Annotated in this window: 50 protein-coding genes (1 of these 50 running past the window's edge); 20 read left to right on the plus strand and 30 right to left on the minus strand. The window is 66.4% G+C overall.

The window, feature by feature from the left end:
- Window positions 1-57 precede the first annotated feature (57 nt).
- The gene (locus FBY20_RS02070; protein ID WP_062842037.1) at window positions 58-639 is read left to right on the plus strand and encodes a hypothetical protein; all 582 of its coding nucleotides are present in this window, start codon (window positions 58-60) and stop codon (window positions 637-639) included.
- Between the two features lie 70 nt (window positions 640-709).
- Here the strand turns inward: FBY20_RS02070 and FBY20_RS02075 are convergent, their stop codons facing one another.
- The 14 genes from FBY20_RS02075 to panD all read right to left on the minus strand — a co-directional run bounded on the left by FBY20_RS02075 (window position 710) and on the right by panD (window position 17,047).
- Window positions 710-979 carry a sulfurtransferase TusA family protein gene (locus FBY20_RS02075; protein WP_056315665.1) on the minus strand — a complete coding sequence of 90 codons (270 nt, stop codon included), beginning with the start codon at window positions 977-979 and terminating at the stop codon, window positions 710-712.
- Window positions 979-3,603 (minus strand): alanine--tRNA ligase, encoded by a 2,625-nt coding sequence (alaS, locus tag FBY20_RS02080; protein WP_056315663.1) that lies wholly within the window; start codon window positions 3,601-3,603, stop codon window positions 979-981. The genes FBY20_RS02075 and alaS overlap by 1 nt, the downstream gene beginning before the upstream one ends.
- A gap of 80 nt (window positions 3,604-3,683) precedes the next feature.
- Window positions 3,684-4,763: a prepilin gene (locus tag FBY20_RS02085; RefSeq protein ID WP_142049699.1), complete on the minus strand. Its 1,080-nt coding sequence runs from the start codon at window positions 4,761-4,763 to the stop codon at window positions 3,684-3,686.
- Window positions 4,760-5,377 (minus strand): type 4 pilus major pilin, encoded by a 618-nt coding sequence (locus tag FBY20_RS02090; protein ID WP_142049702.1) that lies wholly within the window; start codon window positions 5,375-5,377, stop codon window positions 4,760-4,762. Before FBY20_RS02090 ends, FBY20_RS02085 begins: the two co-directional genes overlap by 4 nt.
- 61 nt (window positions 5,378-5,438) lie before the next feature.
- Entirely contained in the window at window positions 5,439-6,575 is a 1,137-nt protein-coding gene (locus FBY20_RS02095) for a hypothetical protein (RefSeq protein ID WP_056315658.1), read from the minus strand.
- A complete protein-coding gene (locus tag FBY20_RS02100) occupies window positions 6,568-8,334 on the minus strand; it encodes an ATPase, T2SS/T4P/T4SS family (protein WP_174245461.1) in 1,767 nt (588 codons plus the stop codon). The genes FBY20_RS02095 and FBY20_RS02100 overlap by 8 nt, the downstream gene beginning before the upstream one ends.
- Window positions 8,335-8,339: 5 nt before the next feature.
- Window positions 8,340-8,783 (minus strand): hypothetical protein, encoded by a 444-nt coding sequence (locus tag FBY20_RS02105; RefSeq protein ID WP_255452208.1) that lies wholly within the window; start codon window positions 8,781-8,783, stop codon window positions 8,340-8,342.
- A 34-nt stretch (window positions 8,784-8,817) separates the two neighbouring features.
- Window positions 8,818-10,155 carry a hypothetical protein gene (locus FBY20_RS02110; protein WP_255452209.1) on the minus strand — a complete coding sequence of 446 codons (1,338 nt, stop codon included), beginning with the start codon at window positions 10,153-10,155 and terminating at the stop codon, window positions 8,818-8,820.
- 2 nt (window positions 10,156-10,157) lie between these two features.
- On the minus strand, window positions 10,158-11,783 hold the full coding sequence (locus tag FBY20_RS02115) for a hypothetical protein (RefSeq protein WP_142049708.1): 1,626 nt from the start codon (window positions 11,781-11,783) through the stop codon (window positions 10,158-10,160).
- Window positions 11,780-12,622, minus strand: a complete 843-nt coding sequence (locus FBY20_RS02120) for a TcpQ domain-containing protein (RefSeq protein ID WP_142049712.1) — start codon at window positions 12,620-12,622, stop codon at window positions 11,780-11,782. The genes FBY20_RS02115 and FBY20_RS02120 overlap by 4 nt, the downstream gene beginning before the upstream one ends.
- 211 nt (window positions 12,623-12,833) lie before the next feature.
- On the minus strand, window positions 12,834-14,174 hold the full coding sequence (locus FBY20_RS02125) for an extracellular solute-binding protein (protein ID WP_056315647.1): 1,341 nt from the start codon (window positions 14,172-14,174) through the stop codon (window positions 12,834-12,836).
- Between the two features lie 4 nt (window positions 14,175-14,178).
- On the minus strand, window positions 14,179-15,435 hold the full coding sequence (locus FBY20_RS02130; protein ID WP_056315646.1) for a D-amino acid dehydrogenase: 1,257 nt from the start codon (window positions 15,433-15,435) through the stop codon (window positions 14,179-14,181).
- Between the two features lie 127 nt (window positions 15,436-15,562).
- Window positions 15,563-16,609, minus strand: coding sequence for a CDP-6-deoxy-delta-3,4-glucoseen reductase (locus tag FBY20_RS02135; protein WP_056315645.1), 1,047 nt, complete (start codon window positions 16,607-16,609; stop codon window positions 15,563-15,565).
- Window positions 16,610-16,678: 69 nt separating this feature from the next.
- Complete coding sequence (gene panD, locus FBY20_RS02140; protein ID WP_050446262.1) at window positions 16,679-17,047, minus strand: aspartate 1-decarboxylase; 369 nt, start codon at window positions 17,045-17,047, stop codon at window positions 16,679-16,681.
- Window positions 17,048-17,254: 207 nt separating this feature from the next.
- On the opposite strand from panD, the gene sugE reads away from it, so the two are divergent.
- Window positions 17,255-17,572, plus strand: coding sequence for a quaternary ammonium compound efflux SMR transporter SugE (gene sugE / locus FBY20_RS02145; RefSeq protein WP_056315644.1), 318 nt, complete (start codon window positions 17,255-17,257; stop codon window positions 17,570-17,572).
- A 59-nt stretch (window positions 17,573-17,631) separates the two neighbouring features.
- Here the strand turns inward: sugE and FBY20_RS02150 are convergent, their stop codons facing one another.
- The 6 genes from FBY20_RS02150 to FBY20_RS02175 form a co-directional block, all read right to left on the minus strand.
- A complete protein-coding gene (locus FBY20_RS02150; RefSeq protein ID WP_142049715.1) occupies window positions 17,632-18,504 on the minus strand; it encodes an MOSC domain-containing protein in 873 nt (290 codons plus the stop codon).
- A gap of 122 nt (window positions 18,505-18,626) precedes the next feature.
- Complete coding sequence (thpD, locus tag FBY20_RS02155) at window positions 18,627-19,553, minus strand: ectoine hydroxylase (protein WP_056315639.1); 927 nt, start codon at window positions 19,551-19,553, stop codon at window positions 18,627-18,629.
- A 14-nt stretch (window positions 19,554-19,567) separates the two neighbouring features.
- Window positions 19,568-19,966, minus strand: a complete 399-nt coding sequence (locus tag FBY20_RS02160) for an ectoine synthase (RefSeq protein ID WP_008165124.1) — start codon at window positions 19,964-19,966, stop codon at window positions 19,568-19,570.
- Window positions 19,963-21,270, minus strand: a complete 1,308-nt coding sequence (ectB, locus tag FBY20_RS02165; RefSeq protein ID WP_062842048.1) for a diaminobutyrate--2-oxoglutarate transaminase — start codon at window positions 21,268-21,270, stop codon at window positions 19,963-19,965. The genes FBY20_RS02160 and ectB overlap by 4 nt, the downstream gene beginning before the upstream one ends.
- A gap of 123 nt (window positions 21,271-21,393) precedes the next feature.
- Complete coding sequence (gene ectA / locus FBY20_RS02170) at window positions 21,394-21,954, minus strand: diaminobutyrate acetyltransferase (protein WP_056315633.1); 561 nt, start codon at window positions 21,952-21,954, stop codon at window positions 21,394-21,396.
- Entirely contained in the window at window positions 21,951-22,499 is a 549-nt protein-coding gene (locus FBY20_RS02175) for a MarR family winged helix-turn-helix transcriptional regulator (RefSeq protein WP_142049719.1), read from the minus strand. Before FBY20_RS02175 ends, ectA begins: the two co-directional genes overlap by 4 nt.
- A 274-nt stretch (window positions 22,500-22,773) precedes the next feature.
- Here FBY20_RS02175 and FBY20_RS02180 point away from each other — a divergent pair, with 274 nt between their 5' ends.
- Window positions 22,774-23,736: a MurR/RpiR family transcriptional regulator gene (locus FBY20_RS02180; protein WP_142049722.1), complete on the plus strand. Its 963-nt coding sequence runs from the start codon at window positions 22,774-22,776 to the stop codon at window positions 23,734-23,736.
- A gap of 17 nt (window positions 23,737-23,753) precedes the next feature.
- On the plus strand, window positions 23,754-25,094 hold the full coding sequence (locus tag FBY20_RS02185; protein ID WP_142049725.1) for an aspartate aminotransferase family protein: 1,341 nt from the start codon (window positions 23,754-23,756) through the stop codon (window positions 25,092-25,094).
- A 49-nt stretch (window positions 25,095-25,143) separates the two neighbouring features.
- Here the strand turns inward: FBY20_RS02185 and FBY20_RS02190 are convergent, their stop codons facing one another.
- The 4 genes from FBY20_RS02190 to FBY20_RS02205 all read right to left on the minus strand — a co-directional run bounded on the left by FBY20_RS02190 (window position 25,144) and on the right by FBY20_RS02205 (window position 31,362).
- Entirely contained in the window at window positions 25,144-26,346 is a 1,203-nt protein-coding gene (locus FBY20_RS02190) for a DUF418 domain-containing protein (protein WP_142049728.1), read from the minus strand.
- A 79-nt stretch (window positions 26,347-26,425) separates the two neighbouring features.
- Entirely contained in the window at window positions 26,426-28,756 is a 2,331-nt protein-coding gene (parC, locus tag FBY20_RS02195; protein WP_128827925.1) for a DNA topoisomerase IV subunit A, read from the minus strand.
- A 45-nt stretch (window positions 28,757-28,801) separates the two neighbouring features.
- Window positions 28,802-29,401 (minus strand): YcxB family protein, encoded by a 600-nt coding sequence (locus tag FBY20_RS02200; protein ID WP_056315620.1) that lies wholly within the window; start codon window positions 29,399-29,401, stop codon window positions 28,802-28,804.
- Window positions 29,401-31,362: a DNA topoisomerase IV subunit B gene (locus FBY20_RS02205; RefSeq protein ID WP_056315617.1), complete on the minus strand. Its 1,962-nt coding sequence runs from the start codon at window positions 31,360-31,362 to the stop codon at window positions 29,401-29,403. Before FBY20_RS02205 ends, FBY20_RS02200 begins: the two co-directional genes overlap by 1 nt.
- 324 nt (window positions 31,363-31,686) lie before the next feature.
- Here FBY20_RS02205 and trxA point away from each other — a divergent pair, with 324 nt between their 5' ends.
- Both trxA and rho read left to right on the plus strand, forming a co-directional pair.
- Window positions 31,687-32,013: a thioredoxin TrxA gene (gene trxA, locus FBY20_RS02210; RefSeq protein WP_056315616.1), complete on the plus strand. Its 327-nt coding sequence runs from the start codon at window positions 31,687-31,689 to the stop codon at window positions 32,011-32,013.
- A gap of 117 nt (window positions 32,014-32,130) precedes the next feature.
- Entirely contained in the window at window positions 32,131-33,390 is a 1,260-nt protein-coding gene (rho, locus tag FBY20_RS02215) for a transcription termination factor Rho (RefSeq protein ID WP_043541410.1), read from the plus strand.
- 82 nt (window positions 33,391-33,472) lie between these two features.
- Here rho and FBY20_RS02220 read toward each other — a convergent pair whose 3' ends face one another.
- Window positions 33,473-37,108 carry a YhdP family protein gene (locus tag FBY20_RS02220; protein WP_142049731.1) on the minus strand — a complete coding sequence of 1,212 codons (3,636 nt, stop codon included), beginning with the start codon at window positions 37,106-37,108 and terminating at the stop codon, window positions 33,473-33,475.
- Between the two features lie 103 nt (window positions 37,109-37,211).
- Between FBY20_RS02220 and glnE the strand changes: the two genes are divergently transcribed.
- Window positions 37,212-39,989 (plus strand): bifunctional [glutamate--ammonia ligase]-adenylyl-L-tyrosine phosphorylase/[glutamate--ammonia-ligase] adenylyltransferase, encoded by a 2,778-nt coding sequence (gene glnE / locus FBY20_RS02225; RefSeq protein ID WP_056315610.1) that lies wholly within the window; start codon window positions 37,212-37,214, stop codon window positions 39,987-39,989.
- Window positions 39,990-40,037: 48 nt separating this feature from the next.
- A complete protein-coding gene (locus FBY20_RS02230; RefSeq protein WP_142049734.1) occupies window positions 40,038-40,712 on the plus strand; it encodes an epoxyqueuosine reductase QueH in 675 nt (224 codons plus the stop codon).
- A 111-nt stretch (window positions 40,713-40,823) separates the two neighbouring features.
- On the opposite strand, the gene FBY20_RS02235 is transcribed toward FBY20_RS02230, so the two are convergent.
- Both FBY20_RS02235 and FBY20_RS02240 read right to left on the minus strand, forming a co-directional pair.
- Complete coding sequence (locus FBY20_RS02235) at window positions 40,824-41,813, minus strand: quinone oxidoreductase (protein ID WP_056315608.1); 990 nt, start codon at window positions 41,811-41,813, stop codon at window positions 40,824-40,826.
- Window positions 41,814-41,863: 50 nt separating this feature from the next.
- Window positions 41,864-42,841, minus strand: coding sequence for a DMT family transporter (locus tag FBY20_RS02240; protein ID WP_056315607.1), 978 nt, complete (start codon window positions 42,839-42,841; stop codon window positions 41,864-41,866).
- Between the two features lie 69 nt (window positions 42,842-42,910).
- Between FBY20_RS02240 and FBY20_RS02245 the strand changes: the two genes are divergently transcribed.
- The 5 genes from FBY20_RS02245 to FBY20_RS02265 all read left to right on the plus strand — a co-directional run bounded on the left by FBY20_RS02245 (window position 42,911) and on the right by FBY20_RS02265 (window position 48,689).
- Window positions 42,911-43,798, plus strand: coding sequence for a DMT family transporter (locus tag FBY20_RS02245; RefSeq protein ID WP_142049737.1), 888 nt, complete (start codon window positions 42,911-42,913; stop codon window positions 43,796-43,798).
- 31 nt (window positions 43,799-43,829) lie between these two features.
- Window positions 43,830-44,354, plus strand: a complete 525-nt coding sequence (locus tag FBY20_RS02250; RefSeq protein WP_142049740.1) for a MarR family winged helix-turn-helix transcriptional regulator — start codon at window positions 43,830-43,832, stop codon at window positions 44,352-44,354.
- Between the two features lie 94 nt (window positions 44,355-44,448).
- Window positions 44,449-45,864, plus strand: coding sequence for an efflux transporter outer membrane subunit (locus FBY20_RS02255; RefSeq protein WP_056315603.1), 1,416 nt, complete (start codon window positions 44,449-44,451; stop codon window positions 45,862-45,864).
- Window positions 45,865-45,885: 21 nt separating this feature from the next.
- On the plus strand, window positions 45,886-47,079 hold the full coding sequence (locus FBY20_RS02260) for an efflux RND transporter periplasmic adaptor subunit (RefSeq protein ID WP_056315600.1): 1,194 nt from the start codon (window positions 45,886-45,888) through the stop codon (window positions 47,077-47,079).
- A complete protein-coding gene (locus FBY20_RS02265) occupies window positions 47,076-48,689 on the plus strand; it encodes a DHA2 family efflux MFS transporter permease subunit (protein ID WP_255452210.1) in 1,614 nt (537 codons plus the stop codon). The genes FBY20_RS02260 and FBY20_RS02265 overlap by 4 nt, the downstream gene beginning before the upstream one ends.
- A gap of 63 nt (window positions 48,690-48,752) precedes the next feature.
- Here FBY20_RS02265 and FBY20_RS02270 read toward each other — a convergent pair whose 3' ends face one another.
- From FBY20_RS02270 to FBY20_RS02280, 3 genes are all read right to left on the minus strand, one after another.
- Window positions 48,753-49,712 (minus strand): hypothetical protein, encoded by a 960-nt coding sequence (locus FBY20_RS02270; protein WP_056315594.1) that lies wholly within the window; start codon window positions 49,710-49,712, stop codon window positions 48,753-48,755.
- A gap of 33 nt (window positions 49,713-49,745) precedes the next feature.
- Window positions 49,746-50,813, minus strand: a complete 1,068-nt coding sequence (locus tag FBY20_RS02275) for a tartrate dehydrogenase (RefSeq protein ID WP_142049742.1) — start codon at window positions 50,811-50,813, stop codon at window positions 49,746-49,748.
- A 131-nt stretch (window positions 50,814-50,944) separates the two neighbouring features.
- On the minus strand, window positions 50,945-52,483 hold the full coding sequence (locus FBY20_RS02280) for a helicase HerA-like C-terminal domain-containing protein (RefSeq protein ID WP_142049745.1): 1,539 nt from the start codon (window positions 52,481-52,483) through the stop codon (window positions 50,945-50,947).
- Between the two features lie 159 nt (window positions 52,484-52,642).
- On the opposite strand from FBY20_RS02280, the gene FBY20_RS02285 reads away from it, so the two are divergent.
- The 7 genes from FBY20_RS02285 to FBY20_RS02315 form a co-directional block, all read left to right on the plus strand.
- The gene (locus FBY20_RS02285; RefSeq protein WP_056315585.1) at window positions 52,643-53,374 is read left to right on the plus strand and encodes a YebC/PmpR family DNA-binding transcriptional regulator; all 732 of its coding nucleotides are present in this window, start codon (window positions 52,643-52,645) and stop codon (window positions 53,372-53,374) included.
- A gap of 63 nt (window positions 53,375-53,437) precedes the next feature.
- Window positions 53,438-54,745 carry a phosphoribosylamine--glycine ligase gene (purD, locus tag FBY20_RS02290; RefSeq protein WP_056315584.1) on the plus strand — a complete coding sequence of 436 codons (1,308 nt, stop codon included), beginning with the start codon at window positions 53,438-53,440 and terminating at the stop codon, window positions 54,743-54,745.
- A 12-nt stretch (window positions 54,746-54,757) separates the two neighbouring features.
- Window positions 54,758-55,669 carry an oxygen-dependent coproporphyrinogen oxidase gene (hemF, locus tag FBY20_RS02295; RefSeq protein ID WP_142049753.1) on the plus strand — a complete coding sequence of 304 codons (912 nt, stop codon included), beginning with the start codon at window positions 54,758-54,760 and terminating at the stop codon, window positions 55,667-55,669.
- Window positions 55,666-56,253 (plus strand): nicotinate (nicotinamide) nucleotide adenylyltransferase, encoded by a 588-nt coding sequence (gene nadD, locus FBY20_RS02300; RefSeq protein WP_142049756.1) that lies wholly within the window; start codon window positions 55,666-55,668, stop codon window positions 56,251-56,253. The genes hemF and nadD overlap by 4 nt, the downstream gene beginning before the upstream one ends.
- Before the next feature lie 63 nt (window positions 56,254-56,316).
- The gene (gene rsfS, locus FBY20_RS02305; RefSeq protein ID WP_056315579.1) at window positions 56,317-56,727 is read left to right on the plus strand and encodes a ribosome silencing factor; all 411 of its coding nucleotides are present in this window, start codon (window positions 56,317-56,319) and stop codon (window positions 56,725-56,727) included.
- 7 nt (window positions 56,728-56,734) lie between these two features.
- The gene (gene rlmH / locus FBY20_RS02310; RefSeq protein ID WP_056315576.1) at window positions 56,735-57,205 is read left to right on the plus strand and encodes a 23S rRNA (pseudouridine(1915)-N(3))-methyltransferase RlmH; all 471 of its coding nucleotides are present in this window, start codon (window positions 56,735-56,737) and stop codon (window positions 57,203-57,205) included.
- Between the two features lie 31 nt (window positions 57,206-57,236).
- Window positions 57,237-57,264, plus strand: partial view of a nucleoside triphosphate pyrophosphatase gene (locus FBY20_RS02315; RefSeq protein ID WP_142049759.1) — the start only. Its footprint extends 599 nt past the window's final position; only the first 28 of its 627 coding nucleotides appear in the window; the start codon lies at window positions 57,237-57,239; its stop codon lies off the right edge, out of view.

Here is a 57,264-nt window from a genome sequence, read left to right on the forward strand (position 1 = left end):
GCCTGCGCCTGACTGCGCTTTCCCCCACTGTCGTCCTTGAACTGGAGTGTGCACATCATGAAGAACCAAAAATCCGTCTTCGCCCCCGTCGCGCGCCTGGCTGTGGCTGGATTGCTGGCGGGATCCCTTGCGCTGCCAACGGGCGCGTCCGCACGGGTGATGGGTGCGGCGCTGACGACGGCATCGGGCCAGGTGACCGCCGTGGACCAGGCAAGCCGGACCCTCACCTTGCGCGGCGCCGATGGCAACACCGTGGAGATCGTTGCCGGACCGGATATCCGCAATTTCAAGCAGATCAAGCCGGGCGACACCCTGACGCTGGACTACTACGAGTCGATCGCGGTGGATGTGCGCCCCGCGGGCTCCGGCGCGCCGGAAGTCGTGACCGAGACCGCGGCGGCCCGTACCGCCAAGGGCGCGATGCCAGGCGGCGCCATCGGCCGTCAGACCACGATCACGGCCGAGATCTGGCACATCAATCGAAGCGCGAATCTGGTCATCTTGAAAGGCCCCCAGGGCGGCCGCCGCACCATCCAGGTCAGGGACCCGGCGCTGCGCGAGAAACTCCAGCAACTGAAGGAAGGTGACCTGGTGGACTTCACGATCACCCAGGCGGTCGCAGCGGCCATCCACCGCTAGCCGACGCCGCCAGGATGAACAAGGCCCGCTGCGGGAGCGGGCCTTTGTTGATAGCGCGATGTGGTGCGGGTCAGCGCCGGCGCAGGAAATGCACGCACCGCCCGTCGGCTTCCTGCTGCGCGACCAGCGCATTGCCCGTCTGACGAGAAAATGCCTGAAAATCGCGGATGGCGTTGCGGTCGGTGGTGATCACGCGCACCACCTGCCCGCTTTCCATCTGCGCAAGCGCCTTCTTGGCGCGCAGGATGGGCAACGGACAGGTCAGGCCGCTTGCATCGACTTCTTGGTCGAACACCGGCGCCTCGGCGCCGGCATCGAGACGGGAATCGACGTCGCTCATCAGAGGCGCTCGTCCACCCACTTCTGCACACCGGCGATCGCCGCGGGCAGCGCGGCGATATCCGTGCCGCCGCCCATGGCCATATCGGGACGGCCACCACCCTTGCCGCCCACCTGGCCGGCCACGAAGCCCACCAGGTCGCCCGCCTTGATGCGGTCGGTCAGGTCGGCCGTGACACCGCCCACCACGCTGATCTTGCCGTCGGCCGAGCCAGTGGCCAGCAGCACGACGGCCGGCTTCAGACGATCCTTCAGGTTGTCGACCATGCCGCGCAGCGCCTTGGGATCGACGTCGCCAATGCTGGCCGCCAACACCTTGATGCCCTTGACGTCGACGGCGGCGCTGGAGGCCAGGTCGTTGCCGGCGCTGGCCGCAAGCTTGTTGCGCGACTGCTCAAGTTCCTTTTCGAGCGCCTTGACCTGGTCCTGCACCTGCGCAATGCGCGCCGGCAGGTCGGCGGGCGTGCTGCGCAGCATGCCGGCGACCTGGGTCAGCAAGGCGTTCTGGTTCTGCACCCAGGCCAGCGCGTTGTCGCCGGTGATGGCTTCAATGCGGCGCACGCCGGCGGCCACGCCGCCTTCGGAAACGATCTTGAAGAGACCGATGTCGCCGGTGCGGCTGACGTGCGTGCCGCCGCAGAGTTCACGCGAAAAGCCGATGTCGAGCACACGCACGGTGTCGCCGTACTTTTCGCCGAACAGCGCCATGGCGCCGCCCTTGACCGCATCGTCATAGCCCATGACCTGCGCGACCGTGGGCTGGTTGGCCAGGACTTCGGCATTGACGATGGCTTCGACGCGGGCAATCTGCTCGGCCGTCAGCGGCGCATCCTGCGCGAAGTCGAAACGGGTCTTGTCGGGATCCACCAGCGAGCCGCGCTGCTGCACGTGCGCGCCCAGCACCTGGCGCAAGGCCTTGTGCATGAGGTGGGTGGCCGAGTGGTTACGCACCGTGCGGGCGCGGCGGATGGCGTCCACCCGAGCCAGCAGCGTGTCACCGACGGCCAGCGAGCCGGATTCCAGCGTGCCGTGATGGCCGAACACACCGGACTGGATCTTGAGGGTATCGGCAACGGCAAAGCGCACGCCGTCGGCTTCCAGGAGGCCGGTGTCGCCCACCTGGCCGCCCGACTCCGCATAGAACGGGGTGGCGTCCAGCACGACGACGGCGCTCTGGCCGGCCTTCACTTCCTGGACTTGGGTGCCATCCACGTACAAGGCCGTGACCTTGACGTTGTCCAGCTCAAGCTTTTCGTAGCCTTCGAAACGCGTTTCGGCGCCTTCGTAGCTGAGGCCTTCGGCCATCTTGAACTTGCCGGCGGCGCGGGCCTGGTCGCGCTGACGCTCCATGGCGACCTCGAAGCCGGCCATGTCGACTTCGACTTCACGTTCGCGGCAGATGTCGGCCGTGAGGTCGACGGGGAAGCCATAGGTGTCGTACAGCGTGAACAGCGTGGTGCCGTCCAGCACGCCGCCCTTGGGCACATTGGCCAGGGCGGTGTCGAGGATGCGCATGCCGTGTTCGAGGGTTTCGCCGAAGCGCTCTTCTTCCTGCTTGAGGACCTGGGCCACACGCTCGGCGGCGGCTGCCAGTTCCGGATAGGCCTCGCCCATTTCGGCAACGAGATCCGGCACCAGGCGATGGAAGAACGGCTTGGTCTGGCCCAGCTTGTAGCCGTGACGCAGCGCGCGGCGCACGATGCGGCGCAGCACGTAGCCGCGGCCTTCGTTGCTGGGAATCACGCCGTCGACGATGAGGAACGAGCAGGCGCGGATGTGGTCGGCGATGACCTTGAGCGAGTTGTCTTCCAGATCCTTGATGCCGGTTTCGCGCGCGGCGGCGGCGATCAGGTGCTGGAAGAGATCGATTTCGTAGTTGGAATGCACGCCCTGCAACACGGCGGCGATGCGTTCCAGGCCCATGCCGGTGTCGACACAGGGACGCGGCAGGCGCGGCATGTTGCCGGCGGCGTCGCGTTCGAACTGCATGAACACCAGGTTCCAGATTTCGATGTAGCGATCGCCGTCTTCTTCGGGGGATCCCGGAGGGCCGCCCCAGATCTCGGGACCGTGGTCAAAGAAGATTTCGGAGCAAGGACCGCAGGGGCCGGTGTCCGCCATCTGCCAGAAGTTGTCGGACGCATAGCGCGCGCCCTTGTTGTCGCCGATGCGGATGATGCGCTCGGTCGGCACGCCCACTTCCTTGGCCCAGATGTCGTAGGCCTCGTCGTCTTCCTGGTAGACGGTGACCCAGAGCTTTTCCGCCGGCAGCTTGTAGACCTGCGTCAAGAGCTCCCAGGCGTACTGGATGGCGTCGCGCTTGAAGTAGTCGCCAAAGCTGAAATTGCCCAGCATTTCGAAGAACGTATGGTGGCGGGCGGTGTAGCCCACGTTCTCCAGGTCGTTGTGCTTGCCCCCGGCGCGCACGCTGCGCTGCGACGAGGTGGCTCGCGTGTACGACCGCGATTCCTTGCCCGTGAAGACGTCCTTGAACTGGACCATGCCCGAATTGGTGAAGAGCAGGGTCGGATCGTTGCCCGGGACGAGCGACGACGAGGGAACAATGGTGTGTCCCTTGGACTTGAAGAATTGCAGGAACTGCTGGCGAATCTCGGAGGATTTCATCGTGGATGAAGCAGAATTTAGGGCGAATCGCCAATTATAGAGGGTTGGCAGGAATACGCGGGGAATGGGCTGGACGGCGGTTACCGGACACAGACGTAACCGATGGTCCAGCCTTCGGTTCCCTTCCAGACGCCGCCCGAGGACACGACGACGCTCTCATAGCCCGTCGGGCATGCGCATTGGCCCGTGCGGGGGTTGGCCGTGGAGATGCCCGTGTAGTGGAAGCAGCCTAGCGGGTAATTCACGCTGAAGGCGCCCCCAAACCCGCCGCTGGCCTGCATCCAGACCCCCGATTCGCAGGAAAGCAGCTGCCCGGCGGCGGATTTGGCAAGGGCGCCGGGCTGCGCCCCGCAGGCGTGGCCCGGGACTTCCCGGGCGCCCACGTTGACGTATCCGCCCGTCTCCACGCTGCCAGCGACTGTCAGCCCGCCCTGCAGGTCCGGATCGCGCGTGTCGCGCATTTTCACGTAGCCGCTCAGGTCGGGCAGCCCGGCGCCAGCGCCCGCCCACAGGGCAAGCGTGCCCGGCGCATGCGTGGGCGCGCCGGCGGCCAGGGGATTGGGAAACCCATACGCGGCGCCGCGCAGTTGGGCTGGCGCCTGCGGCCACACCGCCCCGCCGTAGCCGTCCGTGGATGCAACGACGGATGCCATGGCGACTTCGTCCGGCACTTGCGACCCTTTTTTCAGCAGGGGCCTGTCGGCGTAGACGATGCCGTCCAACCGGCAGGGATCGCCCGGGCAGGTCTGGCTGCGAGCGATGTGGATGTCCGCGCCGAAACCCAGCGCCGACTGATTGGGAAAGTCGGCGGGCAACAGCCCCTGGGCGCTCAATTCCGCCAGGCTGGGTCGCAGGGCCTGCGCGAACAGCGGCTGGCCTTCGCCATCCAGAGGCGGCTTGCCTTCGGACAGGGCCTCGGCATGCCGCGACAGCATCTGCGTCACTGCCAGGCGGATTTGCGTCATCCAGACGCCCGTGGACCGGGCCGCGGACGCTTCGATGCGGTGAACGACTTCGTTGGAGGCCCAGATGGCCACGGCGGTGGTGATGGCCAGCGCCAGCGCCATGCCGATGAGCGAAAAGCCCCCCTGCCGCCGCCGGACGGCGGGCGGCCGCCGGCGCCATGCCGGCACGCCTGGGGCGCAGCGAGGCGCGCTCATCTTGCAGTGAAAACGAAAGTGTTCACGTCGCCCTGGCTGCATTGCGCCTGCGCCTGTGCGGCGCGGTACGGCGTGGCGGGAGTGGCGATCGAGTCCTTGACGACCTTGGCGCCGCTGCTGCCGCTGATGGAAATGATTTCGGAGACCCGCTGCAAGACGGACGCCAGCGCCGGGCAGGCGGCATGGCTGACGTTGGTGAGCGTCAGGGTGAACGCGGACCCCATGCCCGCCCCGTCAACGGAGGCCGGTTCAACCTGGACCACGCCGCTGCCGCTGGTGCCGCTGCCTCCCAGGCCGTGGGCCACGCTGGCCGCCGCGCCCGTTCCCTGCACCGACAGCACGGTGGAGTCGCGCAGCGAGTTGGCCAACGCACCGGTATCCAGGCCGGTGTAAGGCGTCACGCCGCCGCCCTGGGCGTTGATTTTCATGCTGGCGACGAAGCGCTGCAGTTCTTCGCCTACCTTCGGCACCTTGTTTTCTATGACGTAGCCGCCAATGGCCGGGATGCCGACGATCGCGATGAGCAGGACGATCGCCGTGACGATGGACACCTCCATCAACGAAAACCCCTGCTGCTTCCACCGGGCGCATCGGAAAACTCTGACTCTTTTCATGAAGATCCTCTTTGATAAAAGCGCGCGGCGAGCCGCGCAGTTGCCGCCAACCGGCGATCCACTACTGGCTGGCATAAAAATTGGTCAACGCCAGGCGCAGCTCGTCGATCACCGCGTAGTGCCACAGCGTGATGCCCAGCACCGTGGACAACGAGGCAATCAGCAATGACCAGCGCAGCACCATCGCCTGCCGCCGCACTCGGGCCAGCAGGCGGACCTCCACGCGCTGGCGCACGCGGGCCAGACCCGGCTCGACGCCCAGCGCATCCATCAGGTCCGCCATGTACCACCAGGTCTGGGCATCCAGCAGACCAGTGCCGAAGATTTCCGCGCCGCTGGCGCCGCCGTCGATCCGGCTCAGCATGGCCTGCAGGTGCGCCAGCAGCCACGGCGAGGCGTCGCGCGCCTGCACGGACAGCGCGTGTCGCAAACGCGTGTCGGCTGCGCCGTGCTGTCTGATGAGCACGGCCAGCAGCGATAGAAAGCGGATCGCCTGAAAATCGCGATACAACCGCCAGAGCAGCCAGCGGTCGAGCACGGCGCGGATATCGCCCGTGAAGTTGGCGAGCGACCAGAGCGCCAGCATGACCGCGCCGAATATCAGGACAACCCACAGCGCAAGCCATTGCTTCAAGCCGCCGGCCAGCGCGAACAGGCCACGCGTGAGCGGCGCGTAGTCTTCGGCGGGCACGGCCTGGAAAACCTGCTGCAGCCTAGGCACGCTGAAAAACGGAATGGCGCACAGCAATGCGAAAGCGACGATGGCGGCGATCACGCCCGTGGCCGCCGCCGACAGCAATGCCGACCAGGCCTCGGACGCCAACCTGACGGCGCGCGCCAGATCGCGCAGTGCAGCGGCCAGATCGCCGCCTTCCTCCTGCACGCAACTGAGCAACAGGCATTCGCCGTGCGGCAGCGTGTCAGACCACGCAACGCCCAGGTCGCCGCCTGCGCCCAGATAAGCGGCGGCCCAATGCTGGCAGAGGCGCCCGCGCACGGTGTCGGGTCCGTAGCGGCTGGCGTCGTCCTCGAAGATGTCGCGCAGGCTCTTGCGCCCTTGCGTGCCTTCGACGACATCGGCCAGGTATTCGTAATAGTCCGCACGCTGCGCGCGAAATCGCAGCGCATCCAGCCGCAGCCGGTGCTGGCCGGCCGACGACGCAGACCAGCGCGATGCGCGCGCTATGACGTCAGCCATGACGGACTCCCTTGGACACGGCCGCGCGGGTCGGCGCAGGCGCTGCGGCCAGCACTGAAACGGCCGACACCGAACCCAGCGTCGGCAAGACGGGCAGTTCGAAGCGGCGCAACAGCGTGCGCGGATCGATTTCTCCGAGGCTCGTCCGGTACAAGGCGCAATCCAGCGCCCGCGCGCCGCGCAAGGCGGCATCGCGCCAGGCGCCGCCTATTGCGGGCTGGAACTGCTGCTTCAAGCCGTGGTTGTCGCGCCGCCGCACTTGCTCAAGAAAGCCCTGCACGCGATCCGGCTCGATCATTTCGGCCGCGACACTGCGTCCCGCCGTGCCGTTCAGTTCCGGCATGTGGTCGCGCCGGCACGCGGGGCAGCCCGCCTCGTTCCTGACCTTGAGCGACGCCGCGTCCAGGTCGTAGGTGTCTTGCATCGCGCGCACCCAGCCGCGCCAGTCCCAACCTTGCGCCTGCCGAGCCGGGACGCCCGACCACAGGCTGTCCACCGGTAGCGCGCAACCGGGGCACAGGCGTGGCAGCAGGGTCTGGTAGATGAGCAGTTTCAGGATGCCGGGCGAAGCCAGAAACTCTCGGGACACACCGATGGCGTCGGAGGCCAGGCGTTCGGGAATCATTGCGGCCGACCCGGCGTGTGTGGTGGCGTACAGGCTCACCCCCGAACTGGCGAGGTCCATGAAGGCGCGGCCCGTCTGGATATCGCGGACCTCGCCGATCAATAGGTCGTTCATGGCCGAGCGCTTGATGGTCTTGAGCTTGGCGTCCAGCGTGGGCCACGCCGCGTCCGCCAGCGCGCCGCTCAACGTGTTCTGCAGCGCGTTGCCGATGTGGTATTCCACGGGATCTTCAAGCGTGATGACCTTGCGTGTTGGCGAGATGCCTCGCATCAGCGCGGCGATGGTGGTGGACTTGCCCGAGCCGACCACACCCGCCAGCACGATGGCGCCGCCCTCGCGTTCGCGCGCCCGCAGCAACGTTTCGGCCTGCGCGGGCAGGTAACCCAAGGCCAGCAGGTCGCCGTTGACGGTCGCGTCCAGCCGCAGGATCCGCAGGCACACCGAAGGCCCCGCGTCCGCGGCCAGGGAGGCCCAGCGCAACACGATGGGCGCGGCGTCCACGGTCAGAGAAATGCGCCCCTGTTGCTCGAGCGCCGGATCGAACACCGCGCCGTTGCCGCCGCGCACGTCCATCCACGCCACGGCCAGGACCTCGAGCAGCGTGGCGCTGGAAAGACCCGCGAACCGCTCGGCGCCGACATACTCGCCGTGGATGGTATAGCGGATGTCGCCGCCGTCGCGCCGCTGGTCCACGTTGATGTGCACGTCGCTGGCGCCCTGCACCACACCCCAGCGGATGATGTCGAGGAACAACGCAGCCAGCGCCGAGGCGCGTTCGGCCGGGTTGGCCTTTGCCAGGCGCCCCGGTCCGGACGCCGTGTACTGGCCTCGCGCGATCATCAGCAGAAGAGGCGCGGGAACGACGTAGCGCGCGGGCCGCGCCATGCGGTAACCCGCTGCTTTCACCATCCGTTCGACCTCATCGATCTGGTCGCCAACGGTGTATTCCTTGACGGCGAAGATCGCAGCCTGGCCGCCTTCAAGCAACACCGGGCAGAGGCGGCCGGCCAGCGCCGCCAGATCGAACTGGCGGCTCAGCGCGCGCACGAAGGCCGGCTCCATGCCAGCGATGTCTTCAGGCGTATGCAGTTCGGGCGGGCAAGCAGGCATTGCCGAAGCGGGCAAGGTGTGCATCGGCATCAATGGCCCCTTCCTGCATCCAGACAAGCCGACTGCTCGCGACCGTCGCGCTGCAAGCGCACGCAGGCGCCGTCGACGGCCAGCAGGCGATACGGCGCCACCAGTGCGCCGCCTGCCACGGGATCGGCACGGCCGGCCCGGTAGCGCAGCAAGGTCCCGTTGACGACGATGTCCACGCTCAAGGCGCGCGCCGTGCCGAATATCGCCGTCACGCGGATGTCGTCTGCGCCGTGTGCAACGGATGGCGCCGAGGCGCTCTTCCCTTCGCCCACTCCGCAAAGGCCCGGCACCCGGCAGTCCGCCAATGCGGCCGCGGCATCCGCCCGCAACAAGGTGCGGACGGTCTCGACCTCTGGCCAGGGTTGGGGCGTCTGCGCGTGATCCACGGCCCGGGCTTGGCCTGCCGAGACCGCCGCGGCGCTCAGTGCAATGCGGGCCAGCATGTGCCCGACTGCGCGTCTGCGCGGGATGCAAAACTTATTCCTGTTCATAAAGATCCCCCTGCAATTCAGCGACAAGCGCACTCGCGACGAGGCTGGGCCGCGGTTGCGGCTGCACATTCACCACAAGGCGCGACCAGCGGGCAGCAGGCACTGGCCCCGGCAGCAACGCCATGGAGCGCAATGGCCCATGCAAGACCAGGCTGCGCCTGCGAACAAGCGGCGTTCCCCATCCGTCAGCGCTGCCGGGCGACGCAACGGCACGCGCCGCGGCAGGCAGCCGCGGAATCAGCGGCACGGCTGGCGACAGCGCAACGGAAGCGAATGCGGGACGCAGCCCTTGCAGCCCCCCTGCCACCCGCGTGTCCACGAGCATCGACGTGGGCAACGCCAGGTCGGCCACACGGATGGGCGCCGACGCCACGCGCCAGGCCAGCGTGGCTTCCTCGAGCGGCTTGAACGACACCTGCCAGCCGGCGGGCAGTAGCGCGTGCAGCCCGTGATTGGTGGCGAGCGGGTGAGCCCTGGCATATACGGCCGCGCAGTCCCATTGCTGCGCGGCGGCCTCGCATTGGGCGCGGCGCAGCGCCCAGCCCTGCACCTGCACAGGCAACGCCGCCACGCTGGCGAGCAGGCGCGTGAGGTCCGTGGCGGGATGGACCGTCGTGCCTTGCAGCATCGCCTCGTACGCATCGGCCATCGGGTCTCGAATCGCGGCGGGCTTTGGTGGGGCAGCCGGTTTGCGCGCGAAAGGGGCGACGCTCGCGTTCCACAACGGTGGCGCGATGGCGGCAAGACCGATGCAGGCAAGAAATAGACGCAGGGCGGCAGGCAGTTCGGCCCAACGCGAAGGCAGCACCGTCAGCGCGGCGCCAGACTCCACCGTCTGCGTCAATGCCGCCCACACCTGATCCGGCGAATGTTCCGTCAGCGACGGACGCTGCGCGAGCAGCGCGCGCTGTTCCGACTGTGCATCGTCCAGCGAATCGAACACCCTGTCCGTCTGCGACAGGACTGCGCCGCCATGTGCGGCAACCAACCAATGGCGTCCATCCGGCAGGCGAACCAGACTATGGCCGCCCTCGGGATACAGCAGGGCGAACAACTGCGCGGCCGATTGCGGCGGCGTGGCGCCCGGTGACCGCGCGCGGCGCCAGGGCCGCGCCGCCCGCCGGCCCGGCCGCCCCCGCCCATACCCCGCGACCATCGCCGGCGATCCGCCCACGACGTAGTGCGTGGCGCGCAGGCGGCGCCCCCGGGATCGCGCGAGCTTGGGGACGTTGGAGCCGATGAGCGCAAACCAGCGCAGGCCAAACGCCAGCACGCGATCCGCACCGGGGCATTCGATCAGCAGAAATTGAGGGGCCCGGTTCACGATCAATACCCTTCCTCGACCTGGGCTGTCACCAGGATGAGGGTGGTATGGCGTTCGGTGGCCGCGCTGTCCAGACCGCCGGCCAAGAGCGGCAAGCCGGGCGCCAGCCGTTGGCGGTCATGCTGATCCTGCTTGCGGTCAAAGCCGGCCACGATCATGGGTTGCCCTGGGCGCAGTTCGATCTGCTGCACCGTGCCACTGCCATCGATGGTGATCTGCTGCACCTGAACCTGATTGGCGCTTTCACCGAACGTGATCGTCTTCAGGGGCTGCGCGACCGCGTTGTCATACGCGATAGAAAGCAGGATCTGCCCGTCTTCCTGGATGTCCGGCACCAGCGTGAGGAATGAACCGACGGTTTCTTCCTTTTGGCTGATGGACACCGCAGGCAGCGACCCATTTGCGCCGGTGGACGTCATGCCGGGCATTGCCGTGCTCTGCACGCGATCGATGTACGAGAACGTGGTTCGCACGGCGTGCGAGACCGGCCGGCGGTTCAAGGTGAGAACCGGGATCTTGCTGTGCCGCACGACCGCCCCCATCGTGCTGAGCGCGGAGACGATGGCCTGCGAGCCTTGGAATCGCCCTTGGGCCGATGCGGCATGAAGCAGGCCCGCGCCGGTGACGGGCACGCCCGGCATGGCCAGTCGTGCCGTTGCGCCCGCGGCCGCATACAGCGCGTTCCAGTCCAGGCCGCCGGCGGCCTCGGAGCTGGCAATGAGGGTGATCTCCTCGAAAAGGAGGCGGACGCGGCGGGTCAGCGCCTTGTTCTCGCGCTCGAGGTAGCGCGCGACCCGGTCCAGCGCGTCGGGCGTATCGGTAACCACCAGCGCGGCCGCGCCTTCCACGGGCTCTGCGATCACGCCGGATCGCGTGAGGAATGGCAGGATGTTTGCGCGCAGGATGGCCAGCGCGTTGTGCTCGCCCGCGGATAGCGTGGTGTTGGATGTGCTTTCGAATCCCTCGCCTTCCGCGCTGCCGGACCGGCCGAGCCGCACGTCGACCTTGCTGGCCAACGTTAGCGCGCGCAGGTCGAAGACGCGCGTTTCGGTGCGGTAGAACTCGAGCGCGTTGTGTTCGTAACGCCAGTGCACCGAGAAGCGTGCGGCCAGCGCATCGAGCAGATCGGCGAGCGGTTGCGGATCCGCGCGCACTTCAATGCGCGCGGGCGCGGCCAAGGCTACTGAGCCGCTGACGGCCAGACGCGGCAGGAAATGGTCTTGGGCAAGCAGCGCGTCCGGACGCACGCGCACCGCGATGCCGGTAGCGGCGGTCAGGCGCTGTGCCAGCGTGGGCAGGTCCGCGTCGTCAGCCAGCATGAGCGTGGTTTTTACGTTCTCGCGCAATGCAGGCGGCAGCACGACCTCGCGCGCAAGCGGTTGCGGCTTGCCCGCAAGCCAGGGCGTGGCGACTTCCTGTGCGGCGGTGCGCGCCTGACGATCGGTCAAGCCGTCGGCATAGGCCGCGTGTCGCGTGGCGGCATCCGCATGCTGGGCGCTGGCCGCGCGCCGCATGTCCGTGACCCGTTCAGTTACCGAACATCCGGCGAGGACACACGAGAGCGACACGCACGCGAGAGCCCGGCATTTGCGCAAACGAGCGGTGCAGGCAAACAGACTGAGGTTCATGCCGCGGCTCCTTTAGGCGTGGCCGCGCGTGAGCACGATTGCGCAAGCGGCACCACACGCAGAACGCGGTTGCCGTAGAAACAAGGTTGCAGGGGCCGGTCCGCCAGTTCGGTTGCGGCAAGCAGGCCGCGCACGGCGGTCTTGAAGTCACCGGGAAATTCGGCCGTGGCAGCCAGCGGAATGTCGACGTCCACCGCCCAATGCTGCGGTTGGAACGTCCAGCCGGCCGAGTCGGCCCAGCGTGCCAGGACGGCGCGCAGCGTGGCGTCGGGCGGCGCCGCGCGGAACGGGGTGGCTTGCGGGGCCACCTGCGGGCCGGCCGGCGCGTGGCCGTCCGATCGCGCGGGCGTGTCAGCCGAAAGCGTGATGGCCGCGCTGGCATCTTGCGGCGGACGCTGCGATGGATCGGGTCCTGCCGCCGTGGACAGCGCCAGGCGGGAGGCGGATGCCGGTTCGCGCGCCGGGTTGGCCGCGGCATGCGCGCGCCGCGCCCGCGCGGTCAACCTGCCGCCGCGAAAGGAAAGCCCATTCCATGCGCCAGCGACCACGACGTAGGGGTCGCGCCGTACGTACGGCAAGGGGTGCTCGCCACCGTCGCCCATGGCGAAGATGGCCGGCAACGGTTGTCCCGGCAAGAACTGCAACCAGGTCTCGCGGCCGTCGTCGAAGACCTGCAGCGGTGCAACGGCGGGATCGCCGGACAGTTGCCAATCGAAGCGGAACCCCTGAGAAGACGGGATGCCGGACTGCCAGGAAGATCCGCCCGCCGCACCGGGGCCCGACCACGAGCATGCGCCAAGGCAAGACAGCCCGGCCGCCAGGAAAAAGATTCGTACCATGCCTCACCGCGAACAAAGGGCGCATCGGAAGCGACACGCATGAGCGGCATGGTGGCCGAGCGCGGAAGGCGCCGCCAGACTGGCATGTACGTAGGGATGGAATCATCCCCACCAACGGCGCTACGAATTCAGGCGCAAAAAAAGCCCGGTCCGAAGACCGGGCTTTGCTTGCTGCGCGTGGCGTGCGGCATTGCTTGCCGCACGGATGCGATCAGCGCTGCGTGGCGATGGTGCGGGCCTGCGCGGCAGCGTTGTTCAGTGCGGCAACGGGCGGCACCTTGCCGTCAAAGGCGTCGGTGAGCTCCTTGTTCAGCACGGGCTCGATGCGATCGTAGTTGGCCATGCGGAAGCCGCGGCTGTTCTGGACGGGCTTGGCGCTCATCGAGGCGACAACAGCCTGCGCGCCCGGGATCTTGCTGTAGAACGACACGTCGGAAGCGCGGAACGCGGCTTCCGTCAGCGGCAGGTAACCCGTGCGCTGGTGCCATTCGGCTGCGACGACCGGCTTGGACAGCCAGGCGAGGAACTGCGCGGTGGCTTTTTCCTGCGCCTGCGGGTGGCCTTCCAGCGCCCACAATGCCGAACCGCTGACGAACGGCTTGCCGCCTTCCTTGGTGACTTGCTCGTAGTAGGGCAGCGGCGCGACGCCGAAGTTCAGCGACTTGGTGGCCAGGAACTGGCCAAACGCGCCCGAATTGGCCGTCAGCACTGCGCATTCGCCCTTGGCGAACAGCTTGTCGTTGGTGTTGTCGCCGGAGTAGGCAGTGAACAGCAGCGAACGCTTCCAGCTCACCATCAGCGAGATGTGGCGCATGTACAGCGTGTCGAACTGCATGGCGGGGGCAGCGGACTTCTTGGTGACCGCATCCAGGCCATTGTTGTTGCTGGTGAACTGCTGGTTGTTGATGGGCGCCAGGTTTTCAAGGTGGACCGCGACCTGGTCGCTGGACGCGTAGGGGCAGTCGATGTCGGCCACGTCGCGCAGCTTCAGCAGTTCAGCCTGCAGCGCGGTCCACGTGCGCGCCGGCTTGTTGGGATCGAGACCGGCCTTCTTGTAGGCGGCGGTGTTGTAGAACATCACGGGCACTTCGGCCATCCAGGGGAAAGCCAGCAGACGGCCCTTGCTGTCGCGCGTGAAATTGCTGGTGGCCGGGATGAACCAGTTCAGGTCCTTGATCGGATACTTGGCCAGCAGTTCGTACAGCGGCAGCACCGCCTTGTGCTGAGCCACGATTTCGGGCGAATGGTTATCGGACAGTTGCAGCAGGTTCGGGCCCTTCTTGGCCTTTACTGCGGACACGGCCTCTTGTTCCAGGGCGGACGGCGAGGCGAAGCCGCGCAGCGTCACTTTGACGTCGTCCTGTTCCTTGTTGTATTGCTTGGCGAGCTTTTCGAACTCGGCCTTGTTTGCGTCTGTCAGGGTGTGCCAGACCTGGATCTCGACGGGTGCGGCATTTGCCACGCCGGCCATCGCCATCGCGGCGCCAAACACCCATGCACGCCGGCTGGCGAACATCGCGCGGGCAACGCCCGCCAATTGCAGTTTCTTCATAGGTTCACAGACCAAGAAAAGGGAATTCCGGTTCTGGCCGCCGTCCACTGATCAGATCGGCCAATGCCCGGCCCGAGCCAACACCCATCGTCCAGCCAAGCGTACCGTGTCCTGTATTGATATACAAATTCGGAATGCGGCTGCGGCCAATGATGGGTACGTTCGAGGGGGTGGACGGGCGCAAGCCCGACCAATAGCTGACGCGCCCGAAATCGAGCGCGTCGGGAAAGAGTTCTTTGGCGAGGCGGGTCAAGGCCTCGCAACGGCCGGTATTCAGACTGCGGGAATAGCCGGACAGTTCCGCCGTGCCCGCCATGCGCAGCCGATCGCCCAAGCGCGAGAAGACGATCTTGTGGCTGCTGTCGGTCAGGCTGACGGTGGGGGTCGCACCCGGATTCAGCACCGGGAAGGTGGCCGAATAGCCCTTTGCCGGATACACGTTGCACGGGATTCCGAGGGGACGCAGCATCGCGGGGCTGAAGCTACCCATGGCGACGACATAGGCGTCGGCCGAGAGCGTGGCATACCGGCCATCGGGCTGGATGATTTCGATGCCCGTGACCGCGCCGCCCTGAGTCAGGAGCCGGGTCGCGCGCGTGTTGTATTGGAATTCGACGCCCGCGCGCGCGCAGTGTTCAGCCAGCGCGACGGTAAAGAGGTGTACGTCCCCGCTTTCGTCCTCGGGGGTGTAATCGCCGCCCACGATGGTGGCGCGATGCGGCGCCAGCGCGGGCTCGATGGCGATGACTTCGTCGGCGGTCACGACACGGCGTTCCACGCCGAAGTCGCGCATCAGGCCGGCGGCGCGCTGCGAGTTTTCGAATTCGTGGGGATCGCGGTAGAAATTCAGGATGCCGCGCTCGAGGTGGTCGTACTGGATGCCGAGTTCGGTGCGCATCCCGCGCAGCGTGGCGCGGCTGTATTCGGCCATGCGAACCATCGCCCGGATGTTGGGAGCGAGCCGGCTGGGAAGGCATTCGCGCAGGAAAGCCAGCCCCCACATCCATTGCCGCCAGTCGAGTTGCGGGCGGAACAGCAGCGGCGCGTCGTCGCGGAACATCCACCTGAGCAGCTTCATCGGCGCCTGGGGATTGGCCCAGGGTTCGGCGTAGGACACGGAAATCTGCGCGCCATTGGCAAGGCTGGTTTCCTGTGCGGGACCGGTGCAGCGGTCAATGACCACGACGTCATGACCCGCCTGGCTGAGCCACCAGGCGCTGGAGATGCCGATAATGCCGCTACCCAATACCGCTACTTTCATGCCTGCATCGCTCCTTGCATGCCGGTTGCGTGCGCGGACCCGATGTCCGCGTACCCCCGGCAGGCCGCTGCCAAAGCAGTTTACCTTGCCGTTTTGCAGCCGCCTAAGTAATAAAAAAACATATTACTTACGACCCGGCCTTCGCCAGATCGGCCTCGGACGTGAACGCGTCCGCGTAGAACTCTTCGGGTGGCAGGCCGTTCTGCGCGCTGAACTCACGGCGCGCGGCATCGACCATCAGCGGGGTGCCGCAGGCATAGACCTGATGCCCGGACAGGTCCGCGATGTCTTGCATCACGGCTTCGTGGACAAAGCCGGTGCGGCCGGTCCAGTTGTCTTCCTGCAGCGAGTTGGACACAACCGGGACGTAACGCAAGTTCGGCAGCTGGGCCGACCAGGACTGCGCCAGCGCGTCCATGTAAAGGTCTTGCGGACGGCGGCCGCCCCAATACAGCGCGACGGGCCGGGTGATGTTCTTGTGGATCATGTGTTCGACGATCGCCTTGACCGGCGCAAAGCCCGTGCCGCTGGCCAGCAGCACGATGGGCTTGTCGCTGTCTTCGCGCAGGAAGAACGATCCGAAGGGCCCTTCCAGGCGCAGGATCTCGCGCTCCTTCATCTGCGTGTCGCCGGCGCCGAACACGTGATCGGTGAAAAGCCCGCCCGGCATGTGCCGGATGTGCAGTTCCAGCGGGCTGCCGGTGTGCGGCGCGCCGGCCATCGAATAGCTGCGGCGGCGGCCGTCCTTCAGAATGATTTCGACGTACTGCCCGGCGTAGTAGCGGAACTGCTCGGAGGCCGGCAGTTGCAGCTTCAGGACCGTGACGTCCGGCGCCACGCGCTCCATGGTCTGGACACGCGACGGCAGCTTGCGGATCTGGATGTCGCTGGCCAGCCGGACTTCGGTGGACTCCACCACGAGGTCGGACTCGGGGCGGGCCTGGCAGAAGAGCGTGTAGCCGTCGGCCAGTTCCTCGGGCGACAGGATCTGCGCGGGGTACTGGCCGGCGTCGAACTCCCCGGAAACCACTTTGCCCTTGCAGGTGGAGCACGCGCCGTTGCGACAGCTGTAAGGCAGGACGATGCCCGCCGCCAATGCGGCGTCGAGCACGGTCTGGCCGGGCTCGACCGGGAATTGATGCTTGCTGGGTTGAATGATGACCTGGAAGCTCATGATGAAACGGTTCAGAGGCGACGAAGCGCTATCCGGGTATGCCGGAAAGGCGCCCCGCCCGGCCCGGCGTCATGCCGGGAACTTGCGGATTTCCTTGACGCGGTTGGCGTCGTCAACCAGCACCACCTGGGGCTTATGCGTGGCCGAATCTTCTTCGGACATGGGGCCGTACGTGCAGATGATCAGCAGGTCGCCCACCTGCGCCCGGCGCGCCGCCGCGCCGTTCAGCGAGATGGCGCCGCTGCCGCGCGCAGCCTTGATGATGTAGGTGTCGAAGCGTTCGCCATTCGTCACGTTGTAGAGTTCGATGCGTTCGAACTCGCGCATGCCGGCAGCGTCGAGGAGGTCTTCGTCGATGCCGCAAGACCCTTCGTAGTGAAGGTCGGCTTCGGTGACCGTGACGCGGTGCAGCTTTGCCCGCAGCATGATGCGTTGCATAAAAAATTCCTGGTTCCGCGGCCCGGACCGCGAAGTGTTGCATGGTTGATGCCCGGCATCCGGATTTGCCGTCGAAAGCCGGTATTCTATAATTTTTGCCGCAACGGGACGGCCCGTTGCTGCGCACAGTCAAACGGTTGGCGCGTTTTCCGGGGACGACCCCATTTATGCCGGCGGCTTGCCGGCAGCGTAACTTGGGAGTCGTGAATGACCTGGATCATCCTGGTATTGGCCGGCCTGTTCGAAATCGTCTGGGCCGTCGGCCTGAAATACACGCACGGATTCACCCGGCTGTGGCCATCCGTTGGCACCGTGGCCGGCATGCTGGCCAGTTTCTGGCTGCTGGCCTTGGCCATGAAAACCCTGCCGCTGGGCACCGCCTACGCCGTGTGGGTAGGGATCGGCACGATCGGCGCCTTCGTGGCAGGCATCGTGCTGTTCGGGGAATCGGCGAACTGGCTGCGCATTGCCAGCGTTGCGTTGATCGTGCTGGGTCTGGTTGGCCTGAAGCTGTCCACGCCATAAGGCTCAGGCCGCTCAAGGCATAAGGCTCAGGCCTAGCCCAGGCCCATCGGGGCGGCGCGTCAGAAATCCAGTTCGATCTCGACCGCGTCGCCCACCTTCAGCCTCGCGCCCGCCGGCGCATCCAGAATGGCGTTCTGGCCGAACACCACCCCGATGTCCAGATTGCGGTAACCCGCCAACGTGCGGCCCGGCTCCTCGTACTGCCTGGCCGTGCGCTGGTCGATGTCGGGAATCGAGCAACGCGTGCACGGCTTGACGAACGCCATGCGCACGCCCGCCGCCGTGATCATGGCGGTGTGGTCTTCTTCGAAGGCTTCCCATTCGCCTTCGACCACGATGTTGGGACGGAAGCGGTCCATCGGCACCGGATCCGCCCCCTTGGCCTTCAGGCGGCCATTCAGGTCGTCCAGCGACGCCTGGTTGGCGATCAGCAGCGGAAACCCGTCGGCAAATCCGAAGCAGTGCTCGCCGACGAAAGCGTCGGCCAGGTCGGGGTGTGCATCAACCCAGCGTGACACCCAATCGGGCTTGGCGTCGCGGCGCGCCGCGGCGTCCACCTTTAGCAGGCCGCACGGGGTCTGCAGAAACTGGGACAGCCACTGGGCGGCAGCCTCGCTTTCGCGCCGGGCCGTGGTGGTGTCGCTCCAGACGCCAACCGAGAGCGCCTCGCCGTGCAGACCCGACCCGTCCAACGCGATGTCCAGGTCCGCCATGCCGGGCGCCGACAGCCGCAGCGCGTGCGCGGTGAGCGCCGTGCGGATGAGCGCCATGGCTGGCCATTGCCGCTGCGTCATGAACTGGCCCGCCGCGTCCACCACCATCCAGCGCCGGTCATTGGCCAGCCCCGCCCGGTCGATGGGCGATTCGGTCAGGTCGATGCCCGCGCAGGATTTGACGGGATAGATATGCAGGCTGAGGATGCGGGCGGACATGGCGGCGATGGCTCAACGGGTGACGGATGCCGCAGAGAATACAAGAAATGCGGCACGCCGGGCCGCCCGAAAGAGACAAAAAAAGCCCGGGACAAGCCCGGGCCAGATCAGGTGGCGGTTGCTCAGCCGCCCACCAGCTTCAAGGTGTCAAGCGGGGTCACCGCCTTGAACCCCTTGCGCGTCGCGATGTGCTCGGGACGCGGGGTCAGCCCGTACTTGGGCGGATTCAGGGTGTTCTCCATGCTGTTGTAGACCATGAAGACGTTGGACCGCGGCCACGGCGAAATGTTGCTGTTCGAGCCGTGCATGGTGTTGCAGTCGAAGAACACCACCGAGCCGGCCTTGGCCGTCATCGTGCGGATGCCGCCCTGCTCCACCAGCAGTTGCAGGCTGACGGGATCCGGGACCCCGTACTCCTGCTTCTTCAAGGACTGCTTGTAGTGCTCGTTCGGCGTCTCGCCGACGCACGAAATGAACTGGCGATGCGAGCCGGGCACCAGCATCAGCGGGCCGTTGCACTCGTTGTTGTCGGTCAGCAGCACCGAGCAGCTGAGCGCGCGCATCGACGGCATGCCGTCCTCGACGTGCCAGGTCTCGAAATCGGAGTGCCAATAGAACTCCTTGCCCTTGAAGCCCGGCTTCATGTTGGCGCGCGACTGGTGAATGTAGACCTCGGAACCGAGAATCTGGCGCGCCACGTTGACCAGGCGCGGATCCCGCACCAGGCGGGCCAGCATGGGATTGAGCACGTGCACCATGAAGATGGAACGCACGGCGTTGCTGCCCGGCTCGGTGATGGCCTCTTCGCGGCGCACAATGGACGGGTCGCGCGTCATGCGCTCGACCTCGGCCGACAGCGCACGCACTTCGGCCTCCGAGAACAGGTCTTCCAGCAGCAGGAAACCGTCGCGGTCGTACTGGCCCACCTGCTCGGTGGTCAGCGCGCTAGCGTACTTGCCGTCTTCATAGACGACGGGGTCCTGGCGGGAAATGATGGCGGAACTGCGATCCGTACGGGAGGCGTACGGATCCTGCGCGGGTGAGATCATGCGTACCTCCTTGTTCAGGCCGCGACCGCATCGGGTAGCGCGTAGACACCTTCCTTGTCGTGCACTTCCTGGCCGGTCAGCGGCGGGTTGAAGACGCAGATGACGCGCAGCGGCTCCTTGCCGCCGCACAGCCAGTGCTCGTCGTGTTCGTTCAGGGCGTAGACCACGCCGGGGCCCAGGTCGTACTTCTTGCCGTCGGCAATAGTCTCGATCGAACCGTCGCCCTCGATGCACCACACGGCCTCGAGGTGGTTCTTGTAGTGAATGTGGGTGCGGCCGCCCGGAAAAATGGTGGTCTCATGGAACGAGAATCCCATGCCATCCTTCTTCAGCAGCACGCGGCGGCTGACCCAGGTGTCGGTACGGACTTCGTCGGCGGTGCCGATCACATCTTTGACATTACGTACGATCATTGACGTTTTCCTCCAAATTTCAGGATGCGGGCGGACTGCCCCTCATCGGCCAGCGCTTCTGCCACGCTGGCCTCGATCAGATCCAGGCCCTTGGCCAGCAGCTCTTCCTCGATCGTCAGCGCGGGCAGCAGCTTGAGCACTTCATCGTGCGCGCCCGACGTTTCGATCACGACGCCCTTCTTGAAGGCGCATTGGGCGATGCGGTTGGACAGCGCCGGATTGCCGTTGGAAACCAGGCCCTGGATCAGGCCGCGGCCGCGAGCCGACAGGCCGGCATTGGGGTAGCTGTGCACCAGGTTTTCCAGCCAGTCGCCCACCAGGCGTTCCTTGCGCTGGATATCAGCGGTGAACGCGGCGTTGGTCCAGTAGGTTTCCAGCGCCTGGGTCGCGGTGACGAACGCGAGGTTGTTGCCGCGGAAGGTGCCGCTGTGGGCGCCGGGCTTCCAGATGTCCAGCTCGGGCTTCATCAGCACCAGCGACATCGGCAGGCCGAAACCGGATAGCGACTTGGACAGCGTGATGATGTCCGGACGGATGCCGGCGGTCTCGAAGCTGAAGAACGTGCCGGTACGGCCGCAGCCAACCTGGATGTCGTCCACGATCAGCAGCATGTCGTGGCGCTTGCACAGCTTTTCCAGTTCCTTGAGCCAGCGCAGCGTGGCCACGTTGACGCCGCCCTCGCCCTGCACCGTTTCCACGATGACGGCGGCCGGCTTGTCCATGCCGCTGCTCGGGTCTTCCAGCATGCGTTCCATGTAGGCCATGGTGTCCACGTCCGGACCGAAGTATCCGTCGTAGGGCATGAACGTCGTGTTGCCCAGCGCGTAGCCGGCGGCGTCACGGAACTTCATGTTGGCGGTCGCGGCAAGCGAGCCGCCGGTCACGCCATGAAAACCGTGCGTGAACGAGATCACGTTGGGACGGCCCTTGACCTGGCGCGCGATCTTCAGCGCGGCTTCGACGGCGTTGGTGCCGGTCGGGCCGGTGAATTGCAGCGTGTATTGCCAGTTGCGCGGCTTGAGCAGCACGCGATCCACCGTCTCCAGGAAACGCTTCTTCGCGCTGGTGGCCATGTCCAGGCCGTGGACGACACCGTCCGCCTGCACATACTCCAGCAGCTTTTCCTTGAGAACAGGATTGTTGTGGCCGTAGTTCAGCGTGCCTGCGCCGCTGAAGAAGTCGATGTATTCGGCGCCATCCTCATCGATGAGCGTCGAGCCCCGGGCCTGATTGAATATCACGGGAAACGACCGGATGTAGCCCCGCACCTCAGACTCCATACGGTCAAAGATCTTCAAGTCCATGATTAATCCTCCCTTTTCATCTCATAAATTGACGGACGGCCTGATCCACCCGGGTGCGGCAAGCGCACCCGGACAGCAGAATCGTCCCGGTAAACCGATAAGACCGTCAGGCCTGTACCACCCCTACGGGGATGGCAAGGCGAACGGGCCTATCCTCAAGAGCATCTCGTCGTCGTGATCCGCGCCGCCGAACAATTGCCGGTCGAAGAACGGCTGTTCGGAAACGTGGGCGCCCACCTCGGCGGCCAAGCCGGCAAAGGTGCGGCGCGAAGCCTGGTTGTCAGGCCCCACCGTGGTTTCAAGATAGCGGACATGCGCCAGGTTCTTGCGCTGCAAGAGTTCCCGGAGCATGGCGCGGCCAAGGCGTTGGCCGCGTGCGCGGGCGTGCACCGCAACCTGCCAGACGAACAGAACGTCGGGGCGGGACGGGTCCACATAGGCGGAAATAAAACCGTTGATACGTCCTCCGGCGCTTTCAGCCAGGACGCAGGTGTCGCGAAAGTGCTCGCACAGGAGCAGGTACGCGTAGAGGGAATTCAGGTCGAGTGGCGGGCACTCGGAAATGAGGCGGTGGATCGCGGCGCCGTCTTTGCGGTCGGGCAGACGCATGGTATGGGTCTGCGCGCTGACCGCCGGCGCCACGGCACTTGAGAGTGTGGGGGTGTCCAGTTCGTTTTTCTTCATGCGACGATTCCTGATTCTGGTGGTGCCCCGCCCGTGGGCACTTCTAGGATGGGCGACGACACGTCTCCATGCGTGTCGACTGCGGCCTGACCTTCCTGTTCCATGAGCGTCACGATGCGCTCCAGGGACAGGGTGATGGTGGCCTGTTCCAATTCCGGCAAGGCATTGAGCGCGTCAGCCAGATGCTTTTGCAGCGGCGACGGCGCGCCTTGCGCCAATTCACGTCCCGCCTCCGTGGCGGTGACAAATACGATGCGGCGGTCTTCACGGCCCCGCTCGCGGCGGATCAGCGCCTTGTCTTCCAGCCGATCCAGGATGCCGACCACCGTGCTGGGGCTGACGTGCATCTCGCGGCTGATCGCCGTGGCCGTCATGGGGCCATTGGCGATCACGGTGCGCAGGCACATCAGCTGCGGGGCAGTGATGTGGCTGACCGCGGACAACTGTCGCGAATGCAGCGCGATCGAACGCGTGATGCGGCGCAGGGCTCGCAAAATGCGCAGGTCGTACTGCTGAGATATTTCGGATTTCGCGGCGTCAGTCATGGTTGCGAGTGGTTCGGACAAAATCATTTCTACACGAATGATATGCGCCCGATTTATTCGAGTCAAACAAAAACCCCGGCACGATGTAAATAAATGAACGCTGATTTGGCGAGGATGACGGCACTATGACTGGACTTGCCGCGTGGCGGATCCAGCGTGGATGCGGCTCAGCGCGCGGTCGCCCCTAGGTCTTACCCGGATAAAAAACATATGTTTTGTTCATGATGTTTTATTTATCATATGTTTTTACGCGAACGAACGACGCTGCCCTCTCATGCCCCTGCCCTCCTCCCTGCTCGCTGCCCTCCAGGAAAAGCTGGAACAACTGCCGCCTGAATTGCAGCGGGCGGCGCAGTGGGTGGTGACCAATCCCGCGCAGGTGGGGCTGTGGTCGATGCGCCGGCAAGCGCAGGCGTTGGGCGTGGCGCCCGCCACGATGTTGCGATTGGCCCGTGCGGTGGGCTACGCCAGTTACGAGGATTTCCGCCGGCCGTTCCAGGACGCGCTGGCGGGACGCGACGAGCCGGGAATGCGCGACCGCGCCGCCGCCCTGCAGGCCGCGTCAAGCGACAACCCGGAACCGGGCCCGGGCACGTTGACTGACGTCCAAGTCCAGGCCCTGTCCTCGGTCTGCGCGCTGAACTCGACGCAAGCGTTCGACGCGGCCGTGCAGACCCTGCTGGATGCGCGTCAGGTCGGCTTTTTGGGAACGCGCTCGGCCTTCGGCATCGCGTTCCAGATGCGATATGCCTATCAGCTCGTGCGCCGCAACAGCGTCCTCATTGACGGGCTGGGCGGCGCGCCCGCCGAGCAGGCGGACAACCTGGGCGCGGGCGACGCGCTGATCGTCATCTCGCAGGCGCCCTATCCCACGGCCACCGTCCAGCTCGCGCGCCAGGCGGCCCAGCGCGGCGTGGCGCTGGTGGCGCTGACCGACGATCCGCTCTCGCCGCTGGCGCTGGACGCCTGCCACACCCTGCGGTTTGACCCGCCCGACCGCGACGGGGTGCGCGCGCAGCCCGCGCGCCAGGGGCCGGGCTCGTTCTTTCACACCACGGCCGGACTCTTGGGGCTGGCCGAACACCTGATCGCGCGCCTGACGGCCCGCGGCGGCCAGGCCGTGCTGGACAGGCTGGCCGAGGTGGAACAGCGCCTGCAAGCCGACAACGTTTACTGGAATGGCGCGCCCGCGCGCCGCCCGGGCCGGGCCTTCGGGCCGGCAACCTCCTCAACCTGACCCAGGAACTTCGCAGCATGAGCCAAACCCGCGTCCTGCATCGCTCCCTACGCCATACGCCTGCCGTCGCCGTGCGCGGCCAGGGTGTCTGGATCCATGACAGCGCTGGCCGCGCGTATCTAGACGGCTCCGGCGGCGCGGCAGTGTCGTGCCTGGGGCACAACCACCCCGACGTCCAGGCCGCGCTGCACGCGCAGGTGGACGCGCTGGCCTATGCCCACACCAGCTTCTTTACGACCGAGGTCGCGGAAAAGCTGGCGGCCCGGCTCGTGGCCGACGCCCCGGCAGGCACATCGCATGCCTACTTCGTGTCCGGCGGATCAGAAGCGGTGGAAGCGGCGCTGAAGATGGCGCGCCAGTATTTCGTCGAAATCGGCCAGCCGCAGCGCCGCCACATCATCGCGCGGCGGCAGAGCTATCACGGCAATACGCTGGGCGCGCTGGCGGTTGGGGGCAATGCCTGGCGGCGCGCGCAGTTCGCGCCGCTGCTCATCGAGGTCGAACACGTGTCGCCCTGCTATGCCTATCGCGACCAGCACAGCGGCGAAACCGCCGAGCAGTACGGCGAACGGCTGGGCGAGGAACTGGAAGCGGCCATCCAGCGCCTTGGCCCCGACTCGGTGATGGCATTCGTGGCGGAACCCGTGGTGGGCGCCACGTCCGGCGCAGTGACGGCCGTGCCCGGCTATTTCCGCCGGATCCGCGAGGTCTGCGACCGTCACGGCGTGCTGTTCATCGCCGACGAGGTCATGTGCGGCATGGGCCGGACCGGCACCCTGTACGCCGTCGAACAAGAAGGCGTGACGCCGGATCTCATCACCATTGCCAAGGGCCTGGGCGGCGGCTACCAGCCCATCGGCGCGGTCATGGCGCAGCAGCACATCGTGCAGGCCATGCAGCAAGGCAGCGGCTTCTTCCAGCACGGCCACACCTATCTTGGCCATGCGCTGGCCTGCGCGGCCTCGCTGGCGGTGCAGGACGTGATCCGGCGCGACGGGCTGCTGGAGCGGGTGCGGGTGATGGGCGCAGGCCTTGCGCAGCGGCTGCAGGAGGCGCTGGGCGACCATCCCCACGTCGGGGACATCCGTGGCCGGGGCCTTTTCATGGGCGTGGAACTGGTTCGGGACCGCGCCACCAAACAGACCTTCGATCCCGATCTGGCGCTGCATGCGCGGATCAAGCGCGAGGCCATGGCGCGGGGGCTGATGGTCTATCCCATGGGCGGCACGATCGACGGCCGCCAGGGCGATCACGTGCTGCTTGCGCCGCCCTTCATCATTTCCGAGGACGAACTGGACCAACTGACCGAACGGTTGACCGGCGCCATCGACGCCGCCATCGCGCAATCGGGCGATTAGACGCCAGCCGTTGAAGCGGGATCGAAAGACCCGCTTTGCGCAGGTTCGGTCAGCCTGGCGCCGCTCGGCGCCAGGGGGGCCAGGCACCGATCGTGAGCGCGCGCAGGAACCATTCGACGGGTCCGTAGGCGTGGCGCCGCAACCACCATGCGGACAGCGGCAGCTGGGCGGCAAAGATGGCCACCGCGACCAGGAATGCGGCCAGGGGCGGCACGGCGGCATACAGCCGCAAGCCCCAGGCCGTGAAGAGGAATGCGCAGACGACCGACTGCATCAGGTAATTGCTCAGCGCCATCCGTCCCGCCGGCGCCAGCCACGCCCCCATGCGCTCGCCCGGCCCCGTGCGCAGCGCCAGCAGGAACGCCGCACCGTACGACAGGCTCAAGAGCGGCGCTGTGAAAAGGCCCACGGCCAATCCCGGCAGTTCCCACACCACGCGCGCCTGCGGCAATGCGCTGGTCGCGTAGGCCGCGGCGCCGGCCAGTCCCGGCAAGAGGCCCAGCGCGCAGAGCAGCCCAAGCGCGCGGCGCGAGCGCCACGGGTCCGCCAGCGCATTGCGCCGCCCCAGCGCATATCCGGCCAGGAACATGGCAAAGACGAAAGGCCCCTGCACGAGCAGCACGGTGAACCAGATGGTTTCCGTGAGCTCCTTGATGTGCTGCGCGATCGTGGTGCCGATGGTGCCGCGATACGCCTCGATGGAGGCCAGCGCCTCGGCCTTGTACAGCGCGGCGTATCCAGCGGGCGCCGGATCCAGGAATGTCAGTGCGCCCAGGATCGCCCACACCGCCGACGCCAGCGCGATCAGCCACAGCGCCACGCGCAGCGCACGGCCCGGATCCATGCGCCGGCACAGCAGCAGCGCGAAGCCCAGCAGGGCATAGGTCACCAGGATGTCGCCCTGGTAGAACAGGATGGCGTGCGCAAAGCCCAGGACAGCCAGCCCCGCCAGCCTGCGCAAAAAGCGCGGCGCGAAGGCGGCATCGGCCTGTTCGGCGGCCGTCATCTGCAGGGTGAAGCTGTAGCCGAACAGGAAGGAAAACAGCAGGTAGAACTTGGTCTCGAACAACCAGGCGATCAGCCAGCGGACCGTCACGTCGACCGGGCGCGAATAGACCGGATCGGCCACGCCCCCGCCATAGAACGGAAAGGCGAACACGCCGATGTTGACCACCAGGATGCCGAAGAGCGCAAAGCCGCGCAGGGCATCGACGTGGGCAAGCCGCGGCCGGACGGCGTGGCCGCCGGTCATGCCCGCCCCCGGATCGCGTGCCGCCGGCGCAACACGCGCGCGCCGCCGGGCCTTTGCTGCGTCAGGCGGCGGGCAGGCCTCAACCCAGCACCGGAGACAGCAACGGCTGCTTGGGCCGCACGTCCAGCGCGCGCCCCTTGCGGGCCCGCTTGCCGACGTAGACCGCCAGGTCCGCACCCGCCAGGATGTCCTCGGTCATCTTGTTGCGGTAGATGCCGGTGGCGCGCAGCCCCAACGTGCCGATCGGCACGGTCTGATCGAGCTTGTCCGCGCCGTCCAGCCCCATCAGGATGGTGCCGCGTCCGCCGCCCGCCAGGGACTTCACTTCGTCCAGGCCGAAGACCAGGAACTTGCCCTTTTGCGACAGCAGCGCCAGTTGCTGGGCACCGGCGAACAACGGCACCGGACGCAGCAGTTCGTCGCCCGTCTCAAGGGTGATGAACTGCTTGCCGGCCCGCTGGCGGCTGACCATGTCGGACAGCTTGGCCGCGAACCCGTAGCCGCCGCGCGTTGCCAGCAGCCAGCGGCTGTCGGCTGAGGCCGCGATCGTGTGGACGATGCGCGTGCCCGATTCCAGGTCGATCATCGTGGTGACCGGCTGGCCGTCGCCACGCGCCGACGGCAGGCCGGACACCGGCACGGAATAGACCCGGCCGTTGTCGCCAACCGCGATCAGCGTGTCGGTGGTGCGGCACTCGAAGGCGCCGTACAGATCGTCGCCCTGCTTGAAGCCGAATTGCGCGGCATCATGGCCATGGCCCTGACGGGCCCGCAGCCAGCCCTTTTGCGAAACGATCACGGTGACAGGCTCGTCCAGCACCTTGGTTTCAAGCACGGCGCGCTCGGCCGTCTCGATCAGCGTGCGGCGCTCGTCGCCATATTGCTTGGCGTCGGCTTCGATTTCCTTGACCAGCAGGCGCTTGAGCGTTGTGGGGTTGTCCAAAAGTTCTTGCAGCGAGACCTGTTCCTTGCGCTTGTCGGCCAGTTCCTGCTCGATCTTGAAGCCTTCCAGGCGGGCCAGCTGGCGCAGACGCATTTCGAGGATGTCCTCGGCTTGCCGTTCGGACAGCTTGAAGCGTTGCATCAACGCGGCGCGGGGCTCGTCGGATTCTCGGATCGTCTGGATGACCTCGTCCACGTTCAGGTAGACGACCATGCGCCCTTCCAGCACGTGGATGCGGTCAATGACCTTGTCCAGGCGGAAGCGCGTGCGGCGCACCACGGTGTTGGTTCGGAACGCCAGCCATTCGACCAGAATGTCGCGCAGGCCCTTCTGGCGCGGACGGCCGTCGGTGCCGATGCACACCAGGTTGACGCTGGCGCTGCCTTCCATGCTGGTCTGCGCCAGCAACGTGTTGACGAATTCGTCGCGGTCGACCCGCGAGGTCTTGGGTTCGAAGACCAGACGAACGGCGGCGTCCTTGCCGGATTCGTCGCGCACCGCATCCAGCAGGTTCAGCATGACTGCCTTGGCCTGCGTCTGCTCCGGCGTCAGGCTCTTCTTGCCCGTCTTGACCTTGGGATTGGTGATTTCCTCGATTTCTTCCAGCACCTTCTGGCCCGAGGTGCCCGGCGGCAGCTCGTTGACGACCAGTTGCCACTGGCCGCGCGCCAGTTCCTCGAACTGCCAGCGCGCGCGCACCTTCAGGGACCCGCGCCCCACGCTGTAGATCTGCGCGATGTCGGCCGCCGGAGTAATGATCTGGCCGCCGCCCGCGAAGTCCGGGCCGGGGATCATGGCGTACAGTTCTTCGTCGGGCAACTGCGGCTGCTTGATGAGCGCCACGCAGGCCTGCGCGACTTCGCGCAGGTTGTGCGGCGGGATCTCGGTGGCCATGCCCACGGCAATGCCCGAGGCGCCGTTCAGCAGCATCACGGGCAGGCGCGCCGGCAGCATCTGCGGCTCTTGCTGGCTGCCGTCGTAGTTGGGCACGAAATCCACCGTGCCCTCGTCCAGCTCGTCGAGCAGCAGCTTGGCGATCGGCGTGAGGCGCGCTTCCGTGTAACGCATGGCGGCGGCGTTGTCGCCATCGCGCGAACCGAAGTTGCCCTGGCCGTCGATCAGCGGATAGCGCAGCGAAAAGTCCTGCGCCATGCGGACCATGGCGTCGTACGCCGCCTGGTCGCCGTGCGGATGGTACTTACCGAGCACGTCGCCCACGACGCGCGCCGATTTGACAGGCTTGGCGCCGGAGCCCAGCCCCATCGCCTGCATGGCGAAAAGGATGCGGCGCTGCACGGGCTTCTGCCCGTCGCCCACGTCGGGCAGCGCGCGGCCGCGCACCACGGACACCGCGTAGTCCAGATAGGCCTGCTCCGCGTAGCGCGCCAGCGTGATGGCGGCGTTGCCATCGCCGTCGCCGCCGGGCGGATTGGAGTCGAACAGGCCGGGTTGATTGGTGTCGGTCATGTTGTATTCAGGTAGACAATTTCATCGAAACGGCGTCAATGCGCCTCAGGCGGACGGGGCCAAAAACTGCGTGTCGGCGACATGCGCGCGCATCTGGGTGCGCACGGCCTGCAGCGTGGAGGCGTCCTGCCCGCGCTTGGGGATGATCACGCCTTGCAACGTGCCCAGGATGACGTAGAGGTGTTCGGGGGTTTCCTCGACCCGCCGCACGTCGGACCACGCCATGTGCCCGGAGGCGGTGGCAGTGGTGTCCGTGACGCCGTCCGGCCCGAAGTCCAGCTCGTGCCGCCCCAGGTAAAGCGTGTCGGGCTGCTTGGCCAGCATGCGGCGCGTGTTCATCTTCACGAGGCCGGGCAGCACATATTCGTACGCCAGGGCCAGCAACGCGAGGATGCCCAGGCCCACCGCCAGGCCCTGGAAATACACCGGCAGCAGCGCACCCCAGTTGGGGCCCTTGCCGTCCCAGGTCTGCCAGATCAGGTAGGCGAGCAAGGCCACGATCATCAGGACGCCGAAGCGCAGATGGGACCGGTATCGGCGGCGGCGCAGTTCCGGCCGTTTGTACACATAGGCGGCGAAATCCGCGTAGTCGTCGGCGGTCAGGTCGACGACCATGCGGGCTTGCCCGGGCACGGTCGCGGTCATCAGATGTCGAGCTCCGCCAGATTGCCCTTTTCCTCGATCCACGCGCGGCGTTGCGAGGACTCGCCCTTGCCCATCAGCATGTCGAACATGCGGGTGGTGTCGTCGGGCGTCTGGTCGCCATAGCCCACCGGCAGCAGGCGGCGCGTGTCCGGATTCATGGTGGTTTCCCACAACTGCTCGGGGTTCATTTCCCCCAGGCCCTTGAACCGGCTGACGGCCCACGCGCCTTCGCGCACGCCTTCCTTGCGCAGCTTGTCCTGCGCGGCCTCGAGCTCGCCTTCGTCAAGACAGTAGATCTTGCGGGCGGGACGCTTGCCCTGCGCCGGCACGTCCAGACGGAACAGCGGCGGCTTGGCGACGTAGACGTTGCCGGCCTCGACGAGCTTGGGAAAGTGGCGGTAGAACAGCGTCAGCAGCAGCACCTGAATGTGCGAGCCGTCGACGTCCGCGTCCGACAGGATGCAGATGCGGCCGTAGCGCAGGCCGGACAGGTCGGGCGTATCGTTGGGACCGTGCGGATCCACGCCGATCGCCACGGAAATGTCGTGGATCTCGTTGTTGGCAAAGAGGCGGTCGCGGTCGACTTCCCAGGAGTTGAGCACCTTGCCGCGCAGCGGCAGGATGGCCTGGAATTCCTTGTCGCGGCCCATCTTGGCCGAGCCGCCGGCCGAATCGCCCTCGACCAGGAATACCTCGGTGCGCGTGGCGTCGCTGGACTCGCAGTCGGTCAGCTTGCCGGGCAGGACCGCCACGCCGGAGCTCTTGCGCTTTTCGACCTTTTGGGCCGAACGCTGGCGCGCCTGCGCCTGCCTGATGGCCAGTTCGGCAAGCTTCTTGCCGTATTCCACATTGCTGTGCAGCCAGAGGTCGAGCGCGCTCTTGGAGAACCCGCCCACCAGGCGCACGGCGTCGCGGCTGTTCAGGCGTTCCTTGATCTGGCCCTGGAATTGCGGATCGAGCACCTTGGCCGACAGCACGAAGCTGGCGCGGGCAAAGACGTCTTCGGGCAGCAGCTTCACGCCCTTGGGCAGCAGGCTGTGCAGCTCGGCAAACCCCTTCACGGCGCCGAACAGGCCTTCTCGCAGGCCGGACTCGTGCGTGCCGCCGGCCGGCGTGGGAATGAGGTTGACGTAGGACTCGCGCACCGCGTTGCCGTCCTCGGTCCAGGCCACCACCCATTGGGCGCCCTCGCCCTCGGCGAAGTTTTCGTGGTCGGCGCCGGCGTATTGAGCGCCTTCGAAGAACGGCACCATCAGCTCGGCGCCCGCCAGGGCTTCGGCCAGATAGCCGCGCAGGCCGTCCTGGTACTGCCAGGTCTTGGTGTCCCCGGTTTTCTCGTTGACGAGCGTGACCTTCACGCCCGGCAGCAGCACGGCCTTGCTGCGCAAGAGGTGGGTGAGCTCGCCCAGCGGAATGTTGGGGCTGTCGAAATACTTGGCGTCCGGCCAGACGCGCACGCGGGTGCCGGACTTCTTGCGGCCGCCCTGGTCGTAAGGCGCCAGGGGCTCGGCGACATCGCCGCCCTTGAACACCAGGCGGCTCACGGCGTTGTCGCGCCAGACGACGACTTCCAGGCGGGTGGCCAGCGCGTTGGTGACGGACACGCCGACACCGTGCAGGCCGCCGGAGAAGGCGTACGCGCCGCCGCCGGCCTTGTCGAATTTGCCGCCCGCGTGCAGGCGCGTGAACACGAGTTCGACGACGGGCGCGTTTTCTTCGGGATGCAGGCCGACGGGAATGCCGCGGCCGTCGTCTTCGACGGACACGCTGCCATCGGCGTGCAGCGTGACCTGGATCTGTTTGCCGTAGCCGGCCAAGGCCTCGTCTGCGGCGTTATCTATGACCTCCTGCACGACGTGCAGGGGGTTTTCGGTGCGGGTGTACATGCCCGGGCGCTGCCGCACGGGTTCCAGCCCCTTCAGGACGCGGATGGACGCCTCGTTGTAACGTGGAGTGGCCAAGTTATCCCCAACATCTGTGGAAAAAAACCGACATTTTACGGACAAGCCTAGATTCTGCGCGGCTCCGGGTGGGATGCGCACGACCTGACCAGGTCCGATTTCGGTAGGATGATGACAGTCACAACCGCCGTTCCGGACTTTGACCGCCCGGATCGCGACAGCTGCGCCGCAACATCCTACACAAAATCCTGCAAACCCTGTTGTTATTAACAGTGGTATGCCTGTTGTTATTGACAGTGGTATGCTTGAGTCCATTCCACAAACAAGAACAACGGCAAGGCGCGTCTTAACGCGCCTTTTGCTGCCGAACCGAGAATCACCATCATGAGCGACCAAATCAAGAACGTCAGTGACGCCAGCTTCGATGCCGATGTGTTGAAATCCGGCCAGCCGGTGCTGGTGGACTACTGGGCTGCCTGGTGTGGCCCCTGCAAGATGATCGCCCCCATCCTGGAAGAAGTCGCCGCCGAATACGCAGGCCGCTTGACGATCGCCAAGCTGAACGTGGATGAAAACCAGGGCACGGCCACCAAGTACGGCATCCGCGGCATTCCCACCCTTATGCTCTTTAAAGACGGCCAGGCTGCCGCCACCAAGGTTGGCGCGCTGTCGAAGTCGCAACTCACCGCATTCCTGGACGGCGCGTTGTAAATCGCGTGCTGTAACCGAGGGCGCCGCCGCATAGGCGGCGCTCATTCAGTACCGCGCGAGCCCGTCCGTGGCGCGCCGCCAGAGCCCTCCTTTACTTTTCCCCCAACACCCACCGCGATGCACCTCAACGAACTGAAGGCGCTGCACGTCTCGCAGCTGCTCGAAATGGCCGCTGGCCTGGAAATCGAAAACGCCAACCGCCTGCGCAAGCAGGAACTGATGTTCGCCATCATGAAGCGGCGCGCCAAGCAAGGCGAGCAGATCTTCGGCGACGGCGTTCTTGAAGTCCTGCCCGACGGCTTCGGTTTCCTGCGCTCGCCGGAAACCTCGTATCTGGCCAGCACCGACGACATCTACATTTCTCCGTCGCAGATCCGCCGCTTCAATCTGCACACCGGCGACTCCATCGAAGGCGAAGTGCGCACCCCCAAGGATGGCGAGCGCTACTTTGCCCTGGTGAAGGTGGACAAGGTCAACGGCGTGGCGCCCGAGGCGATCAAGCATCGCATCATGTTCGAAAACCTGACGCCGCTGCACCCGAATCGCGTCATCCGCCTGGAACGCGACATCAAGAGCGAGGAAAACCTCACTGGCCGGATCCTCGACGTCTTCGCCCCGATCGGCATGGGCCAGCGCGGCCTGATCGTCGCCAGCCCCAAGTCCGGCAAGACGGTGATGATGCAGCACATTGCGCACGCCATCACCACCAACTACCCCGACGCGGTCATGATCGTCCTGCTGGTCGACGAACGCCCGGAAGAAGTGACTGAAATGCAGCGCACGGTGCGCGGTGAAGTCGTGGCCTCGACCTTCGACGAGCCCGCCACCCGTCACGTGCAAGTGGCCGAAATGGTCATCGAAAAGGCCAAGCGCCTGGTCGAAATGAAGAAGGACGTCGTGATCCTGCTGGACTCGATCACCCGTCTGGCCCGCGCCTACAACACCGTAGTGCCGGCCTCCGGCAAGGTGCTGACCGGCGGCGTGGACGCCAACGCCCTGCAGCGCCCGAAGCGCTTCTTCGGCGCGGCGCGCAACCTGGAAGAAGGCGGCTCGCTCACCATCCTGGGCACCGCGCTGATCGAAACCGGCAGCCGCATGGATGAAGTCATCTATGAAGAATTCAAGGGCACCGGCAACTCCGAAGTCCACCTCGAGCGCCGCCTGGCCGAAAAGCGCGTCTACCCGTCCATCAACCTGAACAAGTCGGGCACCCGCCGCGAAGAGCTGCTGATCGCCCCCGACCTGCTCCAGAAGGTGTGGGTGCTGCGCAAGTTCATTCACGACATGGACGAAGTGCAGTCCATGGAATTCATCCTGGACAAGATGCGCGCCACCAAGACCAACGCCGAATTCTTCGACATGATGAAGAAGAAGTAAGCGCACCGTCCGCGCCCACGAAAAAGCCGCCTTCGAGGCGGCTTTTTCGTGGGCGGCTGTCCTGTCCTGCGTCGGCGGCTGCTCAGTGCTCGATGAACTCCGGCATCCGGCGCGGCGAGGAATTGGCCGGCCGGGGCGTCTGCTTGTCCGGTTCCTTGCCCGAGGCGTCGATGGGTTCGATGCGCGGGTCGTCCCAGCTTCCCGTGACGGCGTATTCCATCGTCATCGCGCGCGCCAGCGGCTGCTTGAGGAGCCACTGCGTGACGAACGCGCCCAGGCCGATCAACGGGTTGACCGCCAGCGCGGTGACCATTGCCGCGCCGCTGGCGTCCAGATTGGGAATCACCACCGCCTTCATGTCCCAGCGCTCCTTGACGAGGTTCACGCCGCCCGCCAGGACGATTGCGGCCACCGGACCGTTGATCTTGTAGCCTTCGGTATTCAGCGTGCCGTCGGCCACCTTGACGTTGCCGCGGATGGTGTCGAACGGAAACCCGTCCCGCAGCAGGTTCGTGGGATTGACGTCCAGCCGCGCCAGCCGCTGCAGCGACTGCAGCGACAGCAGTTCCAACAGGCGCGCCGTGCGGGAGTTCACGTGCATGAAGCGGCCGTTGTCCAGGCTGACGACCACATCGCCCACCACGTCGGCGATATCGTGCGTCCACGGCAGGTTGCGCCAGGTCGCCTTGCCCTGGATCGTTCCCTTGCCGTTGGACACGACGTTCTCAAAGCCGATGCGGCTCATGAAGTCGCCGACGTTTTCCAGCTTGAGCACGGCATCGACGGTCAGCCCCCGGTTCGGCCCTTCAAGCCCCCAATTGCCCGTGGCGTTCAAGGCCGCCGAATCATTGGTGATGGACAGCTTGTCCAGCCGCCATTGCCGCCCCCGCTCGAGGTTGGTGCCCGTCACCTGCAGCGCCCCCAGGTTCTTGCCATACAACAAGAATTGATTGGCCTGCAGATCAATCGCGGGAATGTCGGACAGGTCGTTGCCGGAGGCCAGCGCCTTGTCGGCCTGGTTGGAGTCGCCCTCGCCCGCAATGGACAGATGCTTCAGGCGGGCGGTGATCTGCCCGGCGATGGCGCCCTGCGCCTCGCGCCATTCCAGCGTGCCTGCGGCCTGCCGCGATTCCAGTTCGACGCGCCAGCGCGCCGGCGCGGGGCGCGTGGCATACAGCGTCAGGTCATTGAGGGTGTAGCCGCTGGTGTGCAGCGCGCCGGCGGCCAGACTGATGCGCTCGGGCTGCGGCAGGATGGGCTTGGAAGGCGGCCGGCCTTTCGCGGGCGCCACGTTGAATCCCTCGGAGACGGCATCCCAGGCGTCCATGTCCAGTTCGGGCAGGCTGGCGTTAAGGCTCAGTCCGCGCTCCGGCAGGCTGGCAGGCCGCCCGACGCCCAGCGCGCCGCGCGAAAAGTAGGCGGCCGAGCCCTCGGCGGGGTCCCGTTCGAACAAGGCGTTGACGTTATCGCCCAGGCTGGCCGTCAGCCAGCGCCGGTCGCGGGCGCCGCGGTCCTGCGCCGGCGACCATTGCAGCTTTAGCAATTGCGCGGACTTGGCCGGCTTGCCGGCGGGCGCCGGCATGTCGATCGCCATGCCAACCAGGTCGGACTCGGCCGATATGTCGATGGCGCCGCCCTTCAGGTAGAGCAGCCGGCCCTTGTAGGCTGCGCGGCCGGTGAAACGCGACATCGATGCGGCGCGGCTCAACTGCGCCAGCCCGGGCCCCGACAGGGTGCCGTCAAAACGCAGCGCGTCCGTGCCCTGCGCCAGCGTGCCGTAGATGTTGGCGGGTCCGCCCAGGAATTGCGCCCGGATGCCCTTGGTCTGCACGCCCTTTTCTGAAAACTCCAGGTCGCCGTGGATCTGGCTGAGCGGCGGGATCTCGGGCATGAAAGTGAAGGAATTGTCCGAGAAACGGATACGCCCCTGGACCTGGGTGTCATCGGCATTGAGCAGCGGCACCTTCAGGTCGAGCGGCATGCGCCAGTCGCCGGTGCCCTGGGCCTCGTCCAAGGCCCCGTCCAGCAGTTCGCCCAACGGAGAATTCGCGGCCAGCGCCAGATAGGCCGCCACCGGCCCCGAGGTGTCGCCGGTGACCCGCAGTTCCGAGTCATGCTCCATGTTGGGAATGGCCGCCTTCACGGCGCCCAACGTGACGGTGTGCCCCTTGCCAGTGTGCGCCACCGCGCCGCCCGCGCTGTCCAGCGCCAGGCTCACCTTGTCGATGCGGAAACTGCCCGACAGGTTTTCCAGCATCGGCCAGCCCTTGCGGTTTTCGCCCGCCGGCGCGTAGTCGACCTTCGCGCCGGAATACGCGCCGGCGATGACGAATTCGCCGGTGGCGCCCGGCGCACCGAACGGAAAGTCGTCCAGATCCCCCTTGAGCGTGATGGCCGCCGAATGCATCTGGCCGGCAGGCAAACCGGTCGCCAGCCATTCACGGGCGTCGGCGTTCACCTCGAGCGGCAGATAACGGTGGATGGCGGGCATCGAGCCGCGCACCATCGTGCCGCGCACGTCGGCGCTGCCCGCCGCGGTCTTGCCCTCCTTGCGCCACTGGCCTTGCAGACGCACATCCATGTCTTCATTGGCCAGGCGCATCTGGGCCACGTCCACGAACCAGTTGTCCGCATCAGGCCCCTTGACCTGGGCATCGAGCTCCAGGTCGTCGGCCCGCAGCGTCGGCGTCTCGAAGACGCCCGGCAGGGTCACGCGCAGCTGGTGCACCGCGCCCTTGACCGTCACGTCGGCCGCGCCGGGGCTGCGCGCCATCGGCAGGCCATCGATCGTCACGAAATCGCCCGGCAGCGCGGTAATGCGCAACTGGCCCGAACCGCCCTGAAAGGCGGGCCCGTCCGGCGACGCGCGCCAGGACACGCCGCGCGCGGCGACGTCGCTCGTCAATTTGGTGAACTTGCCGTGGTCGAGCTGCCACCACGCGCGCGCGGCGATGCGGCCGGCGACCCGGGGCACGTCGATCCAGGGCGCCCAGGCCAGCGGCTCCACGTCATCGACCTGGGCAAAGATCTGGCCGCTCCAGTTGGCGGGCTTCTTGGCGTCGGCGGCAAACAGGCTGCGGTTGAATTCGCCGCGCAGCTCCAGTTTGTGGGCCAGCGCCGGCCCCGCGGATGCCTGCAGCACGAACCGATGCGAGAGACTGCCGTTGCGCACCAGGAAGTCGACGCCTTCCAACGTAAGCTCGGGGGCCTGGCGCAATTCGTCCTGCCAGCGCAGCGTGGCGTCGCTGACCAGCAGCTCGCGCTGCGCCGCCAGCCAGCGCAGGCCAGGATGGTTCAGGTCGGAAGCGTGGTCGCTGGTATTCAGGTCGATATTCTGGCCAGCAACCCACAGATGGTTTGACGTGTCCCGCCGCAGCATCAGTTCCGGCTTTTCGAGCCGCAGCCGCACCAGGGTGGGCGACAGGGACAGGATGCTGCGCCATGCCACGACCGCGGACACGGACGGCAGGCTCAATACCGGATCCGTCTCGTCGTCGTAGACCTGGACGGCGGCGAGATCGAGCCGGGGATTGAGCCCTTGCCAGTTGGCCTTGATCGCGCCGATCGTTACGCGGGCGCCCAACGCCTGGCTGGCGTAGGCTTCAATCTGAGGGCGCCACTGATCCACCCGCGGGAGGACCCAATAGCGCACGCCCAGAAACCCGATGGCGACAACGCCATAGACGGTCAGCGCGGCCCAGAACAGGCTGCGGAGCACTTTTTTTGGAACAGACACGGATCAGTGGGCAGGAGGAGATGTCTTGCAGTATCGTCCCCACTTATACCTGAAACACGTCCATCCGTCTGCCGCCCTTTGCACCATGTCGAAACCATCACTTATTGCCCCTGCCCTCGCCTGGTCCGGCCATCTGCGCCGCCGTCTGGACGCTCACCCGGATCTGGCCGCGTGGCTGGACGAAGCGGTGAAACAACCCGTCACACCGGCGTTGATGGCGCAATGGCAGAACGAACTGGCCGGCACGGCCGTGACCGCCGCTTTGCCGGTGGATGTCTGCCGCATGGTGCTGCGCAAGCTGCGCGAACGCGTCTTCAGCGTGCTGATCGTGCGCGACCTGTCCGGCCAGGCCCCGCTTGAAGAAGTGGTGGGCGCCATGACCACGCTGGCGGACATGGCGGTGGCAGCCGCCTACCGCAGCGTGGCCGCCGAACTGGCGGCCGTGCACGGCGTGCCGCGCGACCCGGCCACGGGCAAGCCCCAGGAAATGCTGATCGTGGGCATGGGCAAGCTTGGCGGGTGCGAGCTGAACGTGTCGTCCGACATCGACCTCATCATGCTCTACGGAGAGGAAGGCGAAACCGACGGACCCCGCCGCATCAGCCATCACGAGTTCTACGGCCGCCTGACGCGCCGCATGATGCCGGTGCTGTCCGAGGTGGACGCCAACGGCCAGGTGTTCCGCACCGACCTGCGCCTGCGCCCGGACGGCGACGCCGGCCCGTTGGCCTGGAGCCTGGACGCGCTGGAGCACTATCTGATCGGCCAGGGGCGGGAATGGGAGCGCTATGCGTGGCTGAAGGCGCGCCTGATGCCGGCGCAGGCCTTCGAAGACAGCGACAGCGCCGCGCAGGCCCGCCAACTGGAAAGCCTGCGCGTGCCCTTCGTCTACCGCAAGTATTTTGACTTCGATGCGCTGGCCGCGCTGCGCGCGCTGCGCGAACGCATCCGCCAGGACTGGCAGCGCCGCGCGTCGGCGCGCAATGGCATCGACAGCGCCAACAACATTAAGCTGGGCGACGGCGGCATCCGCGAGATCGAGTTCGTGGTGCAACTGGCGCAGTTGATCCGCGGCGGCCGCATGCCGGCGCTGCAAAAGCGCGGCTTGCTGGAAGCGCTGCATGCCGAATGCGTGGCCGGCCTGGTGCCGCAAGACGACGCCCGCCGGCTTGAAGAGGCCTACCGGTTCCTGCGCCGCACCGAGCACGCGCTGCAATATCGCGAAGACGAGCAGACCCATCTGCTGCCCGGCGACCCCGCCCTGCGCGCCGCCCTGGCCGAGGCGCTGGGCATGACGCCCGACGCATTCGAGAGCACGCTGGCCGCGCACCGCGACTTCGTGTCGCAGACCTTCCGCAACGTGTTCCGCATGGTGGGCATGGGCGAGGAAGAAGCGGCGCCTGCCCCCACGCCGGGCGAGGCACCGTCCAGCCAGGAAGAACCCGACAGCGAAAGCGAGCTTACCGACCAGATCCGCCAGGCGTTTGGCGAGGACGCGGACGACCTGCTGCGCCGGGCCCAGACGCTGTCGGGCAGCCACCGCGTGCGCAGCCTGCCCGAAAGCAGCCGCCGCCGCATGGAGGTCCTGCTTCCGGCCGCGCTGCGCGCCGCGCTGCACACGCCCGCCCCGCGCGAGGCCGCGGTGCGGCTCTTCGACCTGATTGAAAAGATTGCGCAGCGCAGCGCGTACCTGGCGCTGCTGGCCGAATACCCGGACACGCTGGCGCGCGTGGCGCGCATGGTGGCCGCCAGCCCCTGGGCCGCGCAGTACCTGACGCAACACCCATTGCTGCTCGACAGCCTGATCGACTGGCGCACGCTCTTTGAACCGCTCGACTTCGGCCAGATCGCCCGGCAGCTGACGGCGGACCTGGACGCTTGCCGCCTGCCCGACGGCGACCCCGACGTCGAACGCCAGATGAACCTGATGCGCGACGTGCAGCGCCAGGCCAGCTTCCAGCTACTGGCGCAGGACCTGGAAGGCGAGCTCACCGTTGAAAAGCTGGCCGACCAGTTATCGGCGCTGGCGGACCTGCTGCTGACCGAGACCATCCGCCGCGCCTGGCCGCTCGTGAACAAGATCGAAGGCGCCGAGCCGCGCTTTGCCGTCATTGCGTACGGCAAACTGGGCGGCAAGGAGTTGGGCTATGCCTCCGACCTGGACCTCGTGTTCCTGTTCGACGACCCGCGCGACGACGCCGCGGAGGTCTATGCCAAGCTGGGCCGGCGCATGTCGTCCTGGCTGTCGACCATGACCTCGTCGGGGCGGCTGTACGAGACCGACCTGCGTCTGCGGCCCGACGGCGACGCGGGGCTGCTGGCGGTATCGGTCGAAGCCTTCGAGGAATACCAGCACAAGCACGCCTGGGCCTGGGAACACCAGGCGCTGACCCGCGCGCGTTTCGCGGCTGGCGACGCCAACGTGGGTGCGCGTTTTGAAAAGATCCGCGAGGACATCCTGGTGCTGCCTCGCGACCCGGCGGCGCTGCGCGACGAAGTGCTGGCCATGCGCGAAAAAATTAATGCCGGCCATCCGAACACCTCGGACCGCTTCGACTTGAAGCACGACCGCGGCGGCATGGTCGACGTGGAGTTCGTAACGCAATACCTGGTGCTGTGCCACGCGGGCACGCACCCGGTGCTGGTGCGCAACCTGGGCAACATCACGCTGCTGCGCCTGGCCGCCGAAGTGGGGCTGATCCCGCCCGAGCTGGCCGCGCGGTCGGGCGACGCCTACCGCACCCTGCGGCGTGTGCAACATCAGTTGCGCTTGCAGGGCGTGGAAAAGGCCCGCGTGGCGCCCGATCAGCTCCAGCCGGAACGCGCCGCGGTGCGGGAACTGTGGACGACGGTGCTGGGGTGACGGCAACTCGTCGTAAAATAAGGGTTTTTCCGCTTTTGCCCCACCGCCATGTCTGAACTCGTCCGCCCCAAACTCGACCTGCCCGCCGGCCGCAGCAAGGTGCTGATGCATTCGTGCTGCGCGCCCTGTTCCGGCGAGGTCATGGAGGCCATGACCGCCTCCGGGATCGATTACGCGATCTACTTCTACAACCCGAACATCCATCCGGTCAAAGAGTACGAAATCCGCAAGCAGGAGAACATCCGCTTCGCGGAGCAGCACGGCATCGAATTCATCGACGCCGACTACGACATGGACAACTGGTTCGACCGCGTCAAGGGCATGGAAGACGCCCCCGAGCGCGGCGAGCGCTGCACGGCTTGCTTTGACATGCGCTTCGAACGCACCGCCCTCTACGCCCACGAGCATGGCTTTGACACCATCACCAGCTCGCTCGGCATCTCGCGCTGGAAGGACATGAACCAGATCAACGGTTGCGGCGAACGCGCCGCCGCACGTTACGACGATCTGATCTACTGGACCTACAACTGGCGCAAGGGCGGCGGTTCGGCCCGCATGATCGAAATCAGCAAGCGCGAGAACTTCTACCAGCAGGAATACTGCGGCTGCGTCTATTCGCTGCGCGATACCAACCGCCACCGCCGCTCGCAAGGCCGCGAGCGCATTCACATCGGCGTGAAGTTCTACGGCAAGGAAGACCTCATCAACGAGGAAAAGCTCTGATCGGCGGCTGATCAAAAAAAAGCCCGGCAGTCCGCGCAGCGCGCGTCCTCCAGGCCCGTCGCGGCGCCCCACGGGGCGCCGCCTTGCTTTGTGGTGCGATCAGTACTGCAATCAGTCCAGCGTCAGCACCGTCGCGCCCGTCGTCTTGCGCGACGCCAGCGCCGTCTGCGCTTCGCCCGCCTGCTCCAGCGCGTAGCGCTGATCGATGCGGACCTTGATCTTCTTTTTCAGCACCAGGTCGAACAGCTCTTCGGAAGCCGATTGCAACTTCTCCAGCGTGTTCACGTGGATGCCCAGCGAGGGGCGCGTCACGTACAGGCTGCCCTTCTGGTTCAGCACGGCCAGGTTCACGCCTGCCACGGGACCGGACGCGTTGCCGAAGCTGACCATCAGGCCGCGCGGCTCGATGCAGTCCAGCGAGGTTTCCCACGTGTCCTTGCCCACGCCGTCATACACGACCGGCACCTTCTTGCCGCCCGTCAGTTCAAGCACGCGTTCGACCACGTTTTCGCGCGAATAGTCGATGGTTTCCCAGGCGCCATTTTCGCGAGCCAGTTCCGCCTTTTCGGGGCTGGACACCGTGCCGATGAGCTTGACGCCCAGGGCCTTGGCCCATTGGCACGCAATCAGCCCGACGCCGCCGGCTGCGGCATGGAACAGGATGGTTTCGCCACCTTGCAGGCGGTAGGTCTGGCGGAACAGGTACTGCACCGTCAGGCCCTTGAGCATCAGCGCGGCCGCTTCGTCAAAGCCGATGCCCTTGGGCACCTTGACGACCTGCAGGGCCGGCACATTGCGGGCCTTGGCGTACGCGCCAATGGGGCTCTGGCCGTAGGCGACACGGTCGCCCTTCTTCAGGTGCTTGACATCGGCGCCCACGGCGGTGACCACGCCCGCGCCTTCAAAACCCAGGCCATGCGGGAGCGGATGGGGATACAAGCCCGTGCGGAAATAGATATCGATGAAATTCAGGCCGGCGGCGTGCTGCTCGATCGTGACTTCGTTGGCGGCCGGCGGCGGCACTTCCACCTCGACCAGCTTCAGGACTTCGGGACCACCGTGCTGCTCGATACGAATTGCCTTGACGAGATTGCTGGCCATGCTGGCCTCCTTTCATTGGAAATAACGCGAATTGACCAAAAATGCAGACTTCACCGGGGGGATTGTTTGCCGTCCTGTCCGGCGGGCGCGCGGGCGGCGCCGCCGCCCATCAACGCAAACACCCCCGCCAGCACCAGGACGGTTCCGCCCATTTGCCACACCGTGATGGGCTCGTCCAGGAACCACGACGCCAGAAACAGCACCGACACCGGCCCCACCATGCCCAGCAGCGACGCGGTAGGCGCCCCGATCAGCGAGACCGCCCACATCAGCATGAACACCGGCACCACCGTATTCAGGGTGGCGTGAATGATCGAGTAACCGTAGACCGCGGCGGGCTGGATCAGCATCGACGGCGGATGCACGACGAAGAACTGGATGATGCAGGCCACGCACGACACGAGCATGGCATAGGCCACCAGCCGCGTCGGGCCAATCCGCTTGATCAGTTCCCCGGAACAGATGAGGTACACAGAATAGCTTGCGGCCGAGCCAAAAACGAACAAAGACCCTAACAGCACCTCGCTGCCCCCGCCGAAGGACAGATCGTGCGCGAACACCAGCACCACGCCCGCGTAGGACAGCACCATGGCCAGCCATTGCCGGCGTTCGATCGGGCGTTTGAACCAGAGGGCCGACAGCAGCACGACGAGCGAGGGAGACAGAAACAGGATCAGGCGTTCGAGGCTGGCGGTGATGTAACGCAGCCCCAGGAAGTCCAGGAAGCTGGACAGGTAATAACCCAGAAGGCCCAGCACGCACACCTGCAGGCGTTCCTTCGTGGTCATCGTCACGATCTCGCCCCGCGCCGCGCGGCGCGACTGGCGCCACGCCACCACCGCGAAGAACGGCATCGCGAACAGCATGCGAAACGCGATCAGCGTGACTGCGTCGATACCGTAGCGGTAGGTGAACTTGACGACGATGGCCTTGGCGGAAAAGAGGATCGCGCCAAGCACCGCCATGGCGATCCCGGCAGCGCGGCTGGACGCCAGCGGGAGCGCCGTAAGCTTGGCAATACGATTCATGCGATGATTTTAAATTCACCGCAAAAATAATTGCACGCCTTCTCTGATGCAATCCGCTTCTTTCGCAGCATGACTCGACACCGCGCGCTCACCTATATCCATCTTGCCGCCGTGCTATTCGGCCTGACCGGCGTGTTCGGCGAACTGATCCAGGCCAGCGCCGCGGTCATCACGTTGGGACGGGCGGCATTCGCGGTCGTGTCGCTGGGCATCTTCGCGCGCATGCGCCGCAAACCGCTGCTGGGCGCGCTTACGCCGGCCCAGTTGTTCGTGCTGGTGATCGCCGGCGCGCTGCTCGCGGCGCATTGGGTCACTTTCTTCATTTCCGTCAAGGTGGGCGGCATCGCCATCGCGACACTCGGCTTTGCCAGCTTTCCCGCGTTCATCACGCTGTTCGAAGGACTCCTTTTCCGCGAACGCGTCCGCCTGGCCGAATGGCTGCTGCTGGGCCTGGTGACCGCCGGCCTGGTGCTTGTCACGCCGTCGTTCGACCTTGCCGACCAGGGCACCATCGGGCTGGCGTGGGGCATTCTGTCCGGCCTGACCTTTGCCCTGCTCGCCCTGAGCAACCGCCGCTCGGCCTCCGGCATGGACCCGATGCAGGTGGCCTGCTGGCAAAACGTGGTGGTCGCATTGGTGATGGTGCCGTTCGCGGTCGGCCAGTTGCCCGCCGTGCACGCGCTGGACTGGTTCTGGCTGGCGCTCCTGGGCGTTTTCTGCACCGGGCTGTCCCATTACCTGTTCGTGTCCAGCCTAACCCGCCTGAACGCTCGCAGCGCGGGGCTTGTCATCGCCCTGGAGCCGGTCTACGCCATTGCGTTCGCCTGGATGCTTTTCAGCCAGCAGCCCACCCCGCGCATGCTGGCCGGCGCCGCGCTGATCGTGGCGGCCATCGTGTGGTCGGGGCTGCGCAAGCAGGCGCCGGCGTCAGAGCAGCCCGCGAAAATACAGCCTTGACAATAACTGACTAGGCAGTAAAATTCGGCGCATGACTGACGCGCCCTCCCAGCCTTCGCCCGTATCCTCCGAGCCATCCGACGCTCCCATCCATTACCGCAACGACACGCGGTGCATGGCGGAAGAGAACGCGGGTTACCTCATCAAGCTGGTCTACCACTCCCTGACCCGGATGCTCGACCAGGAGATGGCGCCGCTCGATCTCACCGCGATGCAATGGCGCCCACTGGCCATGGTGTTCCTGGGCCGCGCCGACACGCCCGCCGAACTGGCCCGCCTGAACGACATGGACACCGGCGCCATGACCCGCGCGCTGGACCGCCTGGAAGCCAAGGGTCTGCTGCGCCGTAACCGCAGCCAGGAAGACCGCCGGGTGGTCAAGATCGAACTGACCGAACTGGGCGAGGCCAAGGCCCGCCTCATCCCCGCCAACATCGCCCGTGCGCTGAATCACCACCTGCGCGGTTTCTCCACCGACGAAGTCACCCAGCTCATGCACTTCATGCGCCGGATGATCGCCAACGGGTCCGCCTCCGGCGCCGCCCCCGAGCGCTGACGCCATACCCCGAGCGGGAGCCGGGGTTTTTATTTGGCATAATCGTTGCCTAGGCAAATACAGATCAATCAATTACTTTCAGCTAACAGTCAGGATGAAACGCCTTTTATCTATCGCATTGGTGCTCGCCCTCACCGGTTGCGCGCTGATGGAGCCGGCGCCAAAGCCCGTCGCCGAGCTTGACGCCGCCAAACTTGGGCTGACCGGGCAGGCCACCGAATGGCCCGCCGCGCAGTGGTGGGAGCGCTACGGTGATTCGCAGCTAAATGCGCTGATGACCGAAGCGCTGGCAAACAGTCCGTCGATGAGCGCCGCGCAGGCGCGCCTGGCCAAGGCCAACGCCGCCGTCGGCATCGCGCGCGCGCCGCTGCTGCCGCGGGTGGACGCAGGCTACACGCTCAATCGCGAGCACCTGTCCAAGGACTACATCTACCCCGCGCCGCTGGGCGGCTCGGTCGTCAGCGACAACCGGCTGGCGCTGGATTTCAGCTATGAACTGGACTTCTGGGGCAAGAACCGCTCACGCCTGCAGTCCGCGGTGTCGCAGCAGGAAGCCGCCAGCGCCGATGCGCAGGCCGCGCGCAACCTGCTCGCCAGCGCCACCGTGCGCGCCTACCTGAACCTGCAGAACGCTTTTGCGCAGCGCGACGTGCTGAACCGGGTGATCGCGCAGCGCGCTGAGGTGCTGTCGCTGACGCAGGGCCGCTACGCCGCGGGCCTGGACACCCAGGTCGAGGTCAAGCAGGCGGAATCGTCGCTGGCCTCCGGCAAGGTCGAACTGACCCAGACCGACACGACGATCGCCCAGTTGCGTAATCAGGTCGCCGCGCTGGCCGGCGCCGGCCCGCAGCGCGGACAGGATCTGGTTCAGGTGACGCTGACCGCGCCGGCTGGCGTCGTGCCGGCCAGCGTTCCGCTCGACCTGCTGGGGCATCGCCCCGACGTCACGGCCGCCCGCTGGCGCGCCGAAGCGGCGCGCCACACCATCGACGCGGCCAAGGCCGAGTTCTACCCCAACGTGAACCTGGTCGCCTTCGTCGGCTTCCAGGCCATTGGCACCGGCAACCTGCTGGGCGCGGACGCCCGCATGGCCGGCATCGGTCCGGCGATCACGCTGCCCATCTTCCACGGCGGCGAACTCAACGCCAACCTGGCGGGCCGCCGTGCCGACGCGGACCTGGCGGTGTCGGACTACAACCAGACCGTGCTGGACGCCGCGCACCAGGTCGCCGACGCACTGGACGGCCTGCGCCTGCTGGATCAGGAAAAAGCCCAGCAACGCCAGGCGCGCGAGGCCATCGAGGCCGCCTACGCGCTCGCCGTCGACCGTTACAAGGCAGGCATGGGCAACTACATCTCCGTGCTGATCGCCCAGACCGGCGTGCTGACGCAGGCGCGCCTTGACACGGACCTGCGCATCCGCGCCTATCAGCTCGACGCCAACCTGGCCACCGCCCTGGGCGGCGGCTACGCGGCCCCGGCCGAGCCGGCCCCGAACTCCATTCATTGATCGATCCCGGATTCAGACGTCATGAACGCTGCCACTCCCACAACCCATCCCGCCCGTAAACGCCTGCTGCTGCTCGCGACCGGAGCCTTCATCGTCATCGCGATCGCCTATGGCATCTGGTGGGCGTTGTTCGGCGCGCACTTCGAAAGCACCGACGACGCCTACGTGCACGGCAACCTGGTGCAGATCACGCCGCAGGTGCCCGGCACCGTCGTCGCCATCGAAGCCGACGATACCGAAACCGTCACGGCCGGCCAGCCGCTGGTCCGCCTCGATCCCGCCGACACCGACGTCGCCCTGCAGCAGGCGCAAGCCAAGCTGGCGCAGACCGTGCGCCAGGTGCAGACCTACTACGTGCAGAACGATGCGCTGGCGGCCGACGTCGACCTGCGCAATGCCGACATCCTGCGCGCCCAGGCCGAGCTGACCCGCGCCCAAAGCGACGTCAAGCGCCGCCAGCAGCTCGCCAAGTCGGGCGGCGTCAGCGGCGAGGAAATCCTGCACGCCGAGGTCGCGCTCAAGTCCGCCCAGTCCGGCGTCGCGCAAGCCAAGGCGGCGCTGGCCGCCGCGCAGGCCAAGCTGGCGACCAACCAGGCCCTGACGCAAGGCACCACCGTGGCGGACCACCCCGACGTGCGCCAGGCGGCCGCCGAGCTGCGCAATGCGTGGCTTGCCCAGTCGCGCACCGTGCTGCCCGCGCCCGTGGGCGGCGTGATCGCGCGCCGCAGCGCGCAGGTTGGCCAGCGCGTTGCCCCCGGCGCCGCGCTGATGACCGTGGTGCCGCTGGACCAGGTCTGGGTCGAAGCCAACTTCAAGGAAGGCCAGTTGCGCAAGATGCGCATCGGCCAGCCGGTCAAGATGGTGGCCGATCTGTACGGCAGCTCGGTCACCTACCACGGCACCGTCGCCGGCCTGGATGCCGGCACGGGCAGCGCCTTTGCCCTGCTTCCCGCCCAGAACGCCACGGGCAACTGGATCAAGGTGGTGCAGCGCGTCCCCGTGCGGATCACGCTGGACCCCGAAGACCTCAAGCAGCATCCGCTTCGCGTGGGCTTGTCGATGGACGTGGAAGTCGACGTGGGCAAGGACGACGGCGCCCCGCTCACGCAAGTGGCGCGCAAGGAACCGGCCTGGTCGACCCGCGCCTTCGAACCCGCCCACAATGAAGTCGATGCGATGATCGCGAAGATCATCGCCGCCAACATCGCATCATGAGCACAGCCGCCCAGCCCGCGGGCGCCGGCGCGCCCCCCGGCGCCGCCCGCCCGCCGGGCACCCATCCGCCTCTGGAAGGCGCGACCCGCATCATCGGGTCCATCGCCCTGTCGACCGCGGTCTTCATGAACGTGCTGGACACGTCGATCGCGAACGTCTCCATCCCCACCATCTCGGGCGACCTGGGCGTAAGCACCAGCCAGGGCACCTGGGTGATCACGTCGTTCGCGGTGGCCAACGCCATCACCGTGCCGCTTACAGGCTGGCTCACGCAGCGATTCGGCCAGGTGCGCCTGTTCCTGATTTCCACGCTGCTCTTCGTGCTGGCCTCCTGGCTGTGCGGCTTCTCGCCGTCTCTCGAGGCGCTGATTGCCTTCCGCGTGCTGCAAGGCGCGGTGGCCGGCCCGATGATTCCGCTGTCGCAGACGCTGATGCTGGCCAGCTTTCCGAAGTCCAAGGCGGGCATGGCGCTGGCGGTCTGGTCCATGACCACGCTGGTGGCGCCGGTGGCCGGCCCCCTGCTGGGCGGCTGGATTTCAGACAACTACACCTGGCCCTGGATCTTCTACATCAACGTGCCGGTGGGCCTGTTGGCCGCATGGATCAGCTGGCGCATCTACGGCAACCGGGAATCGGTCACGCGCAAGCTGCCCATCGACAAGCTGGGCCTCGTCCTGCTCGTGGTCTGGGTGGGCGCGCTGCAGATCATGCTGGACAAGGGCAAGGAGCTGGACTGGTTCGCCAGCCCCACCATCATCGCGCTGGCGGCGATCGCCTTCGTCGCCTTCGTCTTCTTCCTGATCTGGGAGCTCACCGACGCGCACCCCGTCGTGGACCTGCGTCTGTTCAAGGTCCGCAACTTCACGGTTGGCGCACTGACGCTGGCGGTGGCCTATGGCGTCTTCTTCGGCAACGTCGTGCTGCTGCCGCTGTGGCTGCAAAGCAATATGGGCTACACGGCAACCTATGCGGGCCTCGTCACCGCGCCCGTGGGACTTCTGGCGATCCTGCTGACGCCCATCGTGGGCAAGATGCTGGCCACGCGCGATCCGCGGCAACTTGTCACGGTCGCCTTCCTGATCTTTGCGCTGGTCTGCTTCATGCGCTCGGGGTTCAATACCCAGACGGACGTGCGCACGCTGATGATCCCGACGATCATCCAGGGTGCGGCGATGGCGGCGTTCTTCGTGCCGCTCACGTCGATCACCCTCTCGAGCATCGAGCCCTGGCGCATCCCGGCCGCGTCGGGACTGTCGAACTTCCTGCGGCTGACGGCGGGCGCGTTCGGCACGTCGATCTCCACGACGTTGTGGGAAAACCGAGCCACCCTGCACCACGCGCAGCTGACCGAAATCGCCAAGCCCGGCCAACAGGCGTTCGACCAGACCATGAACACTTTGCAGAACGGCCTGGGCGTCTCGCACCAGCAGGCGCTCACGATGGTGGACGGGATGATCAACGCGCAGGCCTTCACCATGTCGGCGACGGACGTGTTCTATGCGTCGGCGATCATCTTCCTGCTGCTGACGGGCCTGGTGTGGTTTGCGCGGCCGCGGTCGTCCAAGGCGGGTGGCGGCGGCGCGGCAGAGGCTGCGGCGGGCGCGCACTGATCCGCGCGGCATGCCCCAATGAAAAGGCGCCTCGCGGCGCCTTTTCCTTTTGGTCCATGCGGATCAGTCCCTGAGCAGCGTTTGCCAGTCCTTGCGTTCGATGATGTCGGCCGACAGCGCGCTGACCGGAGACAGATTGAACACGGACACCCCGCGCTCGCGCCACAGCGGCGACGCAAAGCGGAACGACGGCTCGATGAACTTCGGAAAGTTGCGCGTCAGCCGGCTGGTCTGCGGCTTGCCGCCTTCATCGTAGAATCGCAATCCGCCCTGCACGGTCAGGTCCAGCCCATGCACGTAGACCTCGCGCGCGCCGCCGGACATCAGGACCTGCAGCGCCGCATAGGCCACGGTATCGGCATCGAACACGCCCAGCGACGCATCGAAGCTGTAGCCCAGCCCCTGCTTGGCGTCCAGCAGCTCAACATCAGGCGAGGCGGCGGCAATGCGCTTGAGCACTGCTGGCGCAACGCTGCGCTCGTAGGCACGCCGGGAGATCAGCTCGATGATGCAGATGCGGCAGCGGATTTGCTCCTGCGGAATGCCCTGCATGATGTAGCGCAGAACCTCGGGAAACACATACAGCGTCAAGTCGCGCCCGACGATATCGCGCACCAGCTCAATGCGGTCCCGCACGAAGTTCTGGTCGATGATGCAGTAATACTTGAACTGCAGGTCGAACTTGCGCGACAGCGCGATGGAGCCATTGACGCCCATCGCCACGCCGATATCCATGCGGTCGTACGGAATCTCGGAGATCGAAGGGCCGCTCAGGATCAGGTGCACCACCTTGTCGGCAGGGTCGTAGCCCTGCGACAAGGGAGTGATGCGCAATGAACGGCCGAACGCACGATAGGCGCTGATTGCGCCCTCCTTGTCCCGCCAGATCCGCACGAACGGCCACAGGTGCTGATTGTGCCGCTGCGTGCGCGAACGCAGCATGCGGAAAAGCTTGCGGACAAACCGGTCGGCCCGCCCGCCGCCCACGTGATCGGAGGGAGGAGAAAACATCGAGTCGTTCATCTACTAACCAGACAGGCCTGCCCGCAACTGCACTTAACCGCCCCGGACCAGCGAAGCAATGGCGTCACCGACCTCGGCTGTCGAAGCGTTGCCTTTCATATCCCGCGTCCGCGGGCCATCGGCCAGCACGGTTTCGATTGCCTTGACCACGGCGGCCGACGCGTCGGGATACCCCAAGAAATCCAGCATCAATGCCCCGCTCCAGATCTGTCCGATGGGGTTGGCGATGCCCTTGCCATAAATGTCCGGCGCAGAGCCATGCACCGGTTCGAAGAGCGACGGAAATTTCCGTTCCGGGTTCAGGTTCGCCGACGGCGCAATGCCGATAGTGCCCGTGCAAGCCGGCCCCAGGTCGGACAGGATATCGCCGAACAGGTTGGACGCCACCACCACATCGAACCAGTCCGGATGCTGCACAAAGTGCGCGCACAGGATGTCGATGTGGTATTTGTCCCAGCGCACATCGGGATAGTTCCCGGCCATGTCGGCAACGCGCTCGTCCCACCAGGGCATCGAGATGGAAATGCCGTTGGACTTGGTGGCGGCGGTCAGGTGCTTGCCGCGCTTTTGCGCCAGCTCGAATGCGAACTTCAGCACGCGCTCGGCGCCGACGCGCGTGAAGACGCTTTCCTGGATGACCACTTCGCGGTCGGTGCCCTCGAACAGGCGGCCGCCGCTATTGGAATATTCACCTTCCGTGTTCTCGCGCACGATGAAGAAATCGATCTCGCCAGGCTTGCGATCGGCCAGCGGCGAGGGCACGCCGGGCATCAGCCGCACCGGACGCAGATTGATGTACTGATCGAATTCACGGCGGAACTTGAACAGCGAGCCCCACAGCGCCTCGTGATCGGGCACAGTGGCGGGCCAACCGATCGAGCCGAAGAAAATGGCCTCGTGCTGGCCGATCTGGTCCTTCCAGTCGTCCGGCATCATCTTGCCGTGCTTGGCGTAGTAGTCGCAGCTCCAGTCGAAATGGTCCCACTGGAAGTCGATACCGAACCGCGCCGCCACGGCATCCAGCACCTTCAAACCTTCCGGCACGACCTCCTTGCCGATTCCGTCTCCTGGGAGCACTGCAATTTTGTGTTTCTTAGCCACCGTGTCTTCCTTTGGTTTTCATTGATACACCGCCCGCAATCTTAGGCATAAATGTGCGCAACACAAAACCCCCACCCCCAAATGGGTGGCGGGAATGGACGGCGGCATGGGACGATCAGCGTCCATGCGGCTTAGCGCCGGCCCTTCGATCCCAGCAACGATCCCAGAATGCCGCGCGTCAGTTCCCGCGCGATGGACCTGGCCGAGCTTTTGGCGATGGTCTGCACCACACCGTCGCGCTTGCCGCCGCGCGGTCCGGTCGAGCCGAACAGCACGTCCTTCAGGCTGTCCATCAGGCCGCCGCTCTCGGCGGCAGGCGGCTCGCCCGTCTTGGGCGCCGGCTGGCCCGGCCGGGCCGGCACGTCCTTGGCGGCGCCCGGTTCGGCCGGCACGGCCGCCCGGCCCGCCAGGATCTCATAGGCGGACTCCCGGTCGACCGCCTTTTCATACTTGGCCGCCAGGGGGTTGCCTTGGCGCAGCGCCTGCCGCTCGGCGTCTGTGGCCGGTCCGATACGGCTGCCCGGCGGCACGATGTACGCCCGCTCGGTCGGCATGGGCCGCCCCTTGGCATCCAGCAGCGACACCAGCGCCTCGCCCACGCCCAGCTCCGTGATGGCGGCTTCGATATCCAGGCCCGGATTGGGGCGCATGGTCTGCGCAGCGGTCTTGACGGCTTTCTGGTCGCGCGGCGTGAACGCCCGCAGCGCATGCTGGACGCGATTGCCCAACTGCCCCAGCACGGTGTCCGGGATATCCAGCGGATTCTGCGTCACGAAATAAACGCCCACCCCCTTGGAGCGAACCAGCCGCACCACCTGCTCGATCTTCGTCAGGAGCGCCTGCGGGGCGTCGTTGAACAGCAGATGCGCCTCGTCGAAGAAGAAGACGAGCTTGGGCTGGTCCATGTCGCCCACTTCGGGCAGCTTTTCGTAGAGGTCGGCCAGCAGCCACAAGAGGAAGATCGCGTACAGGCGCGGCGCCTGCATCAGCTTGTCGGCCGCCAGCACGTTGACGATGCCCCGGCCCTGCGCGTCCACGCGCATCAGGTCGGCCACGTCCAGCATCGGCTCGCCAAAGAACTTCTCCGCGCCCTGGGATTCCAGCGCCAGCAGGCCGCGCTGGATGGCGCCGACACTGGCCGCGGACACATTGCCGTAACGGGTCTTGAGCTCTCCCGCCCGGTCGGCCACGTTCTGCAGCATCGCCCGCAAGTCCTTCAGGTCCAGCAGCAGTTGCCCTTCGTCGTCCGCCACCTTGAAAACCAGGGTCAGGACGCCTTCCTGCGTGTCGTTCAATTCCAGGATGCGCGACAGCAGCAACGGCCCCATGTCGGTGATGGTCGCCCGCACGGGCAGCCCCTGCTCGCCAAAGACGTCCCACAGCGCGACGGGGCTGGCGCCCCAGGCGGGTTCCGCCAGGCCCAGGTTCTTCAGGCGTTCCTGCAGCTTGGGGCTGGGCACGCCGGCCTGCGAAATACCGGTCAGGTCGCCTTTCACGTCCGCCATGAAGACCGGCGTGCCGATCCGGGAAAAGGACTCGGCCAGCACCTGCAGGGTGACGGTCTTGCCCGTGCCCGTGGCGCCGGTGATGCATCCGTGGCGGTTGGCCAGCGCCGGCAGCAGCGCCAACTCGGTCTGCGCGTTCTTGGCGATGACAAGGGGGGTGGGCATGAGCGGCTCCGGACCAGGGATCAAATGGATGCCCAAGTGTAGAGCCTGCCGCGCGGCTTGTGCGCGTGGCTATATGGACACAAGCGGCCCTCTTGCCGGACGGGAGGGCCGCCGGCACGGTAAAATGCCGTCTTTGCAGACACATTTTCCTGGGAAGCCATGGCCGGACACAGCAAATGGGCCAATATTCAGCACCGCAAAGGGCGCCAAGACGCCAAGCGCGGAAAGCTCTGGACCAAGATCATTCGTGAAATCACCGTGGCGGCGCGCGCCGGCGGCCCCGACCCGGACAGCAACCCCCGTTTGCGCATGGCCTGGGACAAGGCGACCGACGCCAACATGCCCAAGGACAACATCCAGCGCGCCATCCAGCGCGGCGCCGGCGGCGCCGACGGCGAGGCCTACGAAGAAGTCCGCTACGAAGGCTACGGCATCGGCGGCGCGGCGGTCATCGTCGACTGCATGACCGACAACCGCACCCGCACCGTCGCCGAAGTCCGCCACGCGTTCTCCAAGAACGGCGGCAACCTCGGCCAGGAAGGCTCCGTCGCCTTCATGTTCAAGCACTGCGGCCAATTCGTGTTCGCCCCCGGCACCCCCGAAGACAAGGTCATGGAAGCCGCGCTCGAGGCCGGCGCCGAAGACGTCACCACCGACGAAGAAGGCGTGATCGAAGTGGTCTGCGCCCCGTCCGACTACGCGGCCGTGCGCAAGGCCTTCGACGACGCCGGCCTGAAGGCCGAAGTCGACGGCATCGTCATGAAAGCCCTGAACGAAACCGAACTGGCCGGCGACGACGCCGTCAAGATGCAGAAACTGCTCGACGCCCTGGAAAGCCTGGACGACGTGCAGGAAGTCTATACGACCGTCATTTTCGACGAAGCGCAGTAAATCTCCCTTTCCTGGCGCGCCGGCGGCTCCGCCCGCCTGCGCGCCTCTTCAGACTCACGCAACATGAAACTCCTGGTTATTGGCTCGGGCGGCCGCGAACATGCCCTCGCCTGGCGGCTGGCCCGCTCCCCGCGCGTACACAAGGTGTACGTCGCTCCGGGCAACGGCGGCACGCAACGGGCCGAGCAGATGGAGAACATCCCGCTCACCAATGCCGAGGAACTGGCCGACTTCGTCCAGCGCGAGGGCATCGCCCTGACGGTCGTCGGCCCCGAGGCGCCGCTGGCCGCCGGCGTGGTCGACGTCTTCCGCGCCCGTGGCCTGAAGATCTTCGGCCCCACCAAGGCCGCCGCGCAGCTTGAAAGCTCCAAGGATTACGCCAAGGCCTTCATGGTCCGGCACAACATCCCGACCGCGCGCTACGAAACCTTCACCGACCCGGCCAAGGCCCACGCCTACATCGACCAGGAAGGCGCGCCCATCGTCATCAAGGCCGACGGCCTGGCCGCCGGCAAGGGCGTCGTGGTTGCCGCCACCCTCGAAGAAGCGCACGCCGCCGTCGACGCCATGCTGGGCGACGGCTCCATGGGCGAAGCCGGCGCGCGCGTCGTCATCGAGGAATGCCTGGTTGGCGAAGAAGCCAGCTTCATCGTCATGTGCGACGGCCGCAACGTGCTCGCCCTGGCCACCAGCCAGGACCACAAGCGCCTGCAGGACGGCGACCGCGGTCCCAATACGGGCGGCATGGGCGCCTACTCGCCCGCGCCCATCGTCACCCCCGAACTGCATCACCGCATCATGCGCGAAATCATCCTGCCGACTGTGCAGGGCATGACGCGCGACGGCATTCCGTACACGGGCTTCCTGTACGCCGGCCTGATGATCGCCCCGGGCGACGATCCCGACCGCGAAATCAAGACGCTGGAATTCAACTGCCGCATGGGCGACCCCGAAACCCAGCCCATCATGATGCGCGTCAAGAGCGACCTGCTGGACGCGCTCGAGCACGCCGTCGAAGGCACGCTCGACCAGGCCGACATCGTCTGGGACCGCCGCACCGCCCTGGGCGCCGTGCTGGCCGCCCACAACTACCCCAACACGCCGCGCACCGGCGACGTCATCCGCGGCCTGCCCGCCGACGCCGAAGACTGCATGGTCTTTCACGCCGCCACCCAGCTCGACGGCGAAGACATCAAGACCACCGGCGGCCGCGTGCTGTGCGTCACCGCGCTGGGCGACTCCGTCAAGATGGCGCGCGATCGCGTCTACGAAGCCATCGACCGCATCCACTTCGATGGCCGCCAGTACCGCACCGACATCGGCTGGCGCGCGCTCAAGCCCTCGCAGCAAAAGCCCAAGTCCAACGCATAACCGGAACCGCCCATGACCGCTCTGCCCGTCTCCGCCGTCCGGGACTACCTCACCGGCCTGCAAGCCCGCATCGTGGGCGCGCTGGAAACGGCCGAAGGCGGCCCCTTCCGCGCCGACGAATGGGTGCGGCCGGAAGGCGGCGGCGGGCTGTCGCGCCTGCTCGAAGGGGGCCAACTCTTAGAGCGCGCCGGCGTGCTGTTCAGCCACGTCAAGGGCTCCAAGCTGCCGCCGTCCGCCAGCGCGCATCGCCCGGAGCTCGCGGGCCGCTCGTGGGAAGCCATGGGCGTGTCCATGGTGCTGCATCCGCGCAATCCGTACGTGCCCACCACACACATGAACGTGCGCATGTTCGTCGCGGCGGCGCGGCCCGGCCATGACGAGGCCGACGTCTTCTGGTTCGGCGGCGGCATCGACCTCACCCCGTACTATCCGTTCGAAGAAGACGCGCGCCATTTCCACACGGTATGCCGGGACGCGCTGGCGCCCCACGGCCCCGATTACTACCCGCGCTACAAGCGCTGGTGCGACGAATATTTCTTCCTCAAGCACCGCAACGAAACCCGCGGCATCGGCGGCGTCTTCTTCGACGACCTGAACGCCCCCGGGTTCGACGCGTCCTTCGCGCTGACCCGGTCAGTTGGCGACGCTTTCCTGGACAGCTACCTGCCTATCGTCGACAAGCGCCGCGGCATCGCCTACACCGAGCGCGAACGCGATTTCCAGGCCTACCGCCGGGGCCGTTACGTCGAATTCAACCTGGTCTTTGACCGCGGTACGCTGTTTGGCCTGCAGTCGGGAGGCCGCACCGAATCGATCCTGCTGTCCATGCCGCCCATCGCGCAATGGCGCTACGACTGGCAACCGCAGGCCGGCACGCCCGAGGCCGAACTGGCCGACTACCTGAAGCCGCGGGACTGGGTTTGAAACGCATCGGCCTCTTGGGCGGCAGCTTCGACCCTGTCCACGTCGCGCATATCGCGCTGGCCCAGAATGCCTTGCAGTCGCTCGGGCTGGCCCAGGTGCAGCTCATTCCCGCCGCCAATCCCTGGCAGCGCGCCGCGCTGAACGCCACCGGCGAAGAGCGCCGCGCCATGCTGGATCTGGCCATCGCCGGCCACCCGGGGCTGGCGGTCAACCCCATCGAAATCGAGCGGGGCGGCGCCACCTACACCATCGACACGCTGCGCGCGCTGCCGCAGGACGCGCGCTACGTGTGGCTGCTGGGCGCCGATCAGCTCGCCAACTTCTGCACCTGGCGCAGTTGGCGCGACATCGCCAGCCTGGTCGACCTGGCCGTGGCCACCCGCCCCGGCACAGCCCTCAGCGCGCCGCCGGAACTGGCGCAATGGCTGCAGGAACAGGGTCGCGTCCTGCAGGAGCTGCCATTTCCCCCCATGCCGGTATCGGCTTCCGAGATCCGCCGGCGCCTGTCGCAAGGCGAATCCACTGACGGGCTGCTCGATCTATCCGTCGCCGCGTATATTGCGGCGCACAAACTCTACCGATAAACCCCTTCCCGCCCGGCGCCACCGGCAAGCGCCGTTGCCGCTGCGCGGGTTATATTTGCAGCTATGGATATACAGAAACTCCAACGCGCCGTCATCGACGCCCTCGAAGACGTCAAGGCGCAAGACATCAAGGTCTTCAACACCACGCATCTGACCAGCCTGTTCGATCGCGTCGTGATTGCAAGCGCCACCTCCAACCGCCAGACGCGCGCCCTCGCGTCCAGCGTCGCCGATCGCGGCCGCGCCATGTCGCTCACCGGCATCACCATCGAAGGCGAAGACACCGGCGAATGGGTCGTCGTCGACCTGGGCGATGTCGTCGTGCACATCATGCAGCCGGCCATCCGCCAGTACTACAACCTCGAAGAAATCTGGGGCGGCAAGCCGGTGCGCGTGAAGCTCCTCCCCGAATCGACCCGTCCCGCTCCTGTCGCCAGCGACAGCGGCAACGGCTACGACGACAACGAAGACTGACCGCACCGTGAAGCTGATCGTCGTCGCGGTGGGCACGCGGATGCCGGACTGGGTGCAGACCGCCTGGGACGACTACGCCAAACGCCTGCCGGCCGACTGCGCGCTGGAGCTTCGCGAAATCAAGCCCGAGCCCCGCACCACCGGCAAAACGCCTGCCCAGATGATGGCGGCCGAAGCCAAGCGCATCGAGGCGGCCCTGCCCGCCAATGCGCTGCGCCTGGCCCTGGACGAACGCGGCCGCGACCTCACCACGATGGCGCTGTCGCAAAAGCTGGAACAATGGCGCGCCGGGGGGCAGGATGTCGCGTTTCTCGTGGGCGGCCCCGACGGGCTGGATCCCGCGCTCAAGGCATCCGCCAGCGGGCAGTTGCGCCTGTCTTCCCTCACGCTGCCGCACCCCATGGTGCGTGTGGTTCTGGCCGAACAGCTCTACCGCGCCTGGGCCATCATGACCAACCACCCCTATCACCGCGCCTGACCGCCGCCCCGCGGCGCCTGGCCTGCTCCGCATGACCGACACCGCCCACTCCCCCAGTT

It is taken from the genome of Achromobacter sp. SLBN-14 (genome assembly GCF_006715415.1).
GTDB lineage: Bacteria > Pseudomonadota > Gammaproteobacteria > Burkholderiales > Burkholderiaceae_B > Achromobacter > Achromobacter mucicolens.

Excerpts from the sequence above, each read along its gene's own strand:
- FBY20_RS02070 (WP_062842037.1), top strand. The coding sequence starts at position 58 with ATGAAGAACCAAAAATCCGTCTTCGCCCCCGTCGCGCGCCTGGCTGTG.
- FBY20_RS02075 (WP_056315665.1), bottom strand. The coding sequence starts at position 979 with ATGAGCGACGTCGATTCCCGTCTCGATGCCGGCGCCGAGGCGCCGGTG.
- alaS (WP_056315663.1), bottom strand. The coding sequence starts at position 3,603 with ATGAAATCCTCCGAGATTCGCCAGCAGTTCCTGCAATTCTTCAAGTCC.
- FBY20_RS02085 (WP_142049699.1), bottom strand. The coding sequence starts at position 4,763 with ATGAGCGCGCCTCGCTGCGCCCCAGGCGTGCCGGCATGGCGCCGGCGG.
- FBY20_RS02090 (WP_142049702.1), bottom strand. The coding sequence starts at position 5,377 with ATGAAAAGAGTCAGAGTTTTCCGATGCGCCCGGTGGAAGCAGCAGGGG.
- FBY20_RS02095 (WP_056315658.1), bottom strand. The coding sequence starts at position 6,575 with ATGGCTGACGTCATAGCGCGCGCATCGCGCTGGTCTGCGTCGTCGGCC.
- FBY20_RS02100 (WP_174245461.1), bottom strand. The coding sequence starts at position 8,334 with ATGCACACCTTGCCCGCTTCGGCAATGCCTGCTTGCCCGCCCGAACTG.
- FBY20_RS02105 (WP_255452208.1), bottom strand. The coding sequence starts at position 8,783 with ATGCTGGCCCGCATTGCACTGAGCGCCGCGGCGGTCTCGGCAGGCCAA.
- FBY20_RS02115 (WP_142049708.1), bottom strand. The coding sequence starts at position 11,783 with ATGAACCTCAGTCTGTTTGCCTGCACCGCTCGTTTGCGCAAATGCCGG.
- FBY20_RS02120 (WP_142049712.1), bottom strand. The coding sequence starts at position 12,622 with ATGGTACGAATCTTTTTCCTGGCGGCCGGGCTGTCTTGCCTTGGCGCA.
- FBY20_RS02125 (WP_056315647.1), bottom strand. The coding sequence starts at position 14,174 with ATGAAGAAACTGCAATTGGCGGGCGTTGCCCGCGCGATGTTCGCCAGC.
- FBY20_RS02130 (WP_056315646.1), bottom strand. The coding sequence starts at position 15,435 with ATGAAAGTAGCGGTATTGGGTAGCGGCATTATCGGCATCTCCAGCGCC.
- FBY20_RS02135 (WP_056315645.1), bottom strand. The coding sequence starts at position 16,609 with ATGAGCTTCCAGGTCATCATTCAACCCAGCAAGCATCAATTCCCGGTC.
- panD (WP_050446262.1), bottom strand. The coding sequence starts at position 17,047 with ATGCAACGCATCATGCTGCGGGCAAAGCTGCACCGCGTCACGGTCACC.
- sugE (WP_056315644.1), top strand. The coding sequence starts at position 17,255 with ATGACCTGGATCATCCTGGTATTGGCCGGCCTGTTCGAAATCGTCTGG.
- FBY20_RS02150 (WP_142049715.1), bottom strand. The coding sequence starts at position 18,504 with ATGTCCGCCCGCATCCTCAGCCTGCATATCTATCCCGTCAAATCCTGC.
- thpD (WP_056315639.1), bottom strand. The coding sequence starts at position 19,553 with ATGATCTCACCCGCGCAGGATCCGTACGCCTCCCGTACGGATCGCAGT.
- FBY20_RS02160 (WP_008165124.1), bottom strand. The coding sequence starts at position 19,966 with ATGATCGTACGTAATGTCAAAGATGTGATCGGCACCGCCGACGAAGTC.
- ectB (WP_062842048.1), bottom strand. The coding sequence starts at position 21,270 with ATGGACTTGAAGATCTTTGACCGTATGGAGTCTGAGGTGCGGGGCTAC.
- ectA (WP_056315633.1), bottom strand. The coding sequence starts at position 21,954 with ATGAAGAAAAACGAACTGGACACCCCCACACTCTCAAGTGCCGTGGCG.
- FBY20_RS02175 (WP_142049719.1), bottom strand. The coding sequence starts at position 22,499 with ATGACTGACGCCGCGAAATCCGAAATATCTCAGCAGTACGACCTGCGC.
- FBY20_RS02180 (WP_142049722.1), top strand. The coding sequence starts at position 22,774 with ATGCCCCTGCCCTCCTCCCTGCTCGCTGCCCTCCAGGAAAAGCTGGAA.
- FBY20_RS02185 (WP_142049725.1), top strand. The coding sequence starts at position 23,754 with ATGAGCCAAACCCGCGTCCTGCATCGCTCCCTACGCCATACGCCTGCC.
- FBY20_RS02190 (WP_142049728.1), bottom strand. The coding sequence starts at position 26,346 with ATGACCGGCGGCCACGCCGTCCGGCCGCGGCTTGCCCACGTCGATGCC.
- parC (WP_128827925.1), bottom strand. The coding sequence starts at position 28,756 with ATGACCGACACCAATCAACCCGGCCTGTTCGACTCCAATCCGCCCGGC.
- FBY20_RS02200 (WP_056315620.1), bottom strand. The coding sequence starts at position 29,401 with ATGACCGCGACCGTGCCCGGGCAAGCCCGCATGGTCGTCGACCTGACC.
- trxA (WP_056315616.1), top strand. The coding sequence starts at position 31,687 with ATGAGCGACCAAATCAAGAACGTCAGTGACGCCAGCTTCGATGCCGAT.
- rho (WP_043541410.1), top strand. The coding sequence starts at position 32,131 with ATGCACCTCAACGAACTGAAGGCGCTGCACGTCTCGCAGCTGCTCGAA.
- glnE (WP_056315610.1), top strand. The coding sequence starts at position 37,212 with ATGTCGAAACCATCACTTATTGCCCCTGCCCTCGCCTGGTCCGGCCAT.
- FBY20_RS02230 (WP_142049734.1), top strand. The coding sequence starts at position 40,038 with ATGTCTGAACTCGTCCGCCCCAAACTCGACCTGCCCGCCGGCCGCAGC.
- FBY20_RS02235 (WP_056315608.1), bottom strand. The coding sequence starts at position 41,813 with ATGGCCAGCAATCTCGTCAAGGCAATTCGTATCGAGCAGCACGGTGGT.
- FBY20_RS02240 (WP_056315607.1), bottom strand. The coding sequence starts at position 42,841 with ATGAATCGTATTGCCAAGCTTACGGCGCTCCCGCTGGCGTCCAGCCGC.
- FBY20_RS02245 (WP_142049737.1), top strand. The coding sequence starts at position 42,911 with ATGACTCGACACCGCGCGCTCACCTATATCCATCTTGCCGCCGTGCTA.
- FBY20_RS02250 (WP_142049740.1), top strand. The coding sequence starts at position 43,830 with ATGACTGACGCGCCCTCCCAGCCTTCGCCCGTATCCTCCGAGCCATCC.
- FBY20_RS02255 (WP_056315603.1), top strand. The coding sequence starts at position 44,449 with ATGAAACGCCTTTTATCTATCGCATTGGTGCTCGCCCTCACCGGTTGC.
- FBY20_RS02260 (WP_056315600.1), top strand. The coding sequence starts at position 45,886 with ATGAACGCTGCCACTCCCACAACCCATCCCGCCCGTAAACGCCTGCTG.
- FBY20_RS02265 (WP_255452210.1), top strand. The coding sequence starts at position 47,076 with ATGAGCACAGCCGCCCAGCCCGCGGGCGCCGGCGCGCCCCCCGGCGCC.
- FBY20_RS02270 (WP_056315594.1), bottom strand. The coding sequence starts at position 49,712 with ATGAACGACTCGATGTTTTCTCCTCCCTCCGATCACGTGGGCGGCGGG.
- FBY20_RS02280 (WP_142049745.1), bottom strand. The coding sequence starts at position 52,483 with ATGCCCACCCCCCTTGTCATCGCCAAGAACGCGCAGACCGAGTTGGCG.
- FBY20_RS02285 (WP_056315585.1), top strand. The coding sequence starts at position 52,643 with ATGGCCGGACACAGCAAATGGGCCAATATTCAGCACCGCAAAGGGCGC.
- purD (WP_056315584.1), top strand. The coding sequence starts at position 53,438 with ATGAAACTCCTGGTTATTGGCTCGGGCGGCCGCGAACATGCCCTCGCC.
- hemF (WP_142049753.1), top strand. The coding sequence starts at position 54,758 with ATGACCGCTCTGCCCGTCTCCGCCGTCCGGGACTACCTCACCGGCCTG.
- rsfS (WP_056315579.1), top strand. The coding sequence starts at position 56,317 with ATGGATATACAGAAACTCCAACGCGCCGTCATCGACGCCCTCGAAGAC.